Below are 57,273 nucleotides of genomic sequence, written 5' to 3'. Positions count from 1 at the left end.
TCGTCGGCCGCCACCTTGCCCCGAAGCTTGTGGCGGATGGTGAAGAGGTCGTCGTCGCCGATATCGTCAAGAGCGACCTTGCGCATTACCGCAATGCCCGCTTCATCAAGTGCGATGTCACGGATTCCGCGTCGGTCGCCGCCGTCGGGCTGAAGGCAGACGATATGGTCTACAATCTGTCGGCCAAGATGCTGTCGCCGATCCAGGTGCGGGCCAAGCGGCATGACTTCTTCTTCCCGGTCAACTTCCATGGCACCGAGCACATCATGCAGGCCATGGACAAGGCCGGCGCGCCAAAACTTGTCCACTACACGACCGACATGATCTACGGCCACACGGTCACCCAGCCGATGACCGAGGAGCATACGGTCGCGCCGCTCGGCGAATATGGCTGGTCGAAGCAGAAGACCGAGGAACTGGCCGCCGAATGGCGCAAGCGCGGCATGTCGATCTCGCTGTTCAGGCCGCGCCTGATCATCGGGCCCGGCCGGCTCGGCATATTGGAAAAGCTGTTCAAGCTGATCGATTGGAACCTTCCGGTGCCGATGATCGGTTCGGGCAAGAACCCCTATCAGTTCATCTCGGTGTTCGACTGCGCCGAGGCCGCCCGCGCCGCCTGGAAGGCCGGTGTCCCCAACGAGGCCTATAATCTCGGCTCGCTCAACCCGCCGCCGGTGAAGAAATTGCTTGGCGACCTGATCCGGCATGCCGGTTCGAAGTCGATCCTGTTGCCAACGCCAGGCTGGGCGGTCAAGCGCACGCTGGACCTGCTCGATCTCATGAACATGCCGATCATGGATCCGGAGCAATATCTGATCGCCGACGAGGACTGCGTGCTCGACGTGTCCAAGGCCGAGCGCCAGCTCGGCTGGGTGCCCCAATATCGCGACGAGGACATGCTGATCGCCGCCTATAGCGAATACCGCGCCAAGAAGGCGGGTCCCGCCGTCGCCGCCAACATGTGCCCGCCGAATAGCGGCCCGCCAAACAGTTTTATGGCGCACGACGCTGGTCGTAGCGCGGACAGGAGATTGAAATGACCGTGATGGCTAAACCCGAGCAGACGAATGCGCGCACCCTGGTCAGCGCGCCGGCGCTGTCGCCCGCCACCGTCGCCAAGCCCGACCTGATCAGCGTCGAGCAGGCCAAGGCGATGGACGTCGCGCGCATGACGGATCTGTTCAAAGCACATCTCAACCCCGGCCAGCTGCATTTCATGAAGCTGCTCGGCTTCCACAAGATCAAGATCGAGCGTGCCGAGGGCATGTTCTACATCGACCAGAACGGTCGCAAGATCCTCGATTTCTTCGGCGGCTTCGGCTCGCTGGCCTTCGGCCACAACCATCCGCGCATCCTAGAGGCGCGGAAGCAGTTCCAGGAGGAGAAGCGCCAGGAAATCGCCATCGCCTTCATGTCGCAATACGCGGCGGCATTGGCGCACAATATCGCGAAGTGCTCACCTGGCGATCTCGACATGGTGTTTTTGGGCTCGTCCGGTTCGGAAGCGATGGAAGCGGCGGTGAAGCTCGCCGAGCGTGCCGCCGGCCCGAAACGGCCGAAGATCGTCTATGCCGAGAATTCCTTCCACGGCAAGACCAAGGGTGTGCTGGGCATCACCGACGGCCAGCTCTACCGCGCCGACTTCAAGATGGCCGACAATACCGTGCGGATTCCCTTCGGCGACATCGAGGCGGTCGAACGCCTGTTCCGTACCGATCCGGAGATCGGCGTCATCGTGCTCGAAACCATCCAGGGCGGCGGCGGCATCATCCAGGCGCCGACTGAGTATTGGCAAAAGCTGCGGGCGCTGTGCGACCAGTATGGCGTGCTGTGGGTCGCCGACGAAGTCCAGTGCGGCTATGGCCGCTCGGGCCGCTTCTATGCCTTCGAGCATTATGGCGTCGTGCCTGACGTGACGGCACTGGCCAAATCGCTTGGCGCCGGCAAGGCCGCGGTCGGTGCGATGATCGCGCGCCGCGAAATCTACATGAAGGCCTACGGCACGCCGAAGACGGCGATGATCCATGCCATGGCCACTTTCGGCGGCATGGGCGAGGCGTGCGCCACCGCGATCGAGGGCATCAACGTGCTCTACGATGAGGGGCTGATCGACAACGCCGCCGTCACCGGTAACTATCTGCTGCAGCGCCTGCAGGCGCTCAGGGAAAGATATCCCAAGATCATCAAGGACGTGCGCGGCAAGGGCTTCATGATCGGCCTGGAGTTCCACGACTTCTCGCAGACCTTGCCGATGGTGCTGCGCCCGGTCGTCAGCGTGCTCGACGACAAGCTCAAGGGCTCGCTGTCCGGCTTCGTCGGCGCGCTGCTCCTGCGCGACTATGACGTGCTTGTCGCCTTCACCGAATACAACCGTAACGTCATCCGGCTCGAGCCGCCGCTGATCTGCCAGCGCGAACATGTCGACCGCTTCGTCGATGCCTTCGACAGCCTGTTGTCGCGCGGCATCGTGTCGATCGTGAAGGACTTCGTCAAAAGCCAGGTCCGTTAACGAGGTTTGCGGAACACTGTCATGCTGACCAAGTCGCCCGCTCCGCAAAATCCACTCGACCGGCTCGTCGAGACCGGTCTGGCGTGGGGCGAGGGGACCTATGCGCGGCTGGCGGCTCCGATCGGCGCGGCGGCCTTCGCGCTCTATATCCTTTTGACGGCGTTCACGGCCTGGGTGATGCCCGACGCCAACTGGGACATGCTGCCCTATCTCGCCATATCGGAGGAGGGCACCTACCCCAATCCCCAGGCGCTGCATGACTATGCCTACGACACCGTCAAATCGGGTGTCTCGGCCGGCGGTTACAAGGCGCTGACCGACGATGGCGGCGGCTTCCGCAGCCATATGGCTGAGAATGCGGCCGACTTCCATTCGCTGCTCGGCATGTACCGGATCAAGTTTCTCTACGCCGAGATCCTGTCGACGCTAAGCGCGGTGATGTCACCGGTCGCGGCGATGCGCCTGGTGCAGGTGTTCTCGGTGCTCCTGTTTGGTGCCATCACATTGCTCTGGCTGCGCGGGGAAAAGGCGTTGGCCTTGGCGCCGGTGATCGGCGCGGTTCTGATCATGGCCGATTTCGGCGACGCCGCGCGCGCTTCGACACCGGACCTGCTCACGTCAGCGCTCTTGCTGGGTGGTCTCTATGCCTATGTCCGAGGCCGCGAGGCGGCAACGGCCATCCTGCTCTTCCTGGCCTTCATGGTGCGGCCGGACAATATTGTTTTCCTTGCGATTTTCGCGATATTGCTGGTCGCCTTCCGGCAGAAGGCCTGGGGCGCGCTGGCCGGTTTCGCCGCGTCTTTCGTCGCGTATTTCGCCATTTCGCACTGGGCTCATCATCCTGGCTGGTGGCCACATCTGTGGTTCTCCAGCATCGAGCAACACTACGACATGGATGGGTTCGAGCCGGCGTTTTCGCTTATCGCCTATCTCAAGGCGTTCTCCGCATCGCTGCTACGCGCCGTCAACCTGAACAGATGGGTCGGGGTTTCGGTGCTGGCGCTGGCCGGCTGGTTCGCGGCCGGCCGCGCTGGCTTCCGCCTCGACCGCCGCGCCGGCATCCTGTTCGCGGCGCTGGTGCTCGGCGCGCTGGCCAAATTCACCGTCTTCCCGATCCACGATACGCGTATCTATTTCCCGCATCTGATCCCGCCATTTCTGCTGCTGGCGCCACCCTTCATGGCGTTGTGGGCAGCGGTCACCCGCGGCCAGCACCGCGCCGCCTTGCACGTCCTATCAGGAGACAAATCATGAGTTCGGTTTCCAATCTGGCGCGCATTGCCCTGTCGCTTGGCCTTCCAGCCGGCTTGCTCGATCGCGGGCCGTCGCTGCGCGGCACCAAGTTCCTGGCCAAGGCGGCGCTTAAGGCACGCTTCGGCGGCGGCGGCCGGCCATTCCAGATGGTCAATGTCGGCGCCTGCGATGGCGCGCTGTTCGATGACGTGACGCCCTGGCTGCACCGCATTCCCAAAGCCCGCGCCATGCTGGTCGAGCCGATCCCCTACAATCAGAAGCGGCTGCGCGCCAACTATCCCGATACCGGGCGTTTCATCATCGAGCCGGTGGCGGTGACGAAAACCAGGGGCACGATCACCGTCCATACTTTCGATGCCGCGGCGCTGGAGGCCGGCACGCTGCCGATCGAATTCATTGGCTGCTCATCGGTGACCGACACCAATTTGATGTCCGGCAAGAATGCCTGGGGCGAGGCCGACGCCAACTTCAACAAGTTCGCGCCGCATCTGAAAGACATCGAGGTGCCGTCGGAGACGTTGCAGACATTGCTCGACCGCAACGGCATCAGCCACATCGACGCCTTCCTCGTCGATTGCGAAGGCGCCGACTGGATCGTCTTCGAACAGCTCGACCTGAAGCGTTACCGTCCCGGCATGATCAAGGTCGAGGTCGGCGCTTTACCAGCGGCAGAAATCGGCCAGGTCGTTGTCAAGCTGAAGACGGCGGGCTACCAGGTCGGTTTCCAGGCCGAGGATGTCTGGGCGTTTGCCTGACAGGCAGCCGTTTTCCCTGATTTATGACGGGTCGCGCCGCACCTGCGGCGTGTCGCAAACAGGCGGTAGCGCCGTGCCCGCCGCCTGCATATTGTGCGCCGATCAGACGGGCGCCGACGCCGCCCGCAACAGCACTTTGGAGTCGCGGGCAATGGCAGAGTTTCCGAAAAAGGTGAAGGTCGTCATCATTGGCCTCGGCGGCATCGTGGGCGCGTCGATCGCCCATCATCTGATCGAACGCGGCTGGACCGACATTGTCGGCATCGACAAGTCGGGCATCCCGACCGATATCGGCTCGACCGCGCATGCGTCGGACTTCTGCTACACCACCAGCCACGATTTCCTGTCCTGCTGGACGACGCTCTACTCCATCGATTTCTACGAGAAGATGGGCCATTACGCGCGTGTCGGCGGCCTCGAGGTCGCCCGCGTCGGCGACGACGGGCGCATGGACGAGATCAAGCGCAAGATCGCTTCGGCCAAGGCCTTCGGCACCCGCGCGCGCCTGATCGAGCCCGCCGAGATCAAGGAAAAATTCCCGCTCATAGAAGAGGATCTGGTGCAGGGCGGCCTGTGGGATCCGGACGCCGGCCTCGTCATCCCACGCTCGCAGACGGTTGCCGGCAAGCTGGTCGATCAGGCGGAAGCCTCGGGCAAGCTCAAATCCTTCGCCAACACGCCTGCGAAGTCGCTTGTCGCCAAGGACGGCCGCATCAGCGCCGTGGTGACCGACCGCGGCACGATCGAGGCCGATTACGTCATTGTCTGCGCCGGCATCTGGGGCCGGCTGATCGCCGAGATGGTGGGCGAGGACCTGCCGGTCATGCCGATCGACCACCCGCTGACCTTCTTCGGGCCCTACACCGAGTTCGCCGGCACCGGCAAGGAGATCGGCTGGCCGCTGCTGCGCGACCAGGGCAACTCGGCCTATATGCGCGACACCGGCGACCCCAAGACCGCCGAGGGCGGCCAGATCGAGTGGGGCTATTACGAAGAGACCAATCCGCGCCTCTGCCACCCGCGCGATCTGCTTGAGAAGGACCAGGCGCGGCTGTCGCCGTCGCAGCGCGATCTCGACATGGAGCAGATCCTGGCACCACTCGAACGCGCCATGGAGCTGACGCCGATCCTGGGCGAACTCGGCTACAATGAAGGCCATTCCTTCAACGGCTTGCTGCAGGTGACCGCCGATGGCGGGCCGTCGATGGGCGAGAGCCAGAAGGTGAGGGGTCTCTGGTACGCCGTCGCCATCTGGGTCAAGGACGGCCCTGGCATGGGCAAGCTGATCGCCGACTGGATGACCGACGGCCGCACCGCGATCGACCACCACGCCATCGATTATGCGCGTTTCTATCCGCACCAGACCAAGGAACAGTTCATCTGGGATCGCTGCACCGAAACGGCGATGAAGGTCTACAATCCGGCGGTGCATCCGCGCGAACCTTTCTCCAAGGGCCGCAACATCAGGCGCTCGCCCTTCTGGGAGCGCGAGAAGGAACTCGGCGGCTATTTCATGGAACTCGGCGGCTGGGAGCGCGCCCACGGCTACGCCGCCAACGAGCATCTGCTCGAGAAGTACGGCAACCGGGTACCGGTGCGCGAGAACGAGTGGGACAACCGCCATTTCTGGCGGGTGTCCAATGCCGAGCATCTGGCGATGAGCGAGGATTGCGGCATCGTCAACCTCTCGCATTTCTCGATGTATGACATCGAGGGACCCGACCACGTCGCGCTGCTGGAATGGCTGTGCGCGGCCAAGATCGGCGGCGACAACAATATCGGCAAGGGCATCTACACCCACTTCCTCGACGAGGAAGGCATGGTGCGCGCCGACTTCACCGTGATCCGCATGGCCGATCGCTGCCGGCTGATCGACGGCGCCGACGCCGGGCCGCGCGACTTCCGCTACATGCAGCGCACCGCGCAGGACAAAGGGTTCGACGTCACCATCACCGATGTGACCGAGAAGTACGTCACCATCGGGATATGGGGGCCGAACGCCCGCACCACCTTGCAGAAGGTGGTCGAGAACCCGGATGGACTTTCGCCGGAGAATTTTCCATTCGCGGCGATCAAGCCGGTCCGCATCGGCGGCAAGGATGTCACCGCCTTCCGTATCTCCTATGTCGGCGAGCAGGGCTGGGAGCTGCATATGCGCTACGAGGATGGTCTGGCCGTCTGGGACGCGCTGCGCTCGACCGGCGTGATGCCGTTCGGCGTCGAGACCTACGCCAACACGCGCCGCATGGAGAAGAGCCTGCGGCTGCAGAATGCCGACCTGTTGACCGAGTACAATCTGCTGGAAGCCGATCTCGCCCGGCCGAAGGTCAAGGAGAATGATTTCTGCGGCAAGGCCAAGCATGTCGAATACCGCGAACGCGCAAATCAGCCGGCCATGCTGTGCACGCTGGTGATGACCGAGAATACGGATTCCAAGGGTGTTGCCCGTTATCCCGTCGGCATCATGCCGGTGATCGACCCCGAGAGCGGAGAAACGCTGGTCGACGAACTTGGCCGCCGTTCCTTCACCACATCGGTCGCCTATGGCCCGACCATCGGCAAGAACATAGCGCTCGCCTATCTGCCCTGGGCCTATGCGCAGGAGGGCCGCAAACTGAATGTCGAGTATTTTGGCGAGACCTATCCGGTTGAAGTCGCCGGTGTCGGCTACAAGCCGCTCTACGATCCGGAAAATCTGAAGCCGCGGAGCTGATTTGCCCGGTGGAATAATGGACTGATCGCAAAAGCCTGGTTTGGAGCCGGGCTTTTGTCTTTTTAACCGGGCTGTTTTCGCTTACCCTTGCGGAATGTCTGCTTTCCCCCGCGCAAGACATCTGCTTTCCGGCTGCGCTGCCCTGGCGCTGACGCTCTGGCTGGTGCCGGGATCCCGCGCCGACGAGCCGGTCGATGTCGAGCTGGTGCTGGCGGTCGACGTTTCGCTGTCGATGTCGCCGGACGAGCTCGAGATCCAGCGTCACGGCTACGCGGCAGCGCTGACGCATGACAATGTGCTGCAGGCGATCGCCGACGGCGCCTATGGCAAGATCGCCGTCACCTATGTCGAATGGGCTGGCACCAACTGGCAACGCGTCATCGTGCCGTGGACGATGATCGCGACGCGGGCCGACGCGGAGCGGGTGGTGGCGCAATTGTCGGCCCAGCCACCCAACAGCGCGCGGCGCACCTCGATCTCCGGCGCGCTGGAGTTCGGCAGCGACCTTTTCGCCGAAAGCGGCTACCAGGGAACCAAGCGCGTCATCGACATTTCGGGCGACGGGCCAAACAACCAGGGCGCGCCGGTCAATCTCACCCGCGACGCGGTGGTCAGGCAAGGCATCGTCATCAACGGTCTGCCGCTGATGACGCGAGGCGGTTTTTCCGGCGTCTATGATGTCAACGATCTCGACCGCTACTACAGCGACTGCGTTATCGGCGGCGCCGGCGCCTTCATGATCCCGGTCAACGACTGGACGCAATTTCCCGAGGCCATCCGCCGCAAGCTGGTGCTGGAGCTTGCCGGTCCGGCGTCACCGCTATGGGCGGCGGAGGAGGCGAATCATCCACCAGTGGTGCTGGCGCAGGACAAGCCGGCCACCGACTGCGAGATCGGCGAGAAAATGTGGCGCAACCGCAACTGGATGCCCGACAGCCGCTAGAGCAATTCCAAACCAGGTTACCGCGTGCTGCCGGTGTCGCCGAACACGTTCCTGTTGATTGACAAGCCGATTGGCGTCTGTGAACAATTTGCCCCAGAGAAACAAAAGGGGAACTGATATGAACAGGATCGCCGTCCTTGCCGCGACATTGACACTTGCCGCCGGTCTGTCCGCGCCGGCCATGGCCGCCACATCACTCACCATCGGCATCAGCGGCTGGACCGGCTTCGCGCCGCTGACGCTTGCCAAGCAGGCGGGGCTGTTCGAGAAGCATGGCCTCGACGTAACCTTGAAGAAGGTGCCGCAGGCCAGTCGTCCGCTCGCCATGGCCAGCGGCGACTTGCAATGCGCCGCCACCACGGTCGAGACATGGCTGGTCTGGAACGCCAGCGGGGTGACCACCAAGCAGATTTTCCAGCTTGACAAATCCTATGGCGCCGACGGCATCGTGGTGCGCAACGACATCAAGACCGTCGCCGATCTCAAGGGCAAGAACGTGGCGTCCTCCGCCCCGGGAACGTCGCCCTATTTCATGCTGGCCTGGGTGCTGAACAAGAACGGCATGTCGACCAAGGACGTGACGGTCGTCAATCTCGAGCCCGACGCGGCGGCGCAAGCCTTCCTCGCCGGCCAGAACGATGCGGCGGTCACCTACGAGCCCTTCATCTCGGCCGTGCGCGACAAGGCCGACCAGGGCCATATCCTGGCGACCACGCTCGACTATCCCATGGTTCTCGACACGGTCGGCTGCACGCCCGAATTCCTCAAGGCCAATCCCGACGCCGCCAAGGCACTGGCCGACAGTTATTTCGACGCGCTCGACCTGATCAAGAAGGATCCCCAGAAATCCTACGAGATCATGGGCGCCGACGTGAAGCAGTCGGCCAAGGAATTCGAGGATTCGGCGAAGTATCTGAAATGGGCCGACAAGGCCGAGAACAAGACGTTCTTCACCAAGGAGTTCCAGGACTTTTCCAAGACCGCCGGCGAGTTGCTGCTGCAGATGGGTCTGATCAAGGAGGCGCCCGACGTCGCCACGCTGGCCGACATCAGCGCCGTGGCGAATTGACGGTTCAACCCTTGGACACTTTGCGGTGGCGCCGAGCGCCGCCGCCTTGCCGCTGACAAAGGACGAAGATGCGCCCCTTGCATCCTGTCTCCCCGGGCCTGCGAACCGTGCTCGGCATTTCCTTCTTCGTGCTGTTCGTGGCCTTCTGGGCCTGGATCACGCTTGGCGGCCACGTCAACCGCATCTTCCTCGCCGATCCGCTGTCGATGCTGCGGGATGGCTGGCGGCTGCTGGTCGAGGATCGTTTCTGGCTCGACATACTGATCACCATCTGGCGGGTCTTCGGCGGCTTCGTGCTGGCCTCGGTCGTCGCGGTGCCGCTCGGCATCGCCATGGGCGCCTGGAAGCCGGTGGAAGCCTTTCTGGAGCCGTTCGTCTCCTTTGCCCGCTATCTTCCGGCGTCGGCCTTCATTCCGCTGCTCATCCTGTGGGCGGGTATCGGCGAACTGGAGAAGCTGCTGGTCATTTTCGTCGGCTCGGTGTTCCAGATCATCCTGATCGTCGCGGTCAAGGTCGGGTCGACGCGGCGTGACCTTGTCGAGGCCGCCTATACGCTGGGCTCGACCAACAATGGCATCGTCAGACGGGTGATCATGCCGGCCAACGCGCCCGAGATCGCCGAGACGCTGCGGCTGGTGCTCGGCTGGGCCTGGACCTACGTCATCGTCGCCGAACTGATCGGCTCGTCGTCAGGCATCGGCTACATGATCATCAACAGCCAATCGCGGCTGGCGACCGGGCAGATCATCTTCGGCATCATCGTCATCGGTCTGATCGGGCTGCTCTCCGACTTCGCTTTCAAGGCCTTCAACCGCTGGCTCTTTCCGTGGAGCCTGGCGTGAGCAAGCTCCTCATCGAGGGCGTCTCGCGAACCTTCGCCGGCGTGCGGGGCGGAGAGCCCGTCAGGGCGCTGATGCCGATCGACCTGGCGGTCGCCGCCAACGACTTCATCACCATCCTGGGGCCGTCGGGTTGCGGAAAGTCGACGCTGCTGAGGATCGTCGCCGGTCTGGAGGCGCCAAGCGAAGGCCGCGTGCTGCTCGACGGCAAGGCGGTGACGAGGCCCGGGCCGGACCGCGGCATGGTCTTCCAGTCCTACACGCTGTTTCCCTGGCTGACAGTGGCGGAAAACATCGCCTTCGGCCTGCGCGAACGCGGCATGGCCGAGAAGGAGCGGGACGGCATCGTCGCGTCCTATGTCGATCTCGTCGGGCTGAAAGGGTTCGAGAACCATTGGCCGAAGCAGCTTTCGGGCGGCATGCAGCAGCGCACCGCGATCGCCCGCGCCTTGGCCAACGATCCGGAAATCCTGTTGCTGGATGAGCCGTTCGGGGCGCTGGACAACCAGACGCGCGGACTGATGCAGGAGTTGCTGCTCGGCATCTGGGAAAGGCGCAAGAAGACGGTGCTGTTCGTCACCCACGACATCGAGGAAGCGATCTTCATGGCCTCGCGCGTGATCGTGATGACGGCGAGGCCCGGCCGCATCAAGTCGGATGTCGCCATCGACCTGCCGCATCCGCGCCATTACACGCTGAAGACCAGTCCCGAATTCTCTGCGCTGAAGGCGCGGCTGACCGAGGACATCCGCGTCGAGGCGATGCGGACGGCGCAAGTGCAGCCGGCCGAGGGTTGATCAGGACCCTGTCCGATCAGGCCGCCAGCAGCTGCTTGCGGTCGACGCGTTCCTGCTGCGGCGAGCGGGCATAGAGCTCGCGGTAGCATTTGGAGAAATGCGAGGCCGAGACGAAGCCGCAGGCGACCGCCACCTCGACCACCGGCATCGACGACTGGATCAAGAGATGCCGTGCGCGGTCGAGGCGGATTTCCAGATAGTAGCGGGCCGGCGAGCGTCCCATCTCGGTGCGGAACAGGCGCTCGATCTGGCGGCGCGACAGGTCGACATGGTCGGCGATCTCGATCAGCGACAGCGGCTCGGAGAGATTGGCCTCCATCAGCTCGATGATGGTCAGCACTTTGGAGTTTTGCACGCCGAGCCGGGCGCGCAGCGGCAGGCGCTGGCGGTCGGTCGGGCTGCGCACGCGGTCGGTCAGCACCTGCTCGCAGACCCGGTTGACGAGGCTCTCGTCGAAATCGTCGCCAATCAGCTTCAGCATCATGTCGAGCGCGGCGGTGCCGCCGGCGCAGGTGTAGATGTTCTGGTCGATCTCGAACAGGTCGGCAAAGACATTGGCTTTCGGGAAGGCCTCGGAAAAGCCCGGCAGGTTTTCCCAATGGATGGCGCAGCGCTTGTTCGACAACAGCCCGGCAGCGGCGAGGATATGCGCACCCGTGCACAGGCCACCGACCGCAACGCCGCGATTGTATTCCTCACGCAGCCAGGCAAAGGCCGACTTATTCTGGTAGCGCTCGACATTGATGCCGCTGCAGACGATGGCCATGTTGGGGCGATCCGGCCCCGCCATCTTCTTGCGTTCCTCCTCCAGCGAGGTGTTGACGGCGCATTCGACGCCGTTGGAGGCGCGCACCGGCTTGCCGTCGATGCTGGCAAGGCGCCAGCGATAGGCCTCATAGCCGAGCATCCGATTGGCGGAGCGCAGCGGGTCGAGCGCGGTCGCAAAAGCGATCATGGTAAAATCGGGAACAAGGAAGAACACAAACGATCGCTTGATCGGATGCTTGACGGCGTTCACGGGGAACCTCATCTGGCCATGACGCGAACAGGATGTCGCGAATAGCATAGCGACATCAGGAAAAACCATGCTTGTCAATCGGCTACGCTGGCTGAGCGGGATTATATTTGCGACATGGGTCGCAAATGGGCAATTGCTGTGCGCGATGCCCCCGGGAAGCAGCGCCGACTGTTCAGGCGGCGGGCAAAAGGCAACAAAAACGCCGCCTTGGCCGGAGCCAGGCGGCGCTACAGTCTTAAAGCAGCGGCAGGGACGCGCTGCCTCGAAAAAGGGTCAGGCGACGAAGCCAAGACGGGCCGCGGCCATCGCGCCGGTCTGGCCGGGCATGGTGTTGGCGAGGCGCTGGCGCTCGAGAGCGGTGGTCAGGTTCATTTCGCGGCGGGCGAAGAGGCGGGCAAAAAGCTTCATGATCATCTCCAATCGGTTGCTCGCGGATCGTCCCGAAAATCGAATTTTCGGAAAGCACGATGCGCAGACTCAAAGTGTTAGAGCGTACTTTGTGCCTCCAGTTGGACGCACGTCGCTCTAAACGGGTCGCCTTCGCTTGATGGAGTGGGGCAGCTCGTTTGCTGACGGTGATATAGGCTTGTGTGAGCGGAAACTAAATCGCAAAAGCGAAGCGCTTGATATGAAAAGCGACACCGAATGCGACAAATTTGGGCGGCTTAGGGGTGGATCACCCCGCATTTGCCAATGTTTACAGCGGTTTAGTCTGAAAAATGAGCTGCTATGCGGCTTGCTCATATGCGCCATGCAACGGCGGCATGGCTCCTGAATTCGTTTGAATACAAATAAAATAGAGAAGGCCTGCCGGGCGGGTTGCGCGGCAGGCCTTCAGCATGGGGTACACACGATCTACTTTGCTCCAGCCCAGGATCCGACGCCATTGCGAATGCCGGTCTTGGTGTCGGAAGCTTCCGGCCAGCCGATATCCTTCTGCAACTCGATCGGCAGGGAACGGATGGCGCGTTCGGTCTGGTAGCGGGCGCGGGCCGCGTTGAATTCGGTCGCGATGCGGCCGAGGGACGAGAGGATAGACATATCGATCTCCTTTGCTGCGGCGCGGGAGGCGCCGGCAATGCCTTACGTCAGGTCTGTTACAGCTTCATTTCACGTCGAATGCAGGTCCGCGTCATGGTCGTTTGGTGACCGCTTTGGCAGCATGCTGCTTCGATGGAGTTGACTATGCTCCTGATCTGATGTTCAATCAAACGAAATGGAATGATGCTTTGTATCAGAAAAATTGAAGGCTAATCGCCATGAACGCCCCGCTTAATCATCCGCTGCCGCTGCTCGACCTCGACGTTTTGCGCACCTTCGTGGCGATTGCCGAGACCGGCAGTTTCACCACGGCGGCCAATGCGGTGTTCCGCACGCCGTCGGCTGTCTCCATGCAGATAAAGAAGCTGGAGGACATTCTCGGCCGCTCGGTGTTCGCGCGCGACGCGCGTTCGGTGACGCTGACCACGGACGGCGAAATGCTGCTCGGCTATGCCCGCCGGCTTTTGTCGATCAACCGCGAGGTGGTGTCGAAGTTCATCATTCCCGACATTGTCGGCGTGGTGCGGCTGGGGTCGCCGGACGACTATGGCGAGCGTGTGCTGCCGCATGTGCTGAAGCGCTTCGCGCAGTCGCATCCCTCGATCGCCGTCGACGTCACCATCGACCAGAGCAGCAATCTGCGCCGCCGCATGGATGACCGCGCGCTCGACATCACGCTATTGACAAACTCCTACAAGACCAGCGCGCTCGGCGCCGAGGTGCTTTTGACCGAACCGATCGTGTGGGCCGGCGCCAAGGGCGGCTGCGCGCATCTGCGCGAACCGCTGCCGGTGTCATTGTGGGAAGAGGGCTGCGCCTGGCGGGCCGGTGCGCTCGAGGCATTGGGCCGCGAGGGCCGCAACTACCGCGTCGCCTATATGAGCGCGCATACGGCCGGCCAGCGCGCCGCCATCATGGCCGACCTCGCGGTGGCGCCGCTGCCGCGATCGTTCCTCGGCAACGACATGGTCGAACTCTGCCCGAAGGACGGTATGCCCGATATCGGTACCTACAATCTGGCCATGGTGGTGGCGCCGGACGCCAGCGCGCCGGTCAAGGCCGTCGCCGACCATATCCGCGCGACCTTCGAAGTGTTCCGGGAAACCGGCAAGTTCTGATCCGGCCGAACGCCGGATCAGGCCGTAGAGCGGTTCAGCGTTTCCAGGAATTGCTATTTCGCGGCCTCGGCGGACTGCCAGCCCGGTCCGGCCATGCGTTTTCTTTCGGAACGGCCATGCGCGGGCTGCGGGCGCAGAAAGGCGGCTATGCGGTCGCGCGCGCGTCGCGATTCCGGCATGTCGATCAACGGCCAGACGTGGAACATGCCTTCCTCGTAGACGACATCGACCTCGACGCCGGCGGCACGCGCCTTCTCTGCGAAGATCAGATTGTCCGGGCTGAGCAGATCGTGCGAGCCGGTCAAAAGCAGGGTCTTGGGCAGGACTGAGAGGTTGCCGTAGAGCGGGCTGATGTGCCAATCGCGGCGGTCGATGCCGGCGCTGTACATGCGGATCGCCTCGAGTCCGCCTGGAATGCCCAGCCAAGGGTCGTTGCGCTCCGCCTCGAACACTTCGGGATTGGCAAGCGACATGTCGAGCCCTGGCGAAATCAGCACATGGCGCGACGGCAGCGGCAAACCTTCCTCGGCCGCCATCATCGTCAGCACCACGGCCATGTTGCCGCCGGCGGAATCGCCCATGAAGACGATATCCTCGGCTTCGGTCTCGTCGAGCATCCGGCGGTAGACGTCGCCGACCATGCCGAACATGGCGTGGAAATCATGTTCGGGCGCGATTGGATAGATCGGTACCGTGATGCCGTAGCCCAGCCGATCCGCCATGTCAGCGATCAGGTGCCAGTGATAGGCCGTTATTTCAAAGACATAGGCGCCGCCATGCAAATACAGTATCCGCTTGCGCTCGCCAGCCCTTGCGGCGATCTCGTAGACCGGGAAGCCGTCGACGGTGCGCGTCGTGATGTCGAAACGCTGGCGCAGCAAGGCCGGCGGATGATGATCTTCCGTCTTGCGTGCATAGGCGATCCAGCGCTGCAGGTTTTCCGGGCTGGAAAAAGCCTTCTTGCGGCTATGCCTGAGCACGAAGGACACGACGTGGCTTTTCAAACTTGGCATGCGGATACACGAACTTCGGCTGCAGCCGACTAAGAGAACCCCCACTATCTCAAGATCGTGTCCTGCCGCGAAATGTCAAGCTTTACGCTGTGTCCACACGTCGCTGTGATAAACGTTGCTCTTGCACCAGAGGTCAGCGGCGCGGCAGAAGGGCCGCGCGCAGCCGGGTGCTGGTGGCCGGAACCGTGCGCGGGTCCCGGCGCCTGCCGAGCAGTCTGCATTGTCGGCGAAGGTCATCAGCGCGACGTGCCCAGCAGCAACGAGGTGAGTGCCGCCTGCGGGTCGCTCGGCGGCAAGGCCGGCCAACCGATATCCTTCTGGACATGTGCCGGCAGATTGTTCAGCGCGCGGATCGCCCTGTTCCTGGCATGGGTCCGCCTGATGGCCACACCGAAGCGGCCGAGATTCTCGAACATCGACATTTTCTTCTCCCTTGAAGAGCAGCGGCGGCCGAAGACTATTCCCGGCCGCCGCTCGACGTCCGCTGAATGCGCCCGCCATGTATCTGGTGAATTTCACGAAAACAGCGTTTTGGTTTCCAGATCAGCCGATCCGGAAACATTTGCATGCAAATGAAATTGTCGGGGGTCGGCACCCTGAGCGGTACCCCGTCGGCCGCGCTGGAACGAGCAAAAGCAAAGCCTCCCTTCTACTTTAAGTTTTACCGCGTTGACAAAGGGGGGGCGATATTCGCTATTGTGCACTGCAGCATTTGGAGGTGCTAATTTAGGTTGGTAGGAGTGTCGGGCGTGAATGACATCCATAGTATCCAATATCTACGAGGCCTCGCCGCCTTCGCGGTGGTTTTCTTTCACATCAGCGAGCAGTTCGGCGGTCCGTTCCGTGTTGGCGCGGCAGGCGTCGACCTGTTTTTTGTCATCAGCGGTTTCATCATGTGGGTGACCACGGTCAATCGCCCTGTCGATCCACAGCGTTTCATGTGGCGACGGATCGTTCGTATCGTGCCGCTTTACTGGATTGTCACGCTGCTGACCGCCCTGGCAATTTTCCTCAAGCCGCAATTTCTCTTCGGGCATGTGTTGAGCCCCACGAATTTTGTAGGCTCGCTGTTGTTTCTTCCGGTCCTGCAGGATGGATCCCTTCATCCCGTGGTGATCCAGGGCTGGACGCTGTGTTATGAAATGATGTTTTACGTCATTTTCGCCTTGGCTCTCTTGCTGGGCGAGAAGCTGCGTTTTGCCGCGCTGATTGGCGTGCTGAGCTTGATAGTCGTGTTGAACCTGCTGCTGCTGAAGGGTTATCCGGAGGCGTTTACCTCTCCCATCGTCCTGGAGTTCGCGGCCGGCGTCGTCGTCGGGCGGCTGTGGATGAAGGATGTTCGGCTCCAGCTTGTGTTGGCGCTGTCGCTGGTTGCTGGGGGATTGCTCTTGCTGGTGGCGGCCCAGATGCTCGACCCGGAAATGCCACGGGTCCTGCGTTGGGGTATTCCGGCGACGCTGGTCGTTGCCGGCGCGGTTTTCGCCGAGCGCGCCAAACCGTTCAGACCAATGGCCTTGTTCACATTTTTCGGAAATGCCTCGTATTCGATTTACATCTGGCATGTGCTGGTGGTTGTCGCGGTCACCGGCATCACATTGCGGCTCGGGGTTCCGCCAGGTTGGCAGCCCGCGACGATCGCCATTGTCAGCATTGCGCTTTGCGCCATGCTTTATCTGGTGATTGAAAAGCCGCTCACCAGGTTTCTCAACCCGTCACGCGCCAGGAGCTTGCCGCCACCTGAAACACGGGCCTAGAGCCGTTCCGCATTTCACGGAATCGCCGAACGGCTCCAACTCTTTGTTTTCACGCAATCCCCAAGGGGAAGCGCTACGCGCTTCTCCCGGGAAAACCGTTTCACACTTTTCCTGGAATTGCTCTAAGGCGCCGTGCCTAGACCCGTTGTAACACGCGGCGCTCTTATTCCCGTCCGCGTCTTGCCGCGTGGCCTTCGCGCGAGCGCCGGCGTGGGGTGGCGTCTCCGGCGACGCCATCCTCGCTGACCGTCTTGCGTGGCGGCAGCTTCACCGCCGCCGACAGTTTCGGGAACGGATCGACCTTGTTGGGCAGCGCCATGGCGTAGACGAAATGCTCCTGGAATTTCGGCTCCAGCGCGGTCTCGATCTTTTCGATCTGGCTCACCGTCTCCTCGATCTCACGGCGATAGCCGCGGTTGAGCAGCGCCATGCGGGCACCGGCGCCGGCGGCGTTGCCAACGGCCGAGACCTTGTCGAGATCGCAATCGGGGATGAGACCCAGCACCATGGCGTATTTCGGATCGATGAAGGAGCCGAAGGCGCCGGCGAAATGGATGCGGTCGACATGCTCGGTGTTCTGCTTTTCCATCAAGAGCTTGGTGCCGGCATAAAGGGCTGCCTTGGCAAGCTGGATGGCGCGCACGTCGGTTTGGGTGATGGTGATCTTGGGCCCATCTTCCTGCAGTGAGTCGGAGCCTTCCTTCAGCACATAGGAGAAGGTGCGGCCGTTGGCGACGACGCGCGGCGAGCGCAGGGCGAGCGATCCGTCGACGACACCATCCTCGGAGATGATGCCGGCGAGATACATTTCAGCGACGATCTCGATGATGCCGGAGCCGCAAATGCCGGTGACGCCGGTCGCCTGCACGCTGTCGAGGAAGCCCGGTTCGTCGGACCACAATTCCGAGCCGATGACGCGGTATTTCGGCTCCAGCGTCTCGGGATCGATGCGCACGCGCTCGATGGCGCCGGGCGCGGCGCGCTGGCCGCCAGAGATTTCGGCGCCCTCGAAGGCCGGGCCGGTGGGCGAGGAGGCCGCGACGACCCTTGTACGGTTTCCGAGCACGATTTCGGCATTGGTGCCGACGTCGACGATCAACATCATCTCGTCCTGGCGGTGCGGGCCTTCCGACAGCGTGACCGCCGCCGCGTCCGCGCCGACATGGCCGGCGATGCAAGGCAGCATGTAGAGGCGCGCGCCCTGGTTGAGCTTGAGGCCGATATCGGAGGCCTTGATGCGCACGGCGCCAGAGACGGCGAGCGCGAAGGGCGCGCCACCAAGCTCGGTCGGATCGATGCCGAGGAACAGATGGTGCATGATCGGATTGCCGACGAAGACGCTGTCCAGGATGTCATTGCGCTGGACGTTGCCTTCGGCGCAGACCTTGTCGGCCAGGCTGGAGATCGCCTCGCGCACGGCAACCGTCATGCCTTCGCGGCCGTCCGGGTTCATCATCACATAGGAGACGCGGCTCATCAGATCCTCGCCGAAGCGGATCTGCGGGTTCGACGTGCCGGACGAAGCCGCGACACGGCCCGACAGCAGCGAAACCAGATGCATGGCGATGGTGGTCGAGCCGATGTCGCAGGCCAGACCATAGGCCTCGTTCTTGAGACCCGGCCACAGCGCGATGACGCGCGCTATGTCGCTGTCGGCATCCTTGTGGATGGCGGCGGTCGCGGTCCAGTTGCCCTTGCGCAATATGCCCTGCACCTGCGGCAGCAGATAGAAGTCGAATTCGAGGTTTTTAAAGCCCCAGTCCTTCATCAGCGCGATCTTGAGCCGGTCGAGGTCGCCGAGCGGCTTGTGCATGTCGGGCTCTTCGATCTCGACATAGCACATGCGGATCGCCGTATCGCGGGCGATAACCCTGGTGTCGGCATCCTTGCGGATGGTCTGCGCGTTGATGACCGTATCCTGCGGCACGTCGATGACGAGATCGCCGAGGATCTGCGCCGAGCAGGAGAGGCGGCGCCGTTCGGGCAGGCCGCGCACGCGCTCGTAGCGCTCTTCCTTAGGCCCCTTGGGCGAGATGTGGTCGTTTGAGGAGGTGATCTTGTGCTTGGCGAAATTGCCTTCCTGCACCTCGATCTGGCAGCGCCCGCACGTGGCACGCCCGCCGCACACGCTTTCGACATAGACGCCGAGCTGGCGCGCGGCGTCGAGCACCGGCGTGCCGACAGGAAACCGCCCGCGCTTGCCCGACGGCATGAACAGCACGAGCGGATCGGTAATGTTTGCAGGTGAATTCACGATTGCGCGCTTATCCCCGACCCATCCGGGCTTCACGGCCACCGCGCCGGCGGCCGCCATTGCCGCCGCCGTCGCCCGGCGCGTTTACCGCCGTGGGCGCCGCCACTGCATGGCCGCCTTCGGCCGGCTTGTAGTCCTTGTAGGTGCGGATCCAGTTGGTGCAGTTCTCGTCGGTGCCGTTGAGCACGTTGGCGCCGCGCACAGCTTCCATTTCCTGTGGGCGCACGGGGTTCATGATCGCCGAGGTCATGCCGGCGCCGATCACCATCGGGATGAAGGCGGCGTTGATGCCGTGGCGGTGCGGCAGGCCGAAGGAGATGTTGGACAGGCCGCACGTGGTGTTGACCTTGAGTTCTTCGCGGAGCCGCCGCAACAGCGCGAACACCTGGCGGCCGGCATCGCCGAGCGCACCGATCGGCATGACCAGCGGGTCGACGACGACGTCGTGCGCCGGAATGCCGAAATCGGCGCAGCGCTGGACGATCTTCTTGGCGACGGCGAAGCGCACGTCCGGGTCCATCGAGATGCCGGTCTCGTCGTTGGAGATGGCGACGACAGGCACGTTGTATTTCTTGACCAGCGGCAGGATGGCCTCGAGTTTTTCCTCCTCGCCGGTGACGGAGTTGACCAGCGGGCGGCCCTTGGCGACCTTCAGCGCGGCCTCGATCGCGGCGGTGACCGACGAGTCGATCGACAGCGGCAGGTCGACCAGGCCCTGCACGATCTCCAGCGTCTGCACCAAAAGGCCAGGTTCGGTTTCGTTCGGGTTGACCGAAGTGACGCCGGCATTGACGTCGAGCATGGTCGCGCCGCAGGCGGCCTGTTCCAGCGCGTCCTTGATGACGGTCTCGAAATTGCCGACCACCATCTCGGCGGCGAGCTTCTTGCGCCCCGTCGGGTTGATGCGTTCGCCTATCACGCAGAAGGGCTGGTCGAAGCCGATGATGATTTCTCGTGTCGCCGAGGCGACGATGGTCCGGGTCATGAAATCTCTCCGTCGTGATATAAAGAGTTCTTTATATCGTTATCTCTTGTTGATCAAGCGAATGGTGACCGTCGGCGCCTTCAATGCGCGGTCTTCACCATGTCCACCTGGGTTTCGGTAATCTCGTCGTGCAGGATGCGGTCGAGCCGGTCGGCGACCATCTGGTCGTCGCGGCGGATTTCCCGCTTCCAGGGCTGGCGGCCCTTCAGCACGCCCGATTCATCGACGATCTCGGCGACATATTCCTCCTGGCGGTAGGCCATCACATGGATGCCCGAGACGCCGGGGATTTCCTTCACCTCGTTGATGATGTCGGTGCAGAGCTGCTTGCCTTCCTTCTTCTGGTCCTGAGCGCCTTCCAGCCGCTTGATCACCGCGTCAGGGATGTGAATGCCCGGCACGTTGGAGCGGATCCATTTTGCCGTCTTGGCCGAAGCCAGCGGGCCGACGCCGCACAGGATGAACACCTTTTCGGTGTGGCCGAGATCACGCGCCTTCTGCATGAAGGTCCTGAACATCGGCACGTCGAAGCAATACTGCGTCTGCACGAACTGCGCGCCGGCGGCGATCTTCTTGCCGAGATGGATCGGGCGGAAGTCGAAAGGCGGCGCGAATGGATTGACGGCCGCACCCAGGAAAACCTGCGGCGGCGTCGTCAGCTTGCGTCCGGACAGGAACTTGCCGTTGTCGCGCATGATGCGGACGGTTTCGAGCAGCGACATGGAATCGAGATCGAACACCGGCTTGGCACCGGGCTGGTCGCCGGCCTGCACGCCGTCGCCCGTCAGGCACAGCATGTTGGCGACGCCCATGGCGGCACCCCCCAGCACATCGCCCTGGATGGCGATGCGGTTCTTGTCGCGGCAGGCGATCTGCATGATCGGGGCATAGCCCATGCGGGTCAGAAGGGCGCAGATACCGACCGAAGACATATGGCAATTGGCGCCGGACGCATCGACCGCGTTGATCGCGTCGACCCAGCCGTCGAAAATCTTGGCCCTGTTGTAGACGTCTTCCGGATCGGCGCTGTCGGGCGGGTTGAGTTCGGTGGTGACGGCGAATTCGCCGCGCCGCAGCACGCGCTCCAGCCGGCCGCGCGAAGAATGGCCGGGCAGGGGATCGAGCGGCAGGTGAATGCCGGCCGGGTTCTCGTCACGCTGAGGGCCGGTCACGCGGCGGCTCCGGATTTTGGCGCGTCAGCGGCTTCGCGGGCTGCCGCCGCCTGCGCGGTGACGCGCAGCCAGGCCGAGGTTTCGCGCAGCGACTGGTCGACCGGTTTCTGCACGGTGAGGATCCTGTCGGAATTGACCATGTTCCGCGAGCCTTCCCAGGCCTTGACCCAGACGCAGGGCATATTGGGCTCGACCTCGCAATTGCCGTTGGCGCGGACGCCGCCGCAAGGGCCGTTGCGCAATTGCTTGGGGCAGTTCATCGGGCACGACATGCCGGTCGAGGACAGGATGCACTGGCCGCACATGCGGCAGTCGAACATGAAGCCCTTTACGCGCTTCTCGACGAATTTGACCGGGGCCTCGACGCGGCCATAGCCGATGCCCTTCCACAAGGGATGCAGCATCAGGAACGTGTCGGCGAAGCGGGCATAGAACCATTCGAGCAGGCGGGAGTGCCGGATCGACCACAGCCGCACGGCAAACGAGCGTTGCACGCGCCGCTGCGGCGACACGTCGGCCGGCTTGTAATCGGATTTCGGCGCTGCCTTCTTGACCAGCGTGGCCTGGGTAACCGCCGGGTTCTCGTCAGACATTTTCTTTTCCGCCCGCCTTGACCAGAGCGACCAGCCGCTCGCGGTCGTATTTCGCGTCGAGCTCGTTGAAGGCCTTTTCGACCTCGGCTTCGAGATCGTCACCCACCGGAACCGGATCGGCCTTGCGCCATTCGGCGAGATAGTCGTCGGTGCCGCCGGCGCCGGTGCGCATGGCGCACATGTCGATCGCCTCGGTGAAGCGCAACGGCAGTTCGCGCTTGGCGTTTTGCCGGCCTTTCCTGACGATGACCTGGGCAGGAATGTCGCGCCAGTAGACGACGATAAGATCGGCCATGAATTCTCGCTCCTCGATATTCCGAGCATTGCCGCAAGCGTCGTAAGGCTGCTTGTTATGGGACGACGCGCGCGCATTCAAAAGCGACGCATTTGGATGTCGTAAAATGAAAGGTGGGTTTATTCGTTTGCGACCCATGTCGCGACGGGGTCAATGCAGCGGTAATGGCGGCGGAGTTTGCGCTGCTTCCGACGCTGGATGCGCTACCAGATGCCGGTTCTCAGCCCTGTCCAGACATAGAACCAGATCGTTGGGTGGTACCATTGTTTCGTTGGCAGCCCTGGATCGAACGTTGCGAGTTTTCCGGCCAGCGCATCGCTGACCGCCTCGACGCAGATGTCGCGCGAAAACGCCGCCTGGCGCAGTGCATAGCTAGAGATGGTGTCGCCTTGTTTCGGCTTGCCGCGCACCTGCTTCAGCACGCCGCCGGTGTCGACGCCCGCATCGACCAGATGGACGGTGGTGCCGAAATTTTCGGGATCGCCCGCCGTCAACGCCCAATAGCCGCCATTCATGCCGCGATATTTCGGCGTGATGCCCGCATGATAGTTGAGCACCGGACAAGGCATTTTGGCCAGCATCTCCCTGGAAATCAGCCGGCAGCCATTCAACAGCACGACGCCGGGCTTGATCGTCTCGATCGCCCGCAGACATTCCGGCCCGTCGGCGGACGCCACATGGACGATGACCTGACCTTGCCGTGGCTCCGTTTCAAGCTTCTCCTCGGCAATCAACCGGGCGGCATGTTTGACATTAAGCCGTTTGCCAAGCCTGCTCAGCACCATCGTGCCGAGCTGGCCCATGGCGGAAATCCAGCCCTGGCGCCGGGCGCGGCCGCGCAGCAATTGTTTTTTGGATTCAGGAACTTCCAGGATGACGCTGACGGGGCCGACCCGGTCGGCGAGGTCGTTGATCATGGCCCAGACATGCGCGCCGCCGCCGGTGACGACGACAATCGGTCGCGGATTGGATTCCGACGCTGCCATTGATCTTGCCATGCTCCAAGGACCGGCTGACATGGCCGGACCCTAGGGCAGGCGGGTTAATCCTTGGTATGCCGGGAGCCTTACCAGGGCATGAAGACCCCGCTCAGCGCTTGAATTCCATGATGTCGAGCTTCGATTCGTAATAAGGCGCGGGGAATTCGATGCGCCATTCCTTGGCGCTGTTGCGGAAGGCATAACCGACCTGGTCGGTTTGCGGGCCGCTGCCATAGGGCTTTGCCCGGTCGTCGTTGACGGAGCCGGAGCCAAGATAGATCGAGCGCTTGTCGCCGTCGTCGAAGAAGCGACCCTGGGTGCGCTGCGAACCGCTGATCTTTTCCAGCCGCCAGCCGGAGCCATCATCGGTGACCCTGCATTTGAACCAGCCATAGATGACGAGCGGGCTCAGTCCGCCGACCTTGATCGTGCGGCACCGCCAGTTGCCGGTGAGATCCTTGTCGGAAAAGGCAACCAGCGGTTTGGCCAGCAAGGTGTCGAGCTGTTTGACCTCGGCGGGGGCGCCGGCCTTCGCCTCGGCGAGTGCCGCCTTACGGGTCTCTCCATATTTGTCGAGCCGCGTCTTGTCGGCGGCGGTGATCAGTTTCTGCACCTGACCGTCGGCGAGGGCGGGCAAGGTGCAGCAGAACAGGCCGACAACGGCAAGCAAGGGGCGGAGGTTCATCGAAGGATTTCCTGTTTTTGTCTGGTACGGCGCTGCCGACGTCTGGTGCATAACTTACCGGGTCGCTGGCGCCTGTCATCCGTGCTTAACAGCGTCACGGTCAAAAATCATGGTGCGACGCATGCGAATATTGCTTACGGGGTCGTCGGGTTGGCTGGGCAGCGCGTTGGCGCCGCTCCTGCGTGGGCTTGGACATGACGTCACCGGCCTCGATCCCGTCCCATCGGCCGAAACGCGCATCGTCGGTTCAATCGCCGACCGTGAGTTCGTCATGCGCGCCGTCGGTGAAAACCGATCGAGGCCATCATCCACAGCGGTGCGCTGCACAAGCCCAACATCGAAAACCACGCCAACAGCGATTTCATCGCGACCAACGTGCAAGGCACGCTAAACCTGCTCGATGCGGCGGTGGCGGCCAATGTGCGAAGCTTCGTCTTCACGTCGACGACCTCGCTGATGATCTCGCAGGCGATACGCGACGGCTTCAAGGGCGGTGCGCGCAAGGCGGCCTGGCTGACGGAGGACATGTCGCCGGAGCCGCGCAACATCTACGGGGTGACCAAGCTGTCCGCCGAGCATCTTTGCCGTCTCTATCATCTGCAGCACGGGTTGCCGGTGGTGGTGCTGCGCACCGCACGTTTCTTCCCCGAGGCCGACGACATGGCGCATGCGATCGAGCAGTCGGACGCCAACACCAAGGCGAACGAACTGCTGTTCCGGCGGCTGACGGTGGAGGACGCGGCGCGGGCGCATGTCGCGGCGTTGGACAAGGCACCCGAGCTCGGCTTCGACACCTTCATCGTCTGTGCGCCGACGCCGTTCCAACCTAATGATTGTGCGGACCTGATCGCCGATGCTCCATCGGTCGTGGCCCGTTATTTCCCCAAATTTCCGGCACTCTACGCGCGCAAGGGCTGGACGATGTTTTCCTCGATCGACCGGGTCTATGACGCGTCGCGGGCGAGGGACAGGCTGGGTTTTGTTTGCAGGACGAGCTTTGCCGACGTGCTGGCGGCACTGGCGGCGGAAGAAGCAGCCTGACGCTGTCAGGCGTTCATTGCCACCCGCGCCAGCTCCGGCGTCAGGTCGCCATAGCCGGTCGAGCGGCGTTCGTAGGCGAGGCCGAGCAGGGTGGCGGCCTTTTCCGCGACCTTGTCGAGCTCCGGATCATCGGTCTGCGCCAGATAGATCAGTCTCTCGTAATTGCCGAAATAGTCCTTGATCAGCTCCGGGTGCTTGTCCAGGCCTAGCGGCTTCATGAAGAAGGCGTCGAACTGACGGCACAAGAAATCGGTCATGTAGAAGGACATCATGTCGTCGTCGGCGACCTTCGCATAGGCGTCCATGCCCTGGTAGAAGGCAAAGCAATGCGGGCCGGCCATGCGTTCGACGCCATGCTTTTCCAGCACGCGGTCGAGCAGGCCGCCCGTACCGCAATCGGCATAGCCGACGAAGATGTGTTCGTAGCCTTCCGCCCTGGCCTTTTCGATCGCCTTGTCCATCGCCGGCGCGATGCGGTCTGGATGGAAATGAAATTCCGCCGGCAAACAGGTCAACTCCAGGTGATCCAGGCCGATCTGTTCCTTGACGGCCAACACCTCGCGCGCAATCATTCCGCAGGCGATGATGAGCACCTTCTTGGCTTGATTCGGTTTTATTTTCTGTGTCTTGGCCATGATGGAACCAGTCGAGCCGGCCTTTGTTGCCATGGGGCTAGTTTATCTATTGAGGGAGACACCGTCCATGAAACTGCTACGCGTAGCGCCTATTGCCATTCTTGCCTGCGCCCTGGCCCTTACGGCTTGCGCGAACACGGTCCGCGGCGTCGGCAAGGACGTCAAATCGACGGCCAGGGCGGTCAAAGACACCGTCGCCAATTGATCCGCAGCCACGTCCCTCATCTGGGAACAAAAAAGCCGCGCTGCAAGGCGCGGCTTTTTTCGGTTCATCCTGATGCCTTGGATCAGGCCGAAGCGCGCACATTGTGCTTGCGCTTCATGTAGTCCTTGGCGGTCTCGACCGCCACCGCCGCGTCGCGGCAATAGGCGTCGGCGCCGACGGCCTTGCCGAATTCCTCGTTGAGCGGCGCGCCGCCAACCAGCACGACATAGTCGTCGCGAATGCCCTTTTCCTTCATCGTGTCGATGACGACCTTCATGTAGGGCATGGTGGTGGTGAGCAGCGCCGACATACCGATGATGTCGGGCTGGTGCTGCTCGATCGCATCGAGATACTTCTCGACCGCGTTGTTGATGCCGAGGTCGATGACGTCGAAGCCGGCGCCTTCCATCATCATGCCGACCAGGTTCTTGCCGATGTCGTGAATGTCGCCCTTGACGGTGCCGATCACCATCTTGCCCTGCTTTGGCGCGCCGGTGGCGGCGAGCAGCGGGCGCAGGATGAACATGCCGGCCTTCATCGCATTGGCGGACAAAAGCACCTCGGGCACGAACAGGATGCCGTCGCGAAAATCCTCGCCGACGATGCGCATGCCTTCGACCAGCGCCTCGGTCAGCACCTTGTAGGGGACCCAGCCGCGCTCGAGCAGGATGCGCGTGCCTTCCTCGATTTCTTCCTTCAGACCGTCATAGAGATCGTCGTGCATCTGCTGCACCAACTCGTCGTCGGAAAGTTCGGAAAGGATGATCTCGTCGTCGGACATTTTAATCCAGCTCCTCACGGCATCGCGACTGTGTCGCAAGGCACAAAATAATGGCGTTCATACCTAACCCGCAACGGGCGGGTATCCATAGCTGATTTGCGACTTCCCGCAAAAGGAAAGCGACTGGAAAATCTATCGGATTTCTTGTCGATTTTGCGACAGGCGTTGGCGCGGACGGGCCGTTTCGAATAGGGTGCATGGCTACGATCCGGGCAAAGCCGCGCCATGCGGCCGCAACGGTTACGGACCGGCCATCGTCAGGCAGGCCATATTCAGGGAAGAGCGATCATGAGCGAACACGCGGCAGTCGACCAGGAAGCGTCAAACGCGCGGCGTGGGCGCGGCGCCAGCGGCGGAGCGGCGGCAAGGCGCGCGGCGCGCTCAGGCGGCGGCCCGGGCACGCAGCTCACCTACATCAAGCGCAAGATCAACGTTTACGAGGTGCTGAACGAAGAAGGCCTGGCGCTGATCGAGAAGAACACCGACACGGTGCTGGAGGAGATCGGCATCATTTTTCGCGACGACGCGGAAGCGCTGCAGCTCTGGAAAGAGGCCGGCGCCGACGTCAAGGGCGAGAGGGTGCATTTCCCCAAGGGTCTGTGCCGCTCGCTCCTGAAGACCGCGCCGTCCATCTACACCCAGCATGCCCGCAACTCGGAACGCTCGGTGCAGATCGGCGGCAACGCCACCGTGTTCGCGCCGGTCTACGGCCCGCCCTTCGTGCGCGATCTCGACGGCGTCCGGCGTTATGCGACGATCGAGGATTTCCAGAATTTCGTGAAGCTGGCCTATATGGCGCCGTCGATCCACCATTCGGGCGGCACGGTGTGCGAGCCGGTCGACGTGCCGGTCAACAAGCGCCATCTCGACATGATCTACGCGCACATCAAATATTCCGACAAGCCGTTCATGGGTTCGGTGACCGCGCCGGAACGCGCCGAGGACACGGTGGCGATGGCCAAGCTCGTCTTCGGCGACGACTTCGTCGAGAACAACACGGTGCTGACCAGCCTGATCAACGCCAACTCGCCGATGGTGTTCGACGAGACCATGCTTGGCGCGTTGAAAGTCTATTCGCGCCACAACCAGGCCTGCATCGTCACGCCGTTCATCCTGGCCGGCGCGATGAGCCCGGTGACGGTCGCCGGCACGCTGACGCAGGTCCTGGCCGAAGTGCTGGCCGGCGCCTCGTTCACGCAGCTGATCCGGCCGGGCGCGCCGGTGCTGTTCGGCACCTTCGCCTCGTCGATCTCGATGCAGTCGGGCGCGCCGACCTTCGGCACGCCGGAGCCGTCGCTGGTGTCCTATGGCGCGGCACAGCTTGCCCGCCGTCTCCGCCTGCCGTTCCGCACCGGTGGTTCGCTCTGCGCGTCCAAGGTTCCGGACGCACAGGCAGCCTATGAGAGCGCCAACACGCTGAACTCGACCATTCTCGCCGGCACCAATTTCGTGCTGCATTCGGCCGGCTGGCTCGAGGGCGGGCTTGCCTCCTGCTATGAGAAATTCATGATGGACATCGACCAGCTCGGCATGCAGCAGAAATTCTGCGAAGGCGTCGACCTGTCGGAAAACGGCCAGGCGATGGACGCCATCCGCCAGGTCGGGCCGGGCAGCCATTATCTCGGCTGCGACCACACCCAGGCCAATTTCCAGACCGCCTTCTACCGGTCGTCGATCGCCGACAACAATTCCTACGAGCAGTGGCTGGCCGAAGGCGAGAAAACCGCGCCGCAGCGCGCCAACGATCTGGCGCGGCGCTGGCTGGAAGCTTACGAGGCGCCGCACCTTGATGAAGGCATCGACGAAGCCCTGAGGGACTTCATCGCCAAGAAGAAAGGGTCGATGCCCGACGCCTTCACCTGAAAGGAGCCCGAGTCAGGCGGGGCTAAAGTCGCCAACATCATCCACAAGGAAGTCTGGCGGAGCGCCTTCTCCGATCCGGACAAGAAGGGATGATTGCGTGCGCGGCATGATCGAAGAGATCACGGCCGCGCTTGGCGCCAACGGCCTCATCCTGCGTGGCGGCTTTCTTTTTTCCGATGACGAGGGTGCTCCCCGTGACGCCCTGGGCGCGCCGGCAACGTCTGTCCTGCTGGTTGGGCAGGCGGGTGCGGCACCCTGGCCGCATTTTCAGCGCTGGCGGCAGCAGCAGCCGCAGGCGATCGCCAATCCGCTCGATACATGGTCGCGTGCGGCGATCGGGGCGGTTGCGGAAACCTTCGGCGCGCGCGCCGTCTCACCCTCCGACAAACCCTATCTGCCGTTCCAGCAATGGGCGATGCGGGCGGAGGGGCTGAAGTCGTCGCCGCTCGGCATCCTCATGCATCCGCAATATGGGCTTTGGCATGCTTATCGCGGTGCTTTGCTGTTCGAGGAGGAGATCGTGCTTCCCGAACCTCGGGAGACGGTTCATCTGTGCGACACCTGCGTCGACAAGCCCTGCCTGAAATCCTGTCCGGTCGATGCCTATTCGACGGATGGTTTTGACTACGAGGCCTGCCTGGCGCATGTGCGGGGGGCCAATGGCGGACCGTGCCGGACCGGCGGCTGCCTTGACCGCAATGCCTGCCCCTATGGCACCCAGTATCGCTATCCGCGGGACGTTCAAGCCTTCCACATGGCTTCGTTCGCTGGTCTTTAGCGCGTCACGCGCGCCTGCACGAAATGTTGACGGGCTCAGGGAACGCCTTGCCGTGGCGGTTCGCGCGGATATGTATCGCACATCTGACAAACGGAGCAGGCAATGACGAAGCAGGATCTTCAGATCAAGACCCATGATGGTGTGGCGAAGGCGGGCCTGTTCCGCTCGGCCAAGGCTTCTCCGTTCAAGGCTGGTGTCATCCTTTACCAGGACGCCTTTGGTCCGCGCCCGGCGCTCGACAGCATGGCCGAGCGGCTGGCGGGCGAGGGCTATACGGTGCTGGTTCCCGACCTCTTCTATCGCAACGCGCCCTACGGCCCGTTCGACGCCAAGACCGCCTTTACCGTCGAGGGAACGAAAGTGGCGCTGATGGCGCTGGTCACCGGCACGACGCAGGCGATGACCATCAGCGACAGCAGCGCCTTTCTCGACGCGCTCGCCAGCGATGGCGTTACCGGTCCGATCGGCACCGTCGGCTATTGCATGGGCGGCGCGCGGGCGCTCAACGCGGCCGCGACCTACCCCGACAGGATCAAGGCCGCCGCCAGTTTTCACGGCGGCAACCTTGCCAGCGACGCCGAGGACAGCCCGCACCGCAAGGCGGCTTCGATCAAGGCGCGTGTCTATGTCGGCATGGCTGGTGTCGACCGGAGTTTTCCAGCGGAGCAGTCGACCAGGCTGGCCGAGGCGCTGAGGACGGCGGAAGTCGATCATCTGCTGGAGAATTATGTCGGCATGGCGCATGGCTGGTGCGTTCCCGACCACAGTGTCTTCAATGCAGCCGGTGCCGAGCGGCATTGGAAGCGATTGACGGATTTGTTCGCAGAAACGCTGGTCTGAGCCTTCGCCAGCCTGTTGGCCGCGCGCCACAATGGAGGTATCAGGCGGGATGAGCGGCTCGCCCGGCTAAAGCGGCGCGGGTCATGCGGGAACGATCAGCCTGATGCAATCATATGATGTCGTGATCATTGGCGCCGGCGCCGCCGGAATGATGTGCGCCGTGGAGGCCGCCAAGCGCGGCCGTTCGGTGCTCATCCTCGATCATGCGGCGGCACCCGGCGAAAAGATCCGCATCTCCGGCGGCGGTCGCTGCAATTTCACCAACACCCATACGAGCCCGAAGAATTTCATCTCGAAGAATCCGCATTTCTGCGTCTCGGCGCTCAGCCGCTATACCCAACGCGACTTCATTGCGCTCGTCGAGCGTCACGGCATTGCCTATCACGAGAAGACATTGGGGCAGCTGTTTTGCGACGGCTCGGCGCGCCAGATCATCGACATGCTGGTTTCGGAAATGCAGGGCAGGGGCGCGGAGCTGGCATTGTCGACTTCCGTTGAGGCTGTCAGCAAAACCGAGGAAGGGTTTGAACTCAGGCTTTCCACCGGCTCGGTCTCTTGCCGGTCCCTGGTCGTGGCGTGCGGCGGCAAGTCGATCCCCAAGATGGGGGCGACGGGCTTCGGCTACGAGCTTGCCGAGCGGTTCGGCCTTGCCATCGTCGAAACGCGGCCGGCGCTGGTGCCGCTGACCTTCGACGCCAAGACGCTCGAGCGGCTTTCGCCCCTGGCCGGCAACGCCGTCGACGCCGAGATTGCCTGCGGCAAGGCACGGTTTTCCGAAGCGATGCTGTTCACGCATCGCGGCGTCAGCGGGCCATCCATCCTCCAGATCTCCTCCTACTGGCGCGAGGGCGATGAAATCCGCATCGCCATGCTGCCGGGCACGGATGTGGCTGAGCTCGTCCGCGCCGCCAAGCGTGGCAATGGCCGGCAAGCTGTGCAGACGGTGCTTGCAAATCATTTGCCGAAACGGCTTGCTCAGGCGATAGCCGAGCGAACCGGGCTCGACGGCAATCTCGCCGATCTTTCCGAGGCCCAGATCAAAACCGTCGAGGCCGCGGTCAACGACTGGCGCATCAAGCCAGCTGGCTCGGAAGGCTACCGTACGGCCGAAGTGACGCTTGGCGGGGTCAACACCAACGGCCTCGACCAAAAGACCATGCAGGCTATGTCGGTGCCTGGCCTGTTCTTCATCGGCGAAGTCGTCGACGTCACCGGCTGGCTCGGCGGCTATAATTTCCAGTGGGCATGGTCGTCGGGGTGGGCGGCGGGCCAGGCGTGTTGATACTCAGGTGAGACCGGCCTGACCTCAATCTCAACACACCTGTTGTGCGCCCGAATCCCTGCTCCCGAAAAAAATCTTTCCATCACCCCAAGGATTAGCCATTAGCCTTCGTCCAACAGGCAAATGATGGCGATGATGCTGGATGAGAGCGAAGCCTCCGACGCCGAACTGATCGGGCGGGCGAAGGGCGGAGACAGGGGGGCCTTCGGCACATTGCTGGAGCGTCACTACGACTTCGTCTATCGCGCCGCCTATCGCTGGTGCGGCAGGAAGGCCGATGCCGAGGACATCGCCCAGGAAGTCTGTGTCCGGCTGGGCAAGGCGATCCGCGATTATCGCGGCGGCGGCGCGTTCACCACATGGCTCTATTCCGTGACGATGAACGCGGCGCGTGACATGATGCGCAAGACCCAGCGCGAGACGGTCAAGACCGAGGCTTATGGCGTCCATGCGCTGATTTCGGGCGAAGCCCCGGCAGAGAGCGAAGATCCCGCCGAAGCCTTGTGGGCGGCGGTGCGGCAATTGCCGGACAAGCAGCGCGACGCCGTGATGCTTGTTTATGGCGAAGGCTTGAGCCACGCGGCCGCCGCCGAGGCGATGGCGATCTCGGAGACGACGGTTTCCTGGCACATCCATGAAGCGAAGAAACGGCTGAAGACGTTGATGCGTTCAGCCGGGGAAGTGTGACCATGGTCGACGACAACGAACTGAGAAAGCTGCGCGACGCAGCGGTACCGGCGCCGGGCGAGAGCGCGAAGGCGCGTGCCTTCGAGGCCGCGCTGCGCGCCTATGATGAAGAAAATATTTCCGCTGTCACCCAAGGATCGGTTGGCGGGCTTCGTCTCACAGAGCGAGCACAAAAGCTCTGGAGCGAGATCATGCAAAAGAAACTCATTGCCACGCCGGCCCTTGCCGGGCTCGTCGCCCTGCCGATCGCCGGATACGCCACCTTCCATATGCTGAGGGAACAGCCGTCGCCTTTCGGCGACCAGGAGAAGATCACCGAGACGCTGGCCGACAAGCCGACGACGCTGAAGCCGGCCACCGTCGAGCCGAAACAGGCTCCCACCGCGCTGGAGAAGGATAAGAAAGCCGACGCGGGCGTTGAAAGCCGCGATGCCACGCAAGTTCTGGTCGCGCCGCAGGCGCCGCCGAAGTCCGAATCCACCATTGCCGGCGGAACCGCACAGCAGGATGCGCTGGGGCGCGGCATGGTGGCCGAGCCGGCACCGCCGGCGCCGCGCGGTGAGTTGGCGCTGGATGGCACGACAAACGCACCCAATGCCGCGCGGGTCGACCGCATGCAGAGCGCAGAATCCAAGCTGATGGTGCAGCAGCAGCCGGCGGCCACCCCGGCCGACCAGATCGCGCCGCAGGAGGAAAACCGTGATCGCGTCCAGGATTTCAAGACCAATCCGGTGCACGCAGCATTGGAGGACCCGGTCTCGACCTTCTCGATCGACGTCGACACCGCGTCCTATTCCTTCGTGCGCGCCTCGCTGAAGCAGGGCTACCTGCCGCAGGCCGACACGGTGCGTGTCGAGGAGATGATCAACTACTTCCCCTATGACTGGAAGGGGCCGGACCAGGCATCGACGCCGTTCAACTCGACCGTCAGCATAATGCCGACGCCATGGAACAATCACACCAAGCTGATGCACGTCGCCATCAAGGGCTTCGACATCAAGCCGACCGAGCAGCCGAAGGCCAATCTGGTGTTCCTGATCGACGTGTCGGGCTCGATGGACGAACCGGACAAGCTGCCGCTGCTCAAGTCGGCTTTCCGGCTGCTGGTCAGCAAGCTCAAGGCGGACGATACCATCTCGATCGTCACCTATGCCGGTGATGCCGGCACGGTGCTGATGCCGACCAAGGCCGCCGAGAAGGACAAGATCCTCAATGCCATCGACAATCTGCAGCCCGGTGGCTCGACCGCCGGCGAAGCCGGCATCAAGGAGGCCTACAAGCTTGCCGAGCAGTCCTTCATCAAGGACGGTGTCAACCGGGTGATGCTGGCCACCGACGGCGACTTCAATGTCGGCCAGACCGATGACGACGACCTGAAGCGGCTGATCGAGAGCGAGCGCAAGACCGGCGTGTTCCTGTCGGTGTTCGGCTTCGGCCGCGGCAATCTCAACGATCAGATGATGCAGACCATCGCCCAGAACGGCAACGGCACCGCCGCCTATATCGACACGCTGGCCGAGGCCGAGAAGGTGCTGGTCGAGGATGCGTCCTCGACGCTGTTCACCATCGCCAAGGACGTCAAGATCCAGGTCGAGTTCAACCCGGACAAGGTCTCGGAATACCGGCTGATCGGCTATGAGACCCGGGCACTCAACCGCGAGGATTTCAACAATGACCGCGTCGATGCCGGCGATATCGGCTCGGGCCATTCGGTCACCGCGATCTACGAGATCACGTCGAAGGGCAGCGGTGGCGAGCAGATCGACCCGCTGCGCTATGGCGAGGCCACGGTGAACAATGGCGGCGTCGCCAATGCGGACGAATATGCCTTCGTCAAGATCCGCTACAAGCTGCCCAACGAGGACGTCTCGAAGCTGATCACCACGCCGGTGACCTCGGCCAACGAGGTGGCGTCCTTCGATCAGGCCAGCACCGACCAGCGTTTCTCCGTCGCGGTCGCGGCCTTCGGCCAGAAGCTGCGCGACGAGGATGCGACCGCGAAGTTCGGCTACGACAAGATCATGGAGATTGCCACCGCCGCCCGAGGAGCCGACCCGTTTGGGTACAGGTCAGAGTTCCTTTCGCTTGTGCGCCTTGCCTCGGCGCTGGGCGGTAATCGGTAGTGGCAATATGGCCGGTTCCTTTCAGACGGGGGTCGTTCTGATAGGGGGAACCGGCCTACGGGCGGGTGAGGCAGGCCGGCGAGGGAATGTTTCCCTTGCCGGCCTTTTTTCGGATCTATTGAGATTCAGGTGATGCCGGCCTGCAAACAGTGGCTTCCTGCGCTTCCGGTGCTCACGTACTTATGTACGCTCCGCTCCGGTTCTCGAAAGTCACTGTTTTCGGCTCGGCCTGACCTGAATCTCAACAGATCCTGGGGGCGGCGCGCAGGATCGTTAAATTGCGCTGCATTTCCGGTACCGGATCGCAATGTCCTCTCGCTACTGCGGTCATGTCCAAGGCTTGAGGGAGCCGGAATTGCAGATCACGACCATCGCCAACTCTACTCCGCCTGCACGCGATGCTTTGGCGGTTTCATCAGCCCCGTCAGCCGAATCGAGACGCATCAGCAACGATGTTTCGCAGGCGCGTCAAACCGCTATGTCGGCGCTGACCAATGACCGCTTCCGCGCCATGCTGGAGCAGATTACCGATCCGGGCGCCTCGGGTGCGCTGGCGACTATGCGCGGCGACAATGTCGTCGATTTCAAGTCGGCGCAGTCAAGCTACGCCGACAACAGCGAATAAACGCAAAGAAGCGCTTCAGGCCAGGCCGCGACGCCGCTCGCGGCGGGCTTCGCTGGTCTCGGCAGAGTTTTCGGTCGCCACCTTGTTGCGCATCGGGCCGATGCGCTCGACAATTGCCGCTACAGTCGGACGATCCGCCCTGGTGTGGGCGTCGAGCGCCTTGCGCATGGCGGCGAGATGCTGGAACGAGGTGCCGCAGCAGCCGCCAATGATCTTGGCTCCGCCATCCACGGCCAGCCGGACATAATCGGCCATCAGTTCCGGCGTGCCGGAATAATGGATCTCGGTGCCACGGAATTCGGGAATGCCGCAATTGCCCTTGACGATGACGGTCGCGTCCGGCTTTGCCTGCGTCATATCGAGCAGCGAGGCCAGGATGTCGGAGGCGCCGACACCACAATTGGCGCCAACGCCGAGCGGTGCCTGCGACAGGCCATCGGCGACGCCGTGGATGTCTTTCGGCAGCAGGCCCATCATGGTGCGGCCGGCGGTGTCGAACGAGCCGGTATAGGTGTAGGGCAGGCCGACTCGGATGGCGGCTTCCGCCGCGGCGCGGATCTCGTCGGGCGCCGACATGGTCTCGATCCAGGCGACTTCGGCGCCGCCTTCCTTGAGACCCTCGATCTGCTCGGCGAAGGCATCGACCGCCTCGTCATAGGTCATGGCGCCAAGCGGCACCAGCAATTCGCCGGTCGGGCCGACCGAACCGGCGACGATAACCTTGCGGCCAGCCTTGTCGGCGACGGCGCGGGCGATCTCGGCGGCGCGTTTGTTCAGCGCGTGCACGCGGTCCTGCGCATGGTGGAGCTTGAGCCGGTGGCGGGTGCCGCCGAAGGAGTTGGTCAGGATAATGTCGGCGCCGGCATCGACGAAATTCTGGTGCAGGCTGGTGATGGTGTCGGGCGCGGTTTCGTTCAGCAGCTCCGGCGCCTCGCCGGCCTCCAGACCCATGGCGAACAGATTGGTGCCCGTGGCGCCATCGGCCAAAAGCACACCCTTTTCAGCCAGCAGCGCATCAATCGGATTGGTCGTCGTCATCGGATTGGCTTTCATGTCTTGGAATTCGAACATGCGGGGAATTCAAATATGGGAATTCAAATATGGAATTCGAATAAGGATATAAAGAAGTCTTTATGTCTAGTCAATGAAATTGCGCTGCCGGGCGAGCTCAGGCAGAGCCTGATGCGAACGACATGCCGGCCAGGTTGCGGGCGAAGGCGGCCGCTTCGTGCGGGTTGACGTCGGCGGCACGGATCAGATTGTCGAAATGCTGGGTCAGCGCCTGCACCGGCTGCGTGGCGTTCAGCACCACATACATGTCACCAACATAGATGGCGGCGCGATAGGGGCCGAAGATGGTCAGCGGGATGGAGTAGCGCATGCGGCCGTCATAGAGGAACAGGCGGAAGGTCGGATAGAGATCGTCGAGCAGCGTCGCCATATGGGCAAGTTGCTGCTGGCGGTCGGCCGCCGGGAAACGGTCCCACACGCCGAGGCCGCGTGCGAAGATCTCCAGCGTGTGGCGCGGCATGCAGACTTCCATGTCGGTTTCCGGCCGCCGGTTGTACTCGATGCGGTATTGCGTTTCGCTGGCCTGCGCCAGACGGCTCCTGTTGGTGATGTTGGCCTCGTAGTCGACGAGCGCGCGGGTTCGCAGCAGATCGGGAATACCGGCCGGGACATAGCGGATCTTGGTGCCAGCTGCCTCGGCGAACCATTTGGCGAGCAGAGTGCGGTCGAAACCATCGGGCGCCTCCTCGATCTCGAGGCTCTCGCGGATTTCGCCGGTCACGCCTTCGTCCTGGCTGAGGCCAAGCAGCCAGTCCAGCGACACCTTGAACTCGGCGGCGATGTTGAGCAGCGTTTCGGCGCGCGGCAGGCGTGTCGAGGCGCCCGACATGAGCTGCGACAGCGCCGACCGATCGATGCCGACCGCTGACGCGAACGCCGACTGGTTGAGGTCCGACCGTGTCAGGAGGAGCTTCAGACGCTCCCGAAAGATCGTCGACAGATCGCGCTTGTCCATATCCGTGCTTCCGTCATCTGGAGGAAAAATTTGCGCCGAAGCCTCCTCAACAGGCGTCTCAGGCGTAAATGAATCCCTAAGTTCGTTTACAATGTGCAACATATGCGGTCAAAAATGCGCAATCGCAACATTTTGTGCACTTTGTCGCGTTGAGTGGAATCACTTCTCCTGACACAATGCTGTCAGGAACCAGTTGGGGTTCCGGCGACTGAGGGGCAGTGGTCGATAGAATGGCAAGCATAGGAGGCAAGAGCATCCGTCGAAGCAGCAGACCGGCCATCGAATGGCCGACCGTGGTCCTCGCTTTCTTCTGCTACGGCACATGGTTCGCCGCCGGTCTTTTCATCTGGCCATCTTATCCCATCCTCGCACTGGTCGTCATGGCCGTTACGCTGGCCCTGCAATCGTCGATCATGCATGAAGTGCTGCATGGTCACCCGACCCGCAACGCTTTGGTCAACGAGGCCTTTGTCTTCCTGCCGATCGGCCTTGCCTGGCCGTTCCGCCGCTTCAAGACCATTCACCTGCGTCACCATGCCGACGAGCGGCTGACCGATCCGCTGGACGATCCCGAGAGCTACTACAAGGCCCTGTGGCATCACGATGAATTGCCGGCGCTGATGAAATTCGTGCTGAAGGTCAACAACACCATGGCCGGCCGCCTCGTGCTGGGGCCGTGGCTGTCCTGCATCGGCTTCTTCATCGATGACGCCAAGCACGTGATTGCCGGCGACAAGGCGATCCGCAAGGCCTGGCTGCTGCACGCCATCGGCCTGGCCGTGGTGCTGCCGGTCGTGCAGTTCGGTTTCGGTATACCGCTCTGGCTCTATGTGCTGGTGCCGGTGTGGCTCGGCCAGTCGCTGATCTCGATCCGCACCTATGCCGAGCATCAGTGGTCGGAGCATCCGGAAGGCCGCACGGTGATCATCGAGCGCTCGCCGCTGTCATTCCTGTTCCTCAACAACAATCTGCACTTTGTCCATCACAAGAGCCCGACCATCGCCTGGTACAGGCTGCCGAAGCTGTTTCGCGACCGGCGCGAGGAATGGCTGCGGATGAACAATGGCTACGCCTACCCGAACTATTTCGCGCTCATAAAATCCTATGCCTTCAAGGCCAAGGAACCGATCGTGCATCCGGCTCTGCGGCGCGCACCCGAGCCGGGCAGGGCGTTCAAGCCGCGTGTGCGGGCGCGCAGCATCAACGGGCTTGGCACGGTGCCGGTCCCGGCCGAGCCGCCCAAGGAATAATTTCCGCCGCATCGCGGACCTGTGTCGGCCAATTCGGATTGGGCGACGCGTTTTTGCGATCGTTTCTCCAGGCATGGTGGTTTGATATCGGCATGAGCGAATTGATTGCGGCTTTGCCGATGTATGACTGGCCTGAAGTGCGCGACGAGGTCGACGCGCAATGGGCGTCGTTGCGCGATGCTTTCCGGGGCAAGGGTATCGATGCGCCTGAAACCATCGTGCGCCGCAATGGCGATCTGCCGCCAGTGCCGGGCGGCGTCCATGATGCGGAGGGGAAACTCATCGCGCCGGACCCCGCAACATTGCCGCCGGACGAACTAGATTTCCACAAGCTGTGGCTGCATCCGGCACTGCTGTTCGCGCAGACCTGCTGGGGACCGATGGAGCTTGGCCTGTCGGCACACGTACAGGTGGTCGGCCAGCCAAGCTATGACGCCTATGAGGGCGGACGGGGCGAGCTCTATTCCAGCGCCCTGGTGATGCGGACAGGCGAAGGGCCGGAGGTTCGGTCACCCGCCGACGGCAAGGCCTTGCTGCCGCTCGACCTCATCCGCGGGAAGCGCTTCACCTTCAACAGCCTCGATTCCATGTCGGGCATCATTGCGCTGACGCGCGACCTGGAAGCGGTCGGCGAAAACCTGGACATATTTTCATCGAGTGGCGAAAGCGGCGGCCATCGCGACTCGATCGTGGCGGTCGCCGAAGGCAGGGCGGATGTCGCCGCTATCGATTGCGAAAGCTGGGCGTTGGCACGGCGCTTCGAGCCGGCGGCGCGCAAAGTCGTGATCGTCGGCTGGACAGCCCGGCGCAAAGGTCTGCCGTTCATCACCGCGAAAACGGCGCCGGAAAAGACCGTGCGCGCGATGCGCGAAGCGCTTGCCGGGCTAGCCGAGCAGCCTCTCATCCAACGGGTAGGTTGAAAGCGTTTCGTTGCCGGTCTTGGTGATCAGGATCTGCTCCTCGATCTTGACGCCTTCGCGGCCGCCAAGGCGGCCGATATAGCTCTCCACGCACAGCACCATGCCCGGCTCCAATACGCCGTCGGGCGTATCTGATGTCCAGTCGCTGGCATGTGGCAAGGTCGGGTATTCGTCGGCCAGTCCGACGCCGTGGTAGAGCACGCCGTAACGGGTGGGGAAACAGTCCCCCGGCGGCACCGCTGAGCGCTCTACGAGGTCGCGGAACGAGGTGCCGGGCTGCATCAGTGCCGTGTTGTGCTCGATCTGATCGGCAGCGATGCGGAACAGGTCGCGCTGTTCATTTGTCGGCTTGATATCGCCGCATAGCCAGGTCCGCGACAGGTCGGCGCAGAAGCCGTAGGGGCCGATCAGGTCGGTGTCGAAGGCGACGAGATCGCCGGCCTCGATGATGCGCGAGGAGCATTCCTGGAACCAGGGATTGGTGCGCGGTCCCGACGTCAGCAGCCGCGTCTCGATCCATTCGCCGCCGCGCGCGATGTTGCCACGATGCAGTTCAGCCCACAATTCGTTCTCGGAAATGCCGGGCTTGAGCGCCTGCTCCATCTCGCCCATCGCCGCCTCGCAGGCGACGATCGCGCGGCGCATGGCGAGGATTTCATCCGGCGACTTGATCAGGCGGGCATTTTCCATCACCGCTTCGCCGTTGCCGATGGAAACGCCAAGGCGCGCCAACTCCTCGACGCCCTCCGGGTTGATGTGATCGACGGCGATGCGGCTGTTACCGCCGCCATGTTCCCGGACCAGATCGGCGATGCCGGATGCCCAGCGCCGAACCTTCTGCTCGGTCAGTTCGCCACCATAGAGATACATCCATGAGATGGCGGGGCGGACTTCATCGACGACACCTGAGTGGTCGGAAAGATGCTCGCAGGAAAAATAGTCGAACAGCACCACCGGACCTTCGGTGGCGACGAAACAATGCCGCGTCGGGTTGTGCGCCACCCACAGCTGCATGTTGGTCGAGTCGGTGGCATAGCGGATATTGACGGGGTCGTAGAGCAGGGCGCCGGCATAGCCGCGGCGCTTCAGCTCGGCGCGAATGCGCGACAGCCGGTATTTTCGCATTTCGGCTAAGTCGGGGGCGGCAATGCCTGCCGCCGCCCATTCCGCCTCAGCCTGGGCACCATAGCCCAGCACATGCTGGTTGAGCGACGCCGCCTTCTCGCGGGAGGCGTCGCGCAGCGCCTCGATCGAGCCCGGCTCGAACGGCATGATCTTGCGATGGCGGCCGAAGCTTCCCTTTGGCGCCGCGCTATCCATGGCTGAACCTCAGCTCCGCATCTTCTCGCCGCTCGGGTCGAAGGGCGCCTCGACATTGATGCGGGCCGGGCGCCGAGATCCAAGAATCTCGATCTCGAACAGGCCCGCGCTTTCATCCTCGGCAAGGGCGGCCGGCACATAGCCTTGCGCCATCGACTTTTGCACGTAATGCGCATAGCCGCCCGACGTCACCCAGCCGACCACGCGCCAGTCGCCCTCAACGATGCCGCGCACGGCGGACGCGCCTTCGGCGGCGTTGGAGCCACGGACTTCCTTGCCTGAAGTGTCGAAGCGCGGCGCGCCGTAGCCATGCGGCTTTTCCACCGTGCCGTAATCCTTGCTGACCTTGGCCCAGATCGGCTCATCGCCCATCACGTCGGCATCCGCCGCATCGACGATGAAGGAGACGCGGCGCAGCCTTGGTCCGTCGGCATGCTCCTTGGCGGCGGCGTCGCGGCCGATGAAATCGTTCTTCTCCAGCTTGATGAAGCGGTCCATCGAGCCCTCGAACGGGCCGTAGATCGGCCGCAGCTCGCGGAACCAGGTCGGAAAGTTCTTTTCCAGGCGCATCGACAGCAGCGCGCGCATGCCGAAATCGACGATGCCGAATTCCTCGCCGGCATCCTTGATCGCCTTATAGACCAGGCGTTCGTAGGCCGGCGCCATCCAGATTTCGTAGCCGAGGTCGCCGGTGTAGGTGATGCGGTTGACCAGGCAGGGTGCGCCGCCGACAGCCATTTCGCGGAAATCCATGAAGCGGAAGGCCTTGGTCGAGACGTCCGTATCCACGAGCTTTTGCAGCAGATCCCGCGCGCTCGGCCCGGCGATCGAGAGGCCGACCAGCGTCTGGTCGAAACGATGGATGCGCACAGATCCGTCCTTCGGCAAATGCTTTTCGAACCAGCGCATGTGGTATTTCTGTGCCGCCGACGAGCCCCAGATCATGAAGCGGTCTTCACCGGCCTTGGCGATGGTGAAGTCGCCGATCAGCTTGCCGAATTCGTTGATCATCGGCGTCAGCACGATGCGGCCGGTCTTCGGCATGCGGTTGGTCATCAGCCGGTTGAGGAAATCCTCCGCGCCCGGGCCCGACACTTCGTATTTGGCGAAGTTGGCGATTTCGGTGACGCCAACCTTTTCACGGGTAGCGCGTACTTCCTCGCCGATCGGGCCAAAGTCGTTGGAGCGGTGGAAGGAGACGATGTCTTTCGGCTCTTCGCCCTTCGGCGCGAACCAGAGTGGCGTCTCAAGACCCCAGGAGTCGCCCATCACGGCGTTGTTTGCGAGCATGGTGTCGTAGAGCGGTGTCGTCTGCGCCGGGCGTGCCGCCGGCAGTTCCTCGTTGGGGAAGCGGATCGAGAAGCGGCGCGAATAGTTTTCGCGCACCTTGGCATTGGTGTAGCGCAGGCCGGCCCACTCGCCAAAGCGGGCGACATCCATGCCCCAGACGTCGAAGCCTGGATCGCCGTGGACCATCCAATTGGAGAGAGCCAGGCCAACGCCGCCGCCCTGGCTGAAGCCGGCCATGACGGCGCAAGCGCACCAGAAATTGGTCAGGCCCTGCACCGGGCCGACCAGCGGATTGCCGTCGAGCGCGAAGGTGAAGGGGCCGTTGATGATCTGCTTGATGCCGGCCTTTTCGATGCCGGGGAAATGCTTGAAGCCGATCTCCAGCGACGGCGCGATGCGGTCGAGGTCCGGCGGCAGCAGTTCATGGCCGAAATCCCATGGCGTGTTGACCGGCGACCACGGCTTGCAGGCCTTCTCATAAGTGCCGAGCAGGATGCCGTTGCGCTCCTGGCGGGTGTAGATCTCGCCCTTGAAGTCGAGCACGCCGATCATCTCGCGGCCGGTCGACTTGTTGAACTCCTCGACTTCCGGCATCGGCTCGGTCAAGAGGTACATGTGCTCCATGGCCAGCACGGGCAGCTCGACGCCGACCATGCGGCCGATCTCGCGCGCCCACAGGCCGCCGCAGTTGACGACATGCTCGGCGTGGACCGTGCCCTGTTCGGTGACGACGTTCCAGGTGCCGTCCGGCTGCTGCGTCAGGTCGACGACGCGGTTGCGCAGCACGATCTCGGCGCCGAGTTTCTTGGCCGCTTTGGAGTAGGCAATAGTGGTGCCGGAGGGGTCGAGATGGCCCTCGACCGGATCCCACATGGCGCCGACGAAATTGGTCTCGTCCATCAGCGGGAACATCGCCTTGGCCTCGGACGGCGTGATCAGTTCGGTGTCCATGCCGAGATAGCGGCCCTTGGCGTGGGCAAGGCGCAGGAAATCCATGCGCTCCGGCGTATCGGCCATCATCACGCCGCCAGTCAGGTGCAGCGAGCAGGACTGGCCGGAAATCTCCTCGATCTCCTTGTAGAGCTGGACGGTGTAGGCCTGCAGCTTGGCGACGTTCGGATCGCCGTTCAGCGTATGGAAGCCGCCCGCCGCGTGCCAGGACGAGCCGGAAGTCAACTCGGACCGTTCGATGAGCATGATGTCCGTCCAGCCGGCCTTGGCCAGGTGATAGAGCACCGAGCAGCCGACGACGCCGCCGCCGATGACAACTGCTTTTACATGAGATTTCATGAAGATAGGTCCGTTTTTGAAGAGATTGAATCTGTTGGGTCAGTTCGCCGCGAGCGAGCCTCGACTTTGGAAGTCAAAGTTTACTGCGGCGTATGATCAAAAATCGGTAGGCGCGCCGCCTTCGGCGGTGCGCTTCTGGACGAAGGCGTTGAGCTCCTCGCGGATCGCCGGGTCCATGTAGGGCTCGTCATAGGAGGCCAGCCGTTCCTTCCAGACCTTGTTGGCCTTTTCCAGCGCCGTCGGCGAGCCGGCCTCGGCCCAGGTTTCGAAATTGCGCCAGTCCGACAGGATGGGCGAATAGAAGGCGGTCTTGTAGCGATCCTGCGTGTGCTGGGTGCCGAAGAAGTGGCCGCCGGGGCCGACCGACTGGATGGCGTCGAAGCCAAGCGCTTCATCGGAGAGGTCGAGCGGGGTCAGGAATTCGGCCACCATCTGCAACAGGTCGATGTCCAGAATGGTCTTTTCGTAGGAGCAGCGCAGGCCACCCTCGAGCCAGCCTGCGGCGTGCATCATCAAATTGCCGCCGCCCTGGATGGCGCCCCACAGCGAGAAAACGCTCTCGTAAGCGGCCTGCGCGTCGACCGTGTTGGCGGCGCAGGTGTTGGAGGTGCGGTAGGGGATGTTGTAGCGGCGGGCAAGCTGGCCGCCGACAAGCTGCGCTTTCATATATTCGGGCGTGCCGAAGGCCGGTGAACCGGACTTCATGTCGACATTGGAGGTGAAGCCACCATAGCCGACGGGAGCGCCCTTGCGCACCATCTGGGCGAACGCAATGCCCGACAGCGCCTCGGCATTCTGCTGCACCAGCGCGCCGGCGATGGTGACCGGAGCCATGGCGCCCGACAGAGTGAAGGGCGTGACGATGACGACCTGGCCCTTGCTCGACATCTGGATGATGCCTTCCATCATCGGCACGTCGAGCTTGAGCGGCGAGTTGGTGTTGATGATGGTGAAGACGGACGGTTCGGCGAGCAGCTGCTCGTGGCTGATGCCGCGCGCGATGCGAGTGATCTCGATGCCGTCGACATTACGCTCCTTGCCGAGCGAATAGATGTGGAACACCTTGTCGGTCAGCGTGGCGAGGTCGCGGATGCATTCGAGGTGGCGGACCGACGGGTGGATATCGGTCGGCTCGACAGGATAGCCGCCGGTGCAGTTCAGGATGTTGTGCATCTGGGCCAGCCGCAGGAAATTGCGATAGTCCTGCTGGTTGCCTGGCCGGCGGCCACGATCGATGTCGGAGCAATTGGGCGCCGAGGCCATCATCGAAATGATGAGATTGTCGCCGCCGAAGCGCACATTGTGCGCGGGATTGCGGGCATGAATGGTGAATTCGGACGGACAGTTCGACACCAGATCGAGGATCATGTCGCTGTCGAAGCGAACGCGCTCCGAGCCCTCGCGGACATCGGCGCCATGTGCCTTCATAATGCGGCGGGCTTCGTCGTGCAGCACGTCGACGCCGATTTCCCTCAGCACCCGCAAGGAGGCGAGGTGGATCGATTCCAGCTCGTCGTCCGAGACCAGCTTCGTCGGCTGCAGCGGGTTTTTCAGCTGGCGGAAAGCCGGCTGCTCGAACGCGGCCGAGCCACCGGCGCGCTTTCCGGCGCGACCGCCACGGCGGGCACGGTCGGGTCCCGGAGCCGGTTCTGCAGATTGTAGGGCGGCGGTCATGATGGTCCTCGTACGGTGCGATAGCGGGCGGCATAATGGACCGACGGCCCGCCGGCCATTGCGGAGGCGGCGACCACTAGGGCGAGGGAAGCGACATGCACGAACGGCAGCCGCGCGGCGGCCGCATCGTTGGCGCAAGCGGATATTCCCCGCCGGCCCTTTCATTCCCCCGATCGACCCTGTAGCTGGTCATGCTTGCCGGCCGGGAGGTCTGCCGGCACCCCACCTGGATGAAGACATGGTCGCAACCGGCTCGAGCGAAGGCGAAGCGGGAACGCAGTGGTCGGCGCTCGCCGGCGTCACCGCGGCACTTGCCATGTTCGGCGCGGCGCAAGGGCTGAGCTCGCCGCTGTTCACGCTGCTGATGCAGAAGCAAGGCATGTCGCCAGGGCTGATCGGCCTGTCGGCGGCGATGATGCCGGTCGGGCTGATCCTGTCGGCTTCCTTCGTGCCGGCGGCGGTTCGGCTGGTCGGTGCGCGAAACCTGGCGGTCGGATGCTCGCTGATCGGAGCGCTGTGCTTCCTGGGCATCGGTTATCTGCAGAACTGGGTGGCCTGGTACATCATCCGCTTCATCATCGGCATCGTCATCAACCCGCTCTATGTGCTGGGCGAAGTCTGGGCGCTGTCCCTGGCACCGCCGTCGCGGCGCGGGCGTGTCATGGGCGTCTTCAACACACTGATGGGCGCCGGCTACGCGGCGGGCCCATTTACCCTGACTTTTGTCGGCATCGACGGCTGGGCGCCTTTCAGCGTCGGCATTGGCGGCTTTGTGCTATGCGCAATCATTCTACGCCTTGTCTCCTCGAAGCTCGCCGGGTTCGAGGATGACGGCCAGCCGCCGGGAAGTTTTGTCGGGTTTGCCCGGCTGGCGCCGGCGCTGCTGCTGGCGGTGCTGGTCTCGGCCGCCGTCCAGCAAAGCACCTATGCGCTCGTCCCGGTTTTCGGCGCCGGCTACGGCCTGGCCGAGGCCGTGCTTGCCGCGCTGGTGATGGCGCTGTCGCTGGGTAACATCCTTTTGCAGATCCCGCTTGGCCTGCTCGCCGAACGCTTCGGTGGCCGATCGATGATCCTGGCCTGCGCGGTGGCGACGACCGTTTGCGCTGTTTTGCTGCCGCTGCTTATCACCACACCGCTGATCTGGGGCGTGCTTCTGGTAATGGGCGCGGTCGGCTACGGCGTCTACACGATGGCGCTGGTCGAACTCGGCAGCCGCTTCAGGGGCTCGCTGCTGGTCACCGGCAATGCGGCTTTCGCCTTGCTGTGGGGCGTTGGCGGCATTGTCGGTCCACCGGGCGCGGGCCTGTTGATGCAGGCGATCGGACCACTGGGATTGCCGACCGTGATCATTGGCCTCGACGCTCTGCTGGTCGCCTTCGCGCTCTACAGGTCGGCCAGCCGCAAAGGCTCCTGACAGGGTTTGGCTGGAGCCGAGCGTCGGTTCGGGACGCGGGGGTTACGGCCGTCGGGGCGAACCGCTAAGGCTGCGACAGCACGGGGATGATAGACTTGGTGGACACCGAAAGCGACGAGACGATGCAGTGGGCCGCGATCACCGGTGTGATCGCAACGGTGTCTGTGTTCGCTATCGCGCAGGGCCTGTCCTATCCGCTGCTGAGCTTCATCCTGCAGCGCCAGGGCGTCTCGCCGGCTGTCATCGGCCTGTCGGCGGCAATGACGCCGATCGGGTTCATCGTTTCGTCGCCAATCATTCCAGCGTTGGCGCGGCGGTTCGGGGCAGGGCGCACGGCGCTCACCTGTGCCGCACTCTCGGCTATCGTGCTGGCGTTGATCGGCTGGACGCAGAACGTCTATCTCTGGTTTCCGCTGCGCTTCCTGATCGGCGTGGTGACCAACCCGCTCTATGTCTTAAGCGAAATCTGGGTGATCGCGCTGGCGCCGCCGGCCCGGCGCGGCCGCATCATGGGCCTCTATTCGACGATCATTTCCGCCGGTTTCGCTGCCGGCCCGCTTTGTCTGTTGGCCGTCGGCACGGAAGGTTGGCCGCCATTCCTTGTCGGGATTGGCGCTTTCGTGCTCTGCGGCGTGTGCCTGGCGTCGGTTCTGCCGCGCCTGCCCAGGGTCGACGAGGCCGGGCATCAGATTTCGGTGATTGGTTTCATGCCGCTTGCCTGGCTGCTTCTGTCGGCGGTGGTCGTGGCCGCCGGCTTCGAGCAGGCGGTGCTGGCGCTGCTGCCTGTCTATGGAACGTATCATGGCATCGCGGAGGCTCGCATGTCGGCGCTGTTGTCGGTCATGATCGCCGGCAACATTGCCATGCAGGTGCCGCTTGGCCTGCTGGCCGAACGGCTGACGGCCCGCCTGGTGCGCTTCCTCTGCGTCTTGCTGACGCTGGGCGGCTGCGCGCTCCTGCCTGTGCTGATCGAAACGCCGCTGATCTGGCCCTGCGTCTTCGTCTGGGGCGCGGTGTCCTACGGCATCTACACGATGTCGATCATCGAGCTTGGCGAGCGCTTCACCGGCTCGGCGCTGGTTGCCGGCAATGCGGCATTTTCCCTGATGTGGGGCGTCGGCGGTATCCTGGTTCCACCGCTCACCGGCGGCGTGATGGACGGGATCGGCGCCGGTGGCCTACCGCTCGCGCTTGGCGCGATCTGCGTCACTTTGGCGCTGGCGACGGTCATCCGCAGACGAGTGCGGTGATGCAGGAGGCGAGTGGCAAAACACCATATCGCATCTTGAATGTCGGCGCCGCCAACGCGATGTAGGCACAGCCGCCCCAATCCTCCGGAGCCCTGCATGACCCCTTCGACGACCAAAGCCCAGCCCTCTGAAAAGGCCGGTGACCCTTTCCTGTGGCTGGAAGACAGGACAAGCAAGGAATCGCTCGACTGGGTGCATCGCCAGAACGAGGTCACGGTGGCGCAATTGCAGGGCGATCCGTCCTATCAGACGTCGTTCCAGACAGCACTCGACCTGATGACGGCCGAGGACAATATCGCGGTCGGCGCGGCAATCGCGGGGCATGTCTACAATTTCTGGCAGGACAAGACCAACGCGCTCGGCCTGTGGCGGCGCACGACGGTCGCTTCCTACAAGACCGACAAGCCCGACTGGGAAACGATCATCGACTTCGACCAACTGGCGGCGAAGGAGGGCATTAAGTGGGTGTTCGGCGGCGCTGTCAGGCTCTACCCCGATTTCAACCGCTGCCTGGTCTCGATGTCGCCCGATGGCGGTGATGCCAGCGCGATGCGCGAGTTCGACATCGCGGCCAAGTCCTTCGTCGAAGGCGGTTTTCAGGCGCCCGCCTCGAAATCGGGCTTCGGCTGGCTGGACGAGAACACAGTCATCGTCTCGGCCGCGTTCGAAGAGGCCGACAAGACAGAATCCGGATATCCGCGCGTGGTCAAGCTGTGGAAGCGTGGCACCAGGCTGGAAGAGGCAACCCCGATCTTCGAGGGAAAGACCGAGGATCTCGCGGTTGGTGCCGGGGTCGAGTTCGACGGCGAGAAGCGCCATCTGTTTCTGGCGCGGACACTCGACTTCTTCGCATCGCACAGTTTCCTGCGCCTGCCTTCGGGCGAGAACCGTCGCATCCCGCTGCCCGACGACGTCACCGACACCGCGCTCTTCAGGGATCAGCTGGTGTTCGGCGTGCGCACCCCATGGACCGCGCCCGATGGCACCGCGTGCCAGCCGGATGGACTTTACTCGCTCGATTTCGCGCATTGGATCGAAACTGGGAGTTTTGGCGCCATCGAAACTTTGCTCGCGCCGGCACATCGCGTGTCGATCGCGGGGCTCGCCAGAACGCAGGACCGCCTGTTCATCAACCTGATGGACAATGTCCGCGGCAAGGTTCTCGTCTGCGAGCGGGAGCATGGTGCCTGGTCGCTGAAACCCGTCGCGTTGCCCGAAAACGGCACTGTCGGCATCAGCCATGCCGAGCATTTCGGCTCGAGCGTGTCCTTCTCCTTCACCGATTTCCTGACGCCGAGCTCGATCATCTGGTCCGATGACGATGGTCAGACGCTTGCCACGGTGAAGTCGCAGCCGGCACGTTTCGATGCCTCGCCGCTGATCTCGGAACAGTTCGAGGCGCGCTCGAAGGACGGCACGATGATCCCTTACTTCGTCGTCAGGCGGCGGGACCAGAACGGCCCGGTACCGACGCTGCTCTACGGCTATGGCGGCTTCGAAGTGCCGCTGTTGCCCGGTTATGCCGGTGTGCGCGGCAAGCTGTGGCTGGAGAAAGGCAATGCCTATGTGCAGGCCTGCATTCGCGGCGGGGGTGAATTCGGGCCTGGCTGGCACCAGGCGGCGCTGAAAGGCAAGCGCCAGAACGGCTTCGACGACTTTGCCGCGGTGGCCGAGGATGTCGTCAGGCGCGGTATTGCGACGGCTCAATCGCTCGGCATTCAGGGCGGCTCCAATGGCGGCCTGCTGACCGGCGCATCCTTGACACAGCATCCCGAGCTTTTCGGCGCCGTCATCATCGAGGTGCCGCTGCTCGACATGCTGCGTTACACCGAATTGCCACCGGGCGCTTCGTGGATGGCCGAATATGGCGATCCGTCAAAGCCGGAAGACGCCAAATGGCTTTCGGCCTATTCGCCCTATCAACATGTCAAGGCGGATGCCGTCTATCCGCCGGTGCTCTTGACCACCTCGACCGCCGACGACCGGGTCCACCCCGGCCATGCGCGCAAGATGGCGGCCCGCCTGCAGGAGGCTGGCCATGCAAAGACGCTGTTCTTCGAGGAGACTGAAGGCGGCCATGGTGGGCGCGGCGACCGCCGGCCACAGGCGGCGCAAACGGCGATGAAGTATGTGTTTCTGCAGCGCGCGCTGAGTGGCGAAGCCTGACCTCAATTCATGAGGCCACTTGAGCAAAGGGTGGTTCACCTCGACCGGCCTTTGCTCTAAGGTACCTTCATGGCTCTCGCTAGACTATCAGCTCGTGCGTTTCGGGTCGCGGTGACACCGTCATCGCGCACGCTGCGCGCCGAGCTTTTGCGGCTATGCGCCCGCATCGGTTATTCGCCACCTGCCGTCCTCTGACGAATTCGCCCCGGCACCGCCGGAATGATTTCAGAGGAAAGATCAGACATGACCTATCAGAATTATTCGCTGAAGCAGCTTCAGCAGATCGACGCCGCGCATCACCTTCATCCGTTCACCGACCATAAGGAACTGCGCGAGGCCGGTTCGCGTGTCATCACCCATGCCAAGGGTCCGTTCATCTACGATTCCGAAGGGACGGAACTGCTGGACGGCATGGCCGGCCTGTGGTGCGTCAATATCGGCTACGGCCGTGACGAACTTGCCGAGGCCGCCTATGCCCAGATGAAGGAACTGCCTTACTACAATTCCTTCTTCAAATGCTCGACGCCGACGCCGGTGCTGTTGTCGAGGAAGCTGGCCGAGATCGCGCCGAAAAACGTCAACCAGGTGTTTTACGGCTCGTCCGGTTCGGAGGCCAACGACACCGCCTTGCGGCTCGTGCGTCACTATTGGGTGCTGGAAGGCAAGCCGGAGAAGAACCGCGTCATCTCGCGCAAGATGGCCTATCACGGCTCGACCATCGCCGGCACCTCGCTCGGCGGCATGGATGCCATGCACAAGCAGCTCAACGGCGCGGTGCCCAACATCGTCCATGTGATGATGCCCTATGCCTACGAACTGGCGCTGCCGGGCGAAAGTGACCATGATTTCGGCCTGCGCGCGGCCAAATCGGTCGAGGATGCCATCCTGGAGGCCGGCGCCGACAAGGTCGCCGCCTTCATCGGCGAGCCGGTAATGGGCGCGGGCGGCGTCAAGATACCGCCGGCAAGCTACTGGCCCGAAGTGCAGCGCATCTGCCGCAAATACGATGTGCTGTTGATGCTGGACGAGGTCATCACTGGCTATGGCCGCACAGGCGAGTGGTTCGCGGCCCAGACCTTCGGCATCGAACCGGACACCATGACCACGGCCAAGGCTCTGACATCGGGCTATCAGCCGCTGTCGGCGCTGCTGGTTGGCGATCGCATTGCCGCGACGCTGGTCGAGAAGGGCGGCGAGTTCAACCATGGCTACACCTATTCGGGGCACCCCGTGGCTTGCGCCGTGGCGTTGAAGAACCTGGAAATCATGGAGAGGGAAGGCCTGGTCGACCGCGTCAGGAACGATACTGGACCTTACTTCGCCAAGGCCTTGCAGGAGCGTATCGCCGGGCATGATCTGGTCGGCGAGGTGCGTTCGATCGGCCTGATGGGCGCGATCGAGATCGTCAAGGACAAGGCGACCAAGGAGCGCTTCCTGCCGTCGGGAAGTGCCGCGGTTGTCGTGCGCGACCACGCCATCGCCAACGGCATGATGCTGCGCGCCACCGGTGACACGATGATCCTGTCGCCGCCGCTGATCTGGACCCGCGACACGATCGACATGGCTTGCGAGCGCATCGGCAAGGCGCTCGACCTGGCGCAGGCCGACCTGCGCAAGCGATAGGAGCAATCCTCGATTGGGCGTTTCTACCAAGAAACGCCCAATCGAGGAAATATGCGTAATGAGCGGGAACGAATTTCGCCTTCGGCGCGTAGTGTAAGGGCGGCCGATCCGGCCGCGACAGGGAATTGCCCACATGAGAAAGACCGGCAAAAGCCGACGCGTGCAAGAGGCGGCCAGCCTTGGCGCGGACCTGATGCTGGCGCCGTTGGTGGTGATGATGCGCCTGCCGCTGATGGCCATGGAGGCGCGAAGCGGCGAGCCTTGGAGTGCGGAGACGGCAATGGCGGTCCGCGAGAAGACCGTCGCCATGGCCGAAGGCGCGCTTGCGGCGTAAATGTCTTTCCTGCAATCGGCATCACGTTTCTGGCCTGAGGTTCTCTCGGGTCGAACGCCGTCGCTGTTCAACGGCGTCGCGGCCGAACGGTCGATCAGCGCCGCGCTTAAGCCGGCCGGCCGCGCGGTGAGGGCAAATTTTCGCCGCCTTTCCACAAAGGGTTGAAGAGGAAGCCTCGGAACTTTTTGCGCATCGTCGAAGTCTTGCGCTAGAACCAATCGGCATTACACGCCGATGGGGAACAACATGGCCGGACAACCGCTCAACCAGCCGGCTGAAATTCCAGCCGAACTCGATCGCTGGAACTGGGGCGCCTTCTTCCTCAACTGGATCTGGGGCATAGGCAACAGCACCTTCATCGCGCTGCTGGCGCTGATCCCCGTCGTCAACCTCATCATGATCTTCGTGCTCGGCGCGCGTGGCAGCCGCTGGGCGTGGCGGAACCGGGCCTGGCGCGACGCCGAGCAGTTCCGCAAGACGCAGCGCAACTGGGCGATTGCCGGCCTTGCCGTCTGGGTGGTCAGTATCGGCGGCTGCGCGACGGTGGTCGGCAGCATCCCCTTCGTGCTCAAAGGCAGCGACGCCTACCATATGACGATGGACGCAGTGCGCGCCGATAGCCGCGTGAAGGCCGCCATCGGCGATGATGTGACCGATAATTTCTGGGTCGGGGGCAGTCTCAACGTCAATGCGAACGGCGCGGGCGATGCCCAGTTCAGCATCCCCGTCCACGGCGCCAAGGGCAAGGGCACCGTCTATTCCCATCTGGTGCGTACTGCCGGCGCCTGGAGCACGCGCCTGCTGGTGCTCCGCGTCGACGGCGTCGATGCGCCGATCGTGCTGACCAATGAAGATCACGTGCCGATCCCGGGTGCGGCGATCGGGATCTAAACGGATCGTGGACAATAAAAGGGGCCGGAAATGCAAAAACCGCGCCCCATCGGGAACGCGGCTTTGCCAGATACGCATGGCGTTTCGCTACGAAAACACTTGCGAAACTTACGGGCTCCGGTACGCGAGACCTGATCCGGAGCGCCGGGCGGATGCGATATGTCCGCCTCGCAATCCGTTCTACAGCGACATCGTTACCGCGGAGTTATCGAGAGCTTAAGCAAATCTAAATTTGCGGGTCTTTCTCCGCAAAGACCCGGAAAAAGTCTATCGAATCCGCTATTTAGGCAGGGTTGCCGCGCAGAAAATTAATTATGCCGGAAAAATCCGCGCCGCCGTGTCCCTGGGCGTTGAACAGGGCGTAGAGTTGCGCCGCCTCGGCCCCGAGCGGCGTCACCGCGCCCGCGCCAAGCGCTGCCTCCTGGGACAACTTCAGGTCTTTCAGCATGAGGGCCGCGGCAAATCCCGGCTTGTAATCCCTGTTGGCGGGCGAAGTGGGCACCGGGCCCGGAACCGGGCAATAGGTGGTCAGCGACCAGCACTGGCCCGACGAGGTCGAGGCGACGTCGAACAGCGCCTGATGCGACAGGCCGAGCTTTTCCGCCAGCACGAAGGCCTCGGCGACGCCGATCATTGAAATGCCGAGGATCATGTTGTTGCAGATCTTGGCCGCCTGGCCGGCGCCGTCGCCGCCGCAATGGACGATGCGCCCGGCCATCGGCTTGAGGATCGGCTCGGCGGCGGCGAAGGCATCGCCGGAACCGCCGGCCATGAAGGTCAGCGTCCCGGCAGTGGCACCGCCGGTGCCACCGGAGACCGGCGCATCGATCGACAGCAGGCCGTGTTTGGCGGCGATGGCATGCACCTTGCGCGCCGATTCCACGTCGATGGTCGAGGAATCGATGAACAAGGCATTTTTCTTCGCCTTGGGGGCGATATCCTCATAGACCGACAGCACGTGCTTGCCTGCCGGCAGCATGGTGATGACGACATCGGCGTCCTTCACTGTCGCGGCGGCGTTGGCCATGACAGTGATGCCATGGTCCTTGGCGGTGGCGAGGTTCTCGGGCACGAGGTCGAACCCCATCACCCCATGGCTAGCCTTGACCAAATTGGCGGCCATTGGATTACCCATGTTGCCAAGGCCAATGAAGGCGATAGTTGCCATCGTTTTCTCCCGATTTTGTTGCTGTCAGCGGCCGATCAGCGCCCGCGCGATGATGACGCGCATGATCTCGTTGGTGCCTTCGAGGATCTGATGGACGCGCAGGTCGCGCACCAGTTTCTCGATGCCGTAATCGTGCAGATAGCCGTAGCCGCCGAGCAGTTGCAGCGCATCGTTGGCGACGTCGAAGCCGGTGTCGGTGACGAAGCGCTTTGCCATGGCAGACCATTTGCCGGCGTCCGGCGCCTTGCGGTCGAGTTTGGAGGCCGCGGCATAGAGGAAGATGCGCGCGGCCTGCAATTCGGTCTCCATGTCGGCCAGCCTGAACTGCAGCGCCTGGAACTGGTTGATCTTCGAGCCGAAGGCCTTGCGTTCGGCGGTGTAGGCTAGCGCCTTGTCGAGGGCCGATTGCGCGCCGCCCAGCGAACAGGCGGCGATGTTCAGCCTGCCGCCGTCGAGGCCGGCCATGGCAATGCCGAAACCGGCGCCTTCGCCCGACAAAAGGTTCTCCGCCGGCACCTTGCACTCCTCGAAGATGACCTGGCGGGTCGACTGCATGTGCCAACCCATCTTGTGCTCGTTGGCGCCAAAGGAGAGGCCGGGCGCGTCTTTCGGCACGATGACGGTTGAGATGCCTTTCGGGCCATCGGCGCCGGTGCGCACCATGACGGCGTAGACATCGCTGTCGCCGGCCCCGGAGATGAACTGCTTGGTGCCATTGAGGATATAGTCGCCGCCGCTCTTGACCGCGCGCGTCTTCAGCGCCGCCGCATCCGAACCGGAACCCGGCTCGGTCAGGCAATAGCTCGCCAGCCATTCCATCGAGGTGAGCTTCGGCAGGAAGCGCTGGCGCTGCTCGTCATTGCCGAAGCGGTCGATCATCGCGGCCACCATGTTGTGGATCGAGATGAAGGACGAAAATGCCGGGTCGGCGTGCGACAGCGCCTCGAAGATCAGCACGGCGTCGAGCCGGCCGAGCGCGGAGCCGCCGACATCGTCCCTGATATAGATGCCGCCGAGGCCGAGCGGGCCGGTTTCACGGATCACGTCGGCGGGGAAATGTTTCCCGCGGTCCCAGTCGAGCGCATTGGGCGCAACACGATCGGCGGCAAAGGCCTGCGCCATCTCCTGGATGGCGCGCTGTTCCTCGTTGAGTTCGAACTGGCTGGTGCTCGCATCGACCGCGGCGTCCATGGCGTGCTCCCTGTAGGCTGGCCAGCTAGCCCGCTGGCCTGTCGTTTTTGGCTTTGCGCGCGCACCAATCTAGACCAATGATGCCGCCGCGCAACCCGACCTATCGCGGAGCGGCTGTGCACCAATGCATGCCCGGAGCAAGATGTGACGACAAAATTCGGTGAGCTGCTTCGAGGGTTCCACGCCTATCTCGCTTCCGTCGATGACGCCCTGGTGGGCGACGCCGTGGCGCGTATCGGCTGGGACATGCCGGCACGCGCGCTGGAGCCGCATCCGCTCGCCTGTCTGCGCCATCTCGACCGCGCCGCCGAACTGGCACCGCCACATGCCAAGCCGCTGGTGCGATTGCTGGCCGAGCAGTGCTACGAATTGCATTGGGGGCAGACCTATAGCGAGGGTGATTTCGGCAAGGCCTTCATCGACAATTACGGTTGGCTGGAAATGTTCGGCACGCGCGGGCACTTCGTCAATGAAGAGGTTGCCGCCGGGCTGCTGATTCTCGGACCCGGGATCGTCTACCCCGACCATCATCACGTCGCCGAGGAGATTTATATCCCGCTGACTGGCGGCACCGAGTGGCGCATGGGCGAGGTCGGTTTTCGCAAGCGGGAGGCCGGCGAGGTCGTCCACCATGCCTCCAACGTCAACCACGCCGTGCGCACGGGCAAGGAGCCACTGCTGGCGCTCTACATCTGGCGCGGCGGGCCATTGGCGCAGAAATCCACGATCACCGGAATCGCGACACAGGGCAGGAACTGATGGCCAGGGCAATCATGCTGCAAGGCACGGGTTCGGATGTCGGCAAGACGGTGCTGGTCGCGGGCCTTTGCCGCGCCGCGAAAAAACGTGGCCTGAAGGTACGGCCGTTCAAGCCGCAGAACATGTCGAACAACGCCGCCGTCGCCGACATTCCGGGCGACAACCACCATGGCGGCGGCGAGATCGGCCGTGCGCAATGGCTGCAGGCGATCGCTTGCGGGGTGCCGCCATCGGTTCACATGAACCCGGTGCTGCTCAAGCCGCAGACCGATGTCGGCGCGCAGGTCATCGTCCAGGGCAAGGTGTTCGGCGAGGCTCGGGCACGCGACTACCAGGCGTTGAAGGGCCGCTTGATGGACGCCGTGCTGGAGTCCTGGGGCAAGGTCGGCGAGGGCGCCGACCTCGTCATCGTCGAGGGCGCCGGCTCTCCGGCGGAAATCAATCTCAGAAGGCGCGATATCGCCAATATGGGCTTTGCCACGCGCACCGATGTGCCGGTGGTGCTCGTCGGCGACATCGACCGTGGCGGCGTCATCGCCTCCATTGCCGGCACGCATCTGATCCTGCCGGAAGAGGACCGGCGCATGATCGTCGGCTATCTCGTCAACAAATTCCGGGGAGACGTCTCGCTGTTCGATGACGGCATCAAGGCGATCGACAAATTCACCGGATGGCGCTGTTTTGGCGTCGTGCCGTGGCTGAAGGCTGCGGCACGGCTGCCGTCGGAAGATTCGGTGGTGCTGGAGCGGTTGGCGTCCGGCGAGGCGCGCGCGCTGAAAGTGGCGGTGCCGATGCTTGGCCGCATCGCCAATTTCGACGATCTCGACCCGCTCAAGGCCGAACCGCAGGTCGAAGTGGTGTTCGTGCCGCCCGGCAAGCCGCTACCGGCCGATGCCGGGCTGGTGGTCATTCCCGGCTCCAAGTCGACGATCGGCGATCTCCTGAAACTCCGCGAGAATGGCTGGGACCGCGATTTGGCGGTACACCGCAAGCGCGGCGGCCATGTCGTCGGCATTTGCGGCGGTTTCCAGATGCTCGGCCGCGTGGTGCGCGACCCCCACGGCATCGAGGGCAGCGTCACCGAGGCCGAGGGGCTCGGCCTGCTCGATGTCGAGACGGTGATGGAACCGGAAAAGACGGTACGCAATGTCAGTGCACGCTCGGTGCCGTTCGACCTGCCGCTCGAGGGCTACGAGATCCATCTCGGTCGCACGACGGGTCCGGACACCGTGCGGCCGTCGGCGATCATCAATGGCGCCGAGGATGGTGCGATCTCGGCCGATGGCAAGGTGATCGGCACTTACATGCACGGCCTGTTCGGCGCCGACGGCTTTCGCGGCAAATTCCTCGAAAGCCTGGGTGTCAGGGGCGGTGGCATAGATTATCGCGCCGAGGTCGAGCGGGCGCTGGACGAGGTCGCCGCCGAGTTGGAAACCCATCTCGACTGCGACGCGATTTTTGGACTGGCTAGGTAATTCGCGGCGCTGGTCATTGGCCAGGAACATCCATCGCCTCGTCATCCTAGGGCGGAGCAAGGAGCGAAGCGACGCGGCGCGGACCCCTAGGATCCATGCCGCGATTTCAACGCTCCGCACCGATGCAGAATTTTGCTCCGCGGCACTCTTCGATCAAGGTCACGGAATGGATCCCAGGGTCTCCGCGACGGAGCTTCGCTCCTGCTTCGCCCTGGGATGACGAAATTGGGGGGCATCGGCTAGTTCCGAATGCCGCAGTCAGCAGACATTCGCCCGTCGAAACCAGCTCAGGCATTCACACCTTCGACGGCCAGTAGGTGTCAAACGGCCAGACATTGCCTTCAGGGTCGCGGCGGATGAATTCGCGGCTAATCGCGATCGGTCATAGCCTGGGCAGAACCAAAAAACGCCCGGCTTTGGCCGGGCGCTCTCGGTCCCCACTTGTCGGGGACCCTTGTCAGGCGCCGCGCATCAGGCAGCCTGCTGCAAGCACGATATAGGCGATGAGTACGATCCATACCGATGCAAGCGGAATGAACGCGAGCACGCCAAGGGCGGCGAGAATGCCGATGATGGCGATAACGA

At 63.1% G+C, this 57,273-nt stretch carries 50 protein-coding genes and 2 pseudogenes (2 of these 52 only partly in view); 30 read left to right on the top strand and 22 right to left on the bottom strand.

The annotated features are described in order from the left end of the window. The 9 genes and pseudogenes from LB564_RS04775 to LB564_RS04735 all read left to right on the top strand — a co-directional run. Positions 1-947: pseudogene (locus LB564_RS04775) on the top strand (NAD-dependent epimerase/dehydratase family protein) (its annotated part extends 31 nt beyond the left edge of the window); the annotation flags it as partial. A gap of 89 nt (positions 948-1,036) precedes the next feature. Further along, positions 1,037-2,509, top strand: coding sequence for an aspartate aminotransferase family protein (locus LB564_RS04770; RefSeq protein ID WP_411910210.1), 1,473 nt, complete (start codon positions 1,037-1,039; stop codon positions 2,507-2,509). Positions 2,510-2,530: 21 nt separating this feature from the next. Continuing rightward, positions 2,531-3,763 (top strand): glycosyltransferase 87 family protein, encoded by a 1,233-nt coding sequence (locus LB564_RS04765; protein WP_224535342.1) that lies wholly within the window; start codon positions 2,531-2,533, stop codon positions 3,761-3,763. Beyond that, complete coding sequence (locus LB564_RS04760; protein WP_224535340.1) at positions 3,760-4,518, top strand: FkbM family methyltransferase; 759 nt, start codon at positions 3,760-3,762, stop codon at positions 4,516-4,518. Before LB564_RS04765 ends, LB564_RS04760 begins: the two co-directional genes overlap by 4 nt. 151 nt (positions 4,519-4,669) lie before the next feature. After that, entirely contained in the window at positions 4,670-7,231 is a 2,562-nt protein-coding gene (locus LB564_RS04755) for an FAD-dependent oxidoreductase (RefSeq protein WP_224535337.1), read from the top strand. A gap of 94 nt (positions 7,232-7,325) precedes the next feature. Further along, entirely contained in the window at positions 7,326-8,174 is an 849-nt protein-coding gene (locus LB564_RS04750) for a DUF1194 domain-containing protein (protein WP_224535335.1), read from the top strand. A gap of 118 nt (positions 8,175-8,292) precedes the next feature. Then, on the top strand, positions 8,293-9,243 hold the full coding sequence (locus LB564_RS04745) for an ABC transporter substrate-binding protein (protein ID WP_224535333.1): 951 nt from the start codon (positions 8,293-8,295) through the stop codon (positions 9,241-9,243). Positions 9,244-9,311: 68 nt separating this feature from the next. Then, entirely contained in the window at positions 9,312-10,085 is a 774-nt protein-coding gene (locus tag LB564_RS04740) for an ABC transporter permease (RefSeq protein WP_140701718.1), read from the top strand. Further along, a complete protein-coding gene (locus tag LB564_RS04735; RefSeq protein WP_224535331.1) occupies positions 10,082-10,879 on the top strand; it encodes an ABC transporter ATP-binding protein in 798 nt (265 codons plus the stop codon). The genes LB564_RS04740 and LB564_RS04735 overlap by 4 nt, the downstream gene beginning before the upstream one ends. 16 nt (positions 10,880-10,895) lie before the next feature. Here the strand turns inward: LB564_RS04735 and LB564_RS04730 are convergent, their stop codons facing one another. The 3 genes from LB564_RS04730 to LB564_RS04725 all read right to left on the bottom strand — a co-directional run bounded on the left by LB564_RS04730 (position 10,896) and on the right by LB564_RS04725 (position 12,938). Further along, the gene (locus tag LB564_RS04730; protein WP_263491614.1) at positions 10,896-11,909 is read right to left on the bottom strand and encodes a GlxA family transcriptional regulator; all 1,014 of its coding nucleotides are present in this window, start codon (positions 11,907-11,909) and stop codon (positions 10,896-10,898) included. A gap of 261 nt (positions 11,910-12,170) precedes the next feature. Next, entirely contained in the window at positions 12,171-12,305 is a 135-nt protein-coding gene (locus LB564_RS31465) for a hypothetical protein (RefSeq protein WP_013894968.1), read from the bottom strand. Between the two features lie 447 nt (positions 12,306-12,752). Continuing rightward, a complete protein-coding gene (locus LB564_RS04725; protein ID WP_027145885.1) occupies positions 12,753-12,938 on the bottom strand; it encodes a hypothetical protein in 186 nt (61 codons plus the stop codon). A gap of 218 nt (positions 12,939-13,156) precedes the next feature. Here LB564_RS04725 and LB564_RS04720 point away from each other — a divergent pair, with 218 nt between their 5' ends. After that, positions 13,157-14,056, top strand: coding sequence for a LysR substrate-binding domain-containing protein (locus LB564_RS04720; protein ID WP_015317416.1), 900 nt, complete (start codon positions 13,157-13,159; stop codon positions 14,054-14,056). A gap of 53 nt (positions 14,057-14,109) precedes the next feature. Here LB564_RS04720 and LB564_RS04715 read toward each other — a convergent pair whose 3' ends face one another. Beyond that, positions 14,110-15,069 carry an alpha/beta hydrolase gene (locus tag LB564_RS04715; RefSeq protein ID WP_224535329.1) on the bottom strand — a complete coding sequence of 320 codons (960 nt, stop codon included), beginning with the start codon at positions 15,067-15,069 and terminating at the stop codon, positions 14,110-14,112. 236 nt (positions 15,070-15,305) lie between these two features. Next, positions 15,306-15,491, bottom strand: coding sequence for a hypothetical protein (locus LB564_RS04710; RefSeq protein ID WP_224535327.1), 186 nt, complete (start codon positions 15,489-15,491; stop codon positions 15,306-15,308). A 327-nt stretch (positions 15,492-15,818) separates the two neighbouring features. Here LB564_RS04710 and LB564_RS04705 point away from each other — a divergent pair, with 327 nt between their 5' ends. Continuing rightward, on the top strand, positions 15,819-16,823 hold the full coding sequence (locus LB564_RS04705; RefSeq protein ID WP_224535325.1) for an acyltransferase family protein: 1,005 nt from the start codon (positions 15,819-15,821) through the stop codon (positions 16,821-16,823). Positions 16,824-16,986: 163 nt separating this feature from the next. On the opposite strand, the gene LB564_RS04700 is transcribed toward LB564_RS04705, so the two are convergent. From LB564_RS04700 to LB564_RS04670, 7 genes are all read right to left on the bottom strand, one after another. Then, complete coding sequence (locus tag LB564_RS04700; RefSeq protein WP_224535323.1) at positions 16,987-19,137, bottom strand: ASKHA domain-containing protein; 2,151 nt, start codon at positions 19,135-19,137, stop codon at positions 16,987-16,989. After that, positions 19,088-20,062, bottom strand: a complete 975-nt coding sequence (locus LB564_RS04695) for a methyltetrahydrofolate cobalamin methyltransferase (protein ID WP_224535322.1) — start codon at positions 20,060-20,062, stop codon at positions 19,088-19,090. The genes LB564_RS04700 and LB564_RS04695 overlap by 50 nt, the downstream gene beginning before the upstream one ends. A gap of 80 nt (positions 20,063-20,142) precedes the next feature. Continuing rightward, complete coding sequence (locus tag LB564_RS04690; protein WP_140701712.1) at positions 20,143-21,234, bottom strand: methylenetetrahydrofolate reductase; 1,092 nt, start codon at positions 21,232-21,234, stop codon at positions 20,143-20,145. After that, on the bottom strand, positions 21,231-21,827 hold the full coding sequence (locus tag LB564_RS04685; RefSeq protein ID WP_224535319.1) for a methylenetetrahydrofolate reductase C-terminal domain-containing protein: 597 nt from the start codon (positions 21,825-21,827) through the stop codon (positions 21,231-21,233). The genes LB564_RS04690 and LB564_RS04685 overlap by 4 nt, the downstream gene beginning before the upstream one ends. After that, entirely contained in the window at positions 21,820-22,122 is a 303-nt protein-coding gene (locus LB564_RS04680; RefSeq protein ID WP_224535317.1) for a virulence factor, read from the bottom strand. Before LB564_RS04680 ends, LB564_RS04685 begins: the two co-directional genes overlap by 8 nt. A 203-nt stretch (positions 22,123-22,325) precedes the next feature. Continuing rightward, a complete protein-coding gene (locus tag LB564_RS04675) occupies positions 22,326-23,108 on the bottom strand; it encodes a formyl transferase (protein ID WP_224535315.1) in 783 nt (260 codons plus the stop codon). Between the two features lie 103 nt (positions 23,109-23,211). Then, complete coding sequence (locus LB564_RS04670; RefSeq protein ID WP_224535314.1) at positions 23,212-23,787, bottom strand: DUF4893 domain-containing protein; 576 nt, start codon at positions 23,785-23,787, stop codon at positions 23,212-23,214. Positions 23,788-23,908: 121 nt separating this feature from the next. On the opposite strand from LB564_RS04670, the pseudogene LB564_RS04665 reads away from it, so the two are divergent. Then, positions 23,909-24,828, top strand: a pseudogene (locus LB564_RS04665) (NAD-dependent epimerase/dehydratase family protein). A gap of 5 nt (positions 24,829-24,833) precedes the next feature. Here LB564_RS04665 and LB564_RS04660 read toward each other — a convergent pair. Beyond that, complete coding sequence (locus LB564_RS04660) at positions 24,834-25,463, bottom strand: DUF1638 domain-containing protein (protein ID WP_224535430.1); 630 nt, start codon at positions 25,461-25,463, stop codon at positions 24,834-24,836. 67 nt (positions 25,464-25,530) lie between these two features. On the opposite strand from LB564_RS04660, the gene LB564_RS04655 reads away from it, so the two are divergent. Next, positions 25,531-25,668, top strand: a complete 138-nt coding sequence (locus LB564_RS04655; protein ID WP_140701705.1) for an entericidin A/B family lipoprotein — start codon at positions 25,531-25,533, stop codon at positions 25,666-25,668. Between the two features lie 82 nt (positions 25,669-25,750). Here the strand turns inward: LB564_RS04655 and LB564_RS04650 are convergent, their stop codons facing one another. After that, on the bottom strand, positions 25,751-26,449 hold the full coding sequence (locus tag LB564_RS04650; RefSeq protein ID WP_140701704.1) for a corrinoid protein: 699 nt from the start codon (positions 26,447-26,449) through the stop codon (positions 25,751-25,753). Positions 26,450-26,737: 288 nt separating this feature from the next. On the opposite strand from LB564_RS04650, the gene LB564_RS04645 reads away from it, so the two are divergent. The 7 genes from LB564_RS04645 to LB564_RS04615 all read left to right on the top strand — a co-directional run bounded on the left by LB564_RS04645 (position 26,738) and on the right by LB564_RS04615 (position 34,647). Continuing rightward, positions 26,738-28,312, top strand: coding sequence for a trimethylamine methyltransferase family protein (locus LB564_RS04645; protein ID WP_224535312.1), 1,575 nt, complete (start codon positions 26,738-26,740; stop codon positions 28,310-28,312). Between the two features lie 97 nt (positions 28,313-28,409). Continuing rightward, positions 28,410-29,090 (top strand): 4Fe-4S dicluster domain-containing protein, encoded by a 681-nt coding sequence (locus tag LB564_RS04640; protein ID WP_224535310.1) that lies wholly within the window; start codon positions 28,410-28,412, stop codon positions 29,088-29,090. 102 nt (positions 29,091-29,192) lie between these two features. Further along, a complete protein-coding gene (locus tag LB564_RS04635) occupies positions 29,193-29,930 on the top strand; it encodes a dienelactone hydrolase family protein (protein ID WP_224535308.1) in 738 nt (245 codons plus the stop codon). Between the two features lie 103 nt (positions 29,931-30,033). Next, complete coding sequence (locus tag LB564_RS04630; protein WP_224535306.1) at positions 30,034-31,212, top strand: NAD(P)/FAD-dependent oxidoreductase; 1,179 nt, start codon at positions 30,034-30,036, stop codon at positions 31,210-31,212. A gap of 126 nt (positions 31,213-31,338) precedes the next feature. Continuing rightward, a complete protein-coding gene (locus tag LB564_RS04625; protein ID WP_224535304.1) occupies positions 31,339-31,899 on the top strand; it encodes an RNA polymerase sigma factor in 561 nt (186 codons plus the stop codon). A 2-nt stretch (positions 31,900-31,901) separates the two neighbouring features. Continuing rightward, the gene (locus tag LB564_RS04620) at positions 31,902-34,022 is read left to right on the top strand and encodes a vWA domain-containing protein (RefSeq protein ID WP_224535302.1); all 2,121 of its coding nucleotides are present in this window, start codon (positions 31,902-31,904) and stop codon (positions 34,020-34,022) included. Positions 34,023-34,377: 355 nt separating this feature from the next. Next, the gene (locus LB564_RS04615; RefSeq protein ID WP_224535299.1) at positions 34,378-34,647 is read left to right on the top strand and encodes a hypothetical protein; all 270 of its coding nucleotides are present in this window, start codon (positions 34,378-34,380) and stop codon (positions 34,645-34,647) included. Positions 34,648-34,662: 15 nt separating this feature from the next. Here the strand turns inward: LB564_RS04615 and bmt are convergent, their stop codons facing one another. Together bmt and LB564_RS04605 are read right to left on the bottom strand one after the other, a co-directional pair. Then, positions 34,663-35,685: a betaine--homocysteine S-methyltransferase gene (gene bmt / locus LB564_RS04610; protein WP_224535428.1), complete on the bottom strand. Its 1,023-nt coding sequence runs from the start codon at positions 35,683-35,685 to the stop codon at positions 34,663-34,665. 130 nt (positions 35,686-35,815) lie between these two features. Then, on the bottom strand, positions 35,816-36,673 hold the full coding sequence (locus LB564_RS04605; RefSeq protein WP_140701699.1) for a helix-turn-helix domain-containing protein: 858 nt from the start codon (positions 36,671-36,673) through the stop codon (positions 35,816-35,818). A 230-nt stretch (positions 36,674-36,903) separates the two neighbouring features. Between LB564_RS04605 and LB564_RS04600 the strand changes: the two genes are divergently transcribed. Both LB564_RS04600 and LB564_RS04595 read left to right on the top strand, forming a co-directional pair. Further along, complete coding sequence (locus tag LB564_RS04600; RefSeq protein WP_224535297.1) at positions 36,904-37,923, top strand: fatty acid desaturase; 1,020 nt, start codon at positions 36,904-36,906, stop codon at positions 37,921-37,923. A 92-nt stretch (positions 37,924-38,015) separates the two neighbouring features. After that, a complete protein-coding gene (locus tag LB564_RS04595) occupies positions 38,016-38,843 on the top strand; it encodes a phosphate/phosphite/phosphonate ABC transporter substrate-binding protein (protein WP_224535294.1) in 828 nt (275 codons plus the stop codon). Here LB564_RS04595 and LB564_RS04590 read toward each other — a convergent pair. The 3 genes from LB564_RS04590 to LB564_RS04580 form a co-directional block, all read right to left on the bottom strand. Then, positions 38,808-40,163, bottom strand: a complete 1,356-nt coding sequence (locus tag LB564_RS04590) for a M24 family metallopeptidase (protein WP_224535292.1) — start codon at positions 40,161-40,163, stop codon at positions 38,808-38,810. The genes LB564_RS04595 and LB564_RS04590 overlap by 36 nt on opposite strands. A gap of 9 nt (positions 40,164-40,172) precedes the next feature. Next, complete coding sequence (locus tag LB564_RS04585) at positions 40,173-42,743, bottom strand: FAD-dependent oxidoreductase (protein ID WP_224535290.1); 2,571 nt, start codon at positions 42,741-42,743, stop codon at positions 40,173-40,175. A gap of 96 nt (positions 42,744-42,839) precedes the next feature. Continuing rightward, the gene (locus tag LB564_RS04580) at positions 42,840-44,417 is read right to left on the bottom strand and encodes a trimethylamine methyltransferase family protein (protein WP_140701695.1); all 1,578 of its coding nucleotides are present in this window, start codon (positions 44,415-44,417) and stop codon (positions 42,840-42,842) included. 238 nt (positions 44,418-44,655) lie between these two features. Here LB564_RS04580 and LB564_RS04575 point away from each other — a divergent pair, with 238 nt between their 5' ends. The 6 genes from LB564_RS04575 to LB564_RS04550 all read left to right on the top strand — a co-directional run bounded on the left by LB564_RS04575 (position 44,656) and on the right by LB564_RS04550 (position 52,095). Further along, complete coding sequence (locus LB564_RS04575) at positions 44,656-45,831, top strand: MFS transporter (RefSeq protein WP_224535288.1); 1,176 nt, start codon at positions 44,656-44,658, stop codon at positions 45,829-45,831. Positions 45,832-45,917: 86 nt separating this feature from the next. Next, on the top strand, positions 45,918-47,081 hold the full coding sequence (locus LB564_RS04570) for an MFS transporter (RefSeq protein WP_224535287.1): 1,164 nt from the start codon (positions 45,918-45,920) through the stop codon (positions 47,079-47,081). A gap of 96 nt (positions 47,082-47,177) precedes the next feature. Beyond that, entirely contained in the window at positions 47,178-49,247 is a 2,070-nt protein-coding gene (locus LB564_RS04565) for a prolyl oligopeptidase family serine peptidase (protein ID WP_224535284.1), read from the top strand. A gap of 243 nt (positions 49,248-49,490) precedes the next feature. After that, entirely contained in the window at positions 49,491-50,870 is a 1,380-nt protein-coding gene (locus LB564_RS04560) for an aspartate aminotransferase family protein (protein WP_224535282.1), read from the top strand. Between the two features lie 133 nt (positions 50,871-51,003). Beyond that, the gene (locus LB564_RS04555; RefSeq protein ID WP_224535280.1) at positions 51,004-51,204 is read left to right on the top strand and encodes a hypothetical protein; all 201 of its coding nucleotides are present in this window, start codon (positions 51,004-51,006) and stop codon (positions 51,202-51,204) included. A 246-nt stretch (positions 51,205-51,450) separates the two neighbouring features. Next, complete coding sequence (locus LB564_RS04550; RefSeq protein ID WP_224535278.1) at positions 51,451-52,095, top strand: cytochrome c oxidase assembly factor Coa1 family protein; 645 nt, start codon at positions 51,451-51,453, stop codon at positions 52,093-52,095. 283 nt (positions 52,096-52,378) lie between these two features. Here the strand turns inward: LB564_RS04550 and mmsB are convergent, their stop codons facing one another. Both mmsB and LB564_RS04540 read right to left on the bottom strand, forming a co-directional pair. Continuing rightward, complete coding sequence (gene mmsB, locus LB564_RS04545; RefSeq protein ID WP_224535275.1) at positions 52,379-53,263, bottom strand: 3-hydroxyisobutyrate dehydrogenase; 885 nt, start codon at positions 53,261-53,263, stop codon at positions 52,379-52,381. 24 nt (positions 53,264-53,287) lie between these two features. Then, complete coding sequence (locus LB564_RS04540; RefSeq protein ID WP_224535273.1) at positions 53,288-54,454, bottom strand: isobutyryl-CoA dehydrogenase; 1,167 nt, start codon at positions 54,452-54,454, stop codon at positions 53,288-53,290. Positions 54,455-54,598: 144 nt separating this feature from the next. On the opposite strand from LB564_RS04540, the gene LB564_RS04535 reads away from it, so the two are divergent. Both LB564_RS04535 and LB564_RS04530 read left to right on the top strand, forming a co-directional pair. Next, entirely contained in the window at positions 54,599-55,213 is a 615-nt protein-coding gene (locus LB564_RS04535; RefSeq protein ID WP_224535272.1) for a dimethylsulfonioproprionate lyase family protein, read from the top strand. After that, on the top strand, positions 55,213-56,688 hold the full coding sequence (locus LB564_RS04530) for a cobyric acid synthase (protein ID WP_224535270.1): 1,476 nt from the start codon (positions 55,213-55,215) through the stop codon (positions 56,686-56,688). The genes LB564_RS04535 and LB564_RS04530 overlap by 1 nt, the downstream gene beginning before the upstream one ends. Before the next feature lie 457 nt (positions 56,689-57,145). On the opposite strand, the gene LB564_RS04525 is transcribed toward LB564_RS04530, so the two are convergent. Beyond that, positions 57,146-57,273, bottom strand: the 3' portion of a protein-coding gene (locus tag LB564_RS04525) for a hypothetical protein (RefSeq protein ID WP_080511798.1). The gene runs 43 nt beyond the window's last position; the window shows 128 of its 171 coding nt (coding positions 44-171); its start codon lies off the right edge, out of view — the gene reads right to left on this strand; it ends in the stop codon at positions 57,146-57,148.

The sequence above is a fragment of the Mesorhizobium sp. ES1-6 genome (genome assembly GCF_020164775.1).
Taxonomy (GTDB): domain Bacteria; phylum Pseudomonadota; class Alphaproteobacteria; order Rhizobiales; family Rhizobiaceae; genus Mesorhizobium.
Note: the sequence above shows the minus strand (reverse complement) of the source record. Positions and strands in the feature narration are given on the sequence as shown.

Excerpts from the sequence above, each read along its gene's own strand:
- LB564_RS04770 (WP_411910210.1), top strand. The coding sequence starts at position 1,037 with ATGACCGTGATGGCTAAACCCGAGCAGACGAATGCGCGCACCCTGGTC.
- LB564_RS04765 (WP_224535342.1), top strand. The coding sequence starts at position 2,531 with ATGCTGACCAAGTCGCCCGCTCCGCAAAATCCACTCGACCGGCTCGTC.
- LB564_RS04760 (WP_224535340.1), top strand. The coding sequence starts at position 3,760 with ATGAGTTCGGTTTCCAATCTGGCGCGCATTGCCCTGTCGCTTGGCCTT.
- LB564_RS04755 (WP_224535337.1), top strand. The coding sequence starts at position 4,670 with ATGGCAGAGTTTCCGAAAAAGGTGAAGGTCGTCATCATTGGCCTCGGC.
- LB564_RS04750 (WP_224535335.1), top strand. The coding sequence starts at position 7,326 with ATGTCTGCTTTCCCCCGCGCAAGACATCTGCTTTCCGGCTGCGCTGCC.
- LB564_RS04745 (WP_224535333.1), top strand. The coding sequence starts at position 8,293 with ATGAACAGGATCGCCGTCCTTGCCGCGACATTGACACTTGCCGCCGGT.
- LB564_RS04740 (WP_140701718.1), top strand. The coding sequence starts at position 9,312 with ATGCGCCCCTTGCATCCTGTCTCCCCGGGCCTGCGAACCGTGCTCGGC.
- LB564_RS04730 (WP_263491614.1), bottom strand. The coding sequence starts at position 11,909 with ATGAGGTTCCCCGTGAACGCCGTCAAGCATCCGATCAAGCGATCGTTT.
- LB564_RS31465 (WP_013894968.1), bottom strand. The coding sequence starts at position 12,305 with ATGAAGCTTTTTGCCCGCCTCTTCGCCCGCCGCGAAATGAACCTGACC.
- LB564_RS04725 (WP_027145885.1), bottom strand. The coding sequence starts at position 12,938 with ATGTCTATCCTCTCGTCCCTCGGCCGCATCGCGACCGAATTCAACGCG.
- LB564_RS04720 (WP_015317416.1), top strand. The coding sequence starts at position 13,157 with ATGAACGCCCCGCTTAATCATCCGCTGCCGCTGCTCGACCTCGACGTT.
- LB564_RS04715 (WP_224535329.1), bottom strand. The coding sequence starts at position 15,069 with ATGCCAAGTTTGAAAAGCCACGTCGTGTCCTTCGTGCTCAGGCATAGC.
- LB564_RS04710 (WP_224535327.1), bottom strand. The coding sequence starts at position 15,491 with ATGTCGATGTTCGAGAATCTCGGCCGCTTCGGTGTGGCCATCAGGCGG.
- LB564_RS04700 (WP_224535323.1), bottom strand. The coding sequence starts at position 19,137 with ATGGCGGCCGCCGGCGCGGTGGCCGTGAAGCCCGGATGGGTCGGGGAT.
- LB564_RS04695 (WP_224535322.1), bottom strand. The coding sequence starts at position 20,062 with ATGACCCGGACCATCGTCGCCTCGGCGACACGAGAAATCATCATCGGC.
- LB564_RS04685 (WP_224535319.1), bottom strand. The coding sequence starts at position 21,827 with ATGTCTGACGAGAACCCGGCGGTTACCCAGGCCACGCTGGTCAAGAAG.
- LB564_RS04680 (WP_224535317.1), bottom strand. The coding sequence starts at position 22,122 with ATGGCCGATCTTATCGTCGTCTACTGGCGCGACATTCCTGCCCAGGTC.
- LB564_RS04675 (WP_224535315.1), bottom strand. The coding sequence starts at position 23,108 with ATGGCAGCGTCGGAATCCAATCCGCGACCGATTGTCGTCGTCACCGGC.
- LB564_RS04670 (WP_224535314.1), bottom strand. The coding sequence starts at position 23,787 with ATGAACCTCCGCCCCTTGCTTGCCGTTGTCGGCCTGTTCTGCTGCACC.
- LB564_RS04660 (WP_224535430.1), bottom strand. The coding sequence starts at position 25,463 with ATGGCCAAGACACAGAAAATAAAACCGAATCAAGCCAAGAAGGTGCTC.
- LB564_RS04655 (WP_140701705.1), top strand. The coding sequence starts at position 25,531 with ATGAAACTGCTACGCGTAGCGCCTATTGCCATTCTTGCCTGCGCCCTG.
- LB564_RS04650 (WP_140701704.1), bottom strand. The coding sequence starts at position 26,449 with ATGTCCGACGACGAGATCATCCTTTCCGAACTTTCCGACGACGAGTTG.
- LB564_RS04645 (WP_224535312.1), top strand. The coding sequence starts at position 26,738 with ATGAGCGAACACGCGGCAGTCGACCAGGAAGCGTCAAACGCGCGGCGT.
- LB564_RS04635 (WP_224535308.1), top strand. The coding sequence starts at position 29,193 with ATGACGAAGCAGGATCTTCAGATCAAGACCCATGATGGTGTGGCGAAG.
- LB564_RS04630 (WP_224535306.1), top strand. The coding sequence starts at position 30,034 with ATGCAATCATATGATGTCGTGATCATTGGCGCCGGCGCCGCCGGAATG.
- LB564_RS04625 (WP_224535304.1), top strand. The coding sequence starts at position 31,339 with ATGGCGATGATGCTGGATGAGAGCGAAGCCTCCGACGCCGAACTGATC.
- LB564_RS04620 (WP_224535302.1), top strand. The coding sequence starts at position 31,902 with ATGGTCGACGACAACGAACTGAGAAAGCTGCGCGACGCAGCGGTACCG.
- bmt (WP_224535428.1), bottom strand. The coding sequence starts at position 35,685 with ATGACGACGACCAATCCGATTGATGCGCTGCTGGCTGAAAAGGGTGTG.
- LB564_RS04605 (WP_140701699.1), bottom strand. The coding sequence starts at position 36,673 with ATGGACAAGCGCGATCTGTCGACGATCTTTCGGGAGCGTCTGAAGCTC.
- LB564_RS04600 (WP_224535297.1), top strand. The coding sequence starts at position 36,904 with ATGGCAAGCATAGGAGGCAAGAGCATCCGTCGAAGCAGCAGACCGGCC.
- LB564_RS04595 (WP_224535294.1), top strand. The coding sequence starts at position 38,016 with ATGAGCGAATTGATTGCGGCTTTGCCGATGTATGACTGGCCTGAAGTG.
- LB564_RS04590 (WP_224535292.1), bottom strand. The coding sequence starts at position 40,163 with ATGGATAGCGCGGCGCCAAAGGGAAGCTTCGGCCGCCATCGCAAGATC.
- LB564_RS04585 (WP_224535290.1), bottom strand. The coding sequence starts at position 42,743 with ATGAAATCTCATGTAAAAGCAGTTGTCATCGGCGGCGGCGTCGTCGGC.
- LB564_RS04580 (WP_140701695.1), bottom strand. The coding sequence starts at position 44,417 with ATGACCGCCGCCCTACAATCTGCAGAACCGGCTCCGGGACCCGACCGT.
- LB564_RS04575 (WP_224535288.1), top strand. The coding sequence starts at position 44,656 with ATGGTCGCAACCGGCTCGAGCGAAGGCGAAGCGGGAACGCAGTGGTCG.
- LB564_RS04570 (WP_224535287.1), top strand. The coding sequence starts at position 45,918 with ATGATAGACTTGGTGGACACCGAAAGCGACGAGACGATGCAGTGGGCC.
- LB564_RS04565 (WP_224535284.1), top strand. The coding sequence starts at position 47,178 with ATGACCCCTTCGACGACCAAAGCCCAGCCCTCTGAAAAGGCCGGTGAC.
- LB564_RS04560 (WP_224535282.1), top strand. The coding sequence starts at position 49,491 with ATGACCTATCAGAATTATTCGCTGAAGCAGCTTCAGCAGATCGACGCC.
- LB564_RS04555 (WP_224535280.1), top strand. The coding sequence starts at position 51,004 with ATGAGAAAGACCGGCAAAAGCCGACGCGTGCAAGAGGCGGCCAGCCTT.
- LB564_RS04550 (WP_224535278.1), top strand. The coding sequence starts at position 51,451 with ATGGCCGGACAACCGCTCAACCAGCCGGCTGAAATTCCAGCCGAACTC.
- mmsB (WP_224535275.1), bottom strand. The coding sequence starts at position 53,263 with ATGGCAACTATCGCCTTCATTGGCCTTGGCAACATGGGTAATCCAATG.
- LB564_RS04540 (WP_224535273.1), bottom strand. The coding sequence starts at position 54,454 with ATGGACGCCGCGGTCGATGCGAGCACCAGCCAGTTCGAACTCAACGAG.
- LB564_RS04530 (WP_224535270.1), top strand. The coding sequence starts at position 55,213 with ATGGCCAGGGCAATCATGCTGCAAGGCACGGGTTCGGATGTCGGCAAG.